Annotated in this window: 53 protein-coding genes (1 of these 53 running past the window's edge); 36 read left to right on the top strand and 17 right to left on the bottom strand. The window is 39.8% G+C overall.

Features of this window, described 5'->3' with window-relative positions:
• Nucleotides 1-2002, top strand: the 3' portion of a protein-coding gene (locus ACH6EI_RS18820) for a DUF6270 domain-containing protein (RefSeq protein WP_108674502.1). It extends 83 nt beyond the left edge of the window; 2002 of the gene's 2085 nt are visible here — the last part of the coding sequence; its start codon lies off the left edge, out of view; the stop codon is at nucleotides 2000-2002.
• Nucleotides 2003-2036: 34 nt separating this feature from the next.
• Here the strand turns inward: ACH6EI_RS18820 and tagU are convergent, their stop codons facing one another.
• Nucleotides 2037-2987 (bottom strand): polyisoprenyl-teichoic acid--peptidoglycan teichoic acid transferase TagU, encoded by a 951-nt coding sequence (gene tagU / locus ACH6EI_RS18815; RefSeq protein ID WP_098627419.1) that lies wholly within the window; start codon nucleotides 2985-2987, stop codon nucleotides 2037-2039.
• A 197-nt stretch (nucleotides 2988-3184) separates the two neighbouring features.
• Between tagU and ACH6EI_RS18810 the strand changes: the two genes are divergently transcribed.
• The 5 genes from ACH6EI_RS18810 (at nucleotide 3185) to ACH6EI_RS18790 (ending at nucleotide 9433) form a co-directional block, all read left to right on the top strand.
• The gene (locus ACH6EI_RS18810; RefSeq protein WP_108674503.1) at nucleotides 3185-3970 is read left to right on the top strand and encodes an SGNH/GDSL hydrolase family protein; all 786 of its coding nucleotides are present in this window, start codon (nucleotides 3185-3187) and stop codon (nucleotides 3968-3970) included.
• Between the two features lie 217 nt (nucleotides 3971-4187).
• On the top strand, nucleotides 4188-4940 hold the full coding sequence (locus tag ACH6EI_RS18805; RefSeq protein WP_099330712.1) for a CpsB/CapC family capsule biosynthesis tyrosine phosphatase: 753 nt from the start codon (nucleotides 4188-4190) through the stop codon (nucleotides 4938-4940).
• 279 nt (nucleotides 4941-5219) lie between these two features.
• Nucleotides 5220-5987, top strand: a complete 768-nt coding sequence (locus ACH6EI_RS18800; protein WP_099330713.1) for a tyrosine-protein phosphatase — start codon at nucleotides 5220-5222, stop codon at nucleotides 5985-5987.
• Nucleotides 5988-6087: 100 nt separating this feature from the next.
• Nucleotides 6088-7809, top strand: a complete 1722-nt coding sequence (locus ACH6EI_RS18795; RefSeq protein ID WP_099330714.1) for a pyruvate oxidase — start codon at nucleotides 6088-6090, stop codon at nucleotides 7807-7809.
• Between the two features lie 43 nt (nucleotides 7810-7852).
• Nucleotides 7853-9433 carry an FMN-binding glutamate synthase family protein gene (locus ACH6EI_RS18790; protein WP_099330715.1) on the top strand — a complete coding sequence of 527 codons (1581 nt, stop codon included), beginning with the start codon at nucleotides 7853-7855 and terminating at the stop codon, nucleotides 9431-9433.
• Nucleotides 9434-9457: 24 nt separating this feature from the next.
• On the opposite strand, the gene ACH6EI_RS18785 is transcribed toward ACH6EI_RS18790, so the two are convergent.
• The gene (locus ACH6EI_RS18785; protein WP_061859631.1) at nucleotides 9458-10084 is read right to left on the bottom strand and encodes a GntR family transcriptional regulator; all 627 of its coding nucleotides are present in this window, start codon (nucleotides 10082-10084) and stop codon (nucleotides 9458-9460) included.
• Nucleotides 10085-10377: 293 nt separating this feature from the next.
• Between ACH6EI_RS18785 and garR the strand changes: the two genes are divergently transcribed.
• From garR to ACH6EI_RS18765, 4 genes are all read left to right on the top strand, one after another.
• On the top strand, nucleotides 10378-11280 hold the full coding sequence (garR, locus tag ACH6EI_RS18780) for a 2-hydroxy-3-oxopropionate reductase (protein ID WP_028414246.1): 903 nt from the start codon (nucleotides 10378-10380) through the stop codon (nucleotides 11278-11280).
• On the top strand, nucleotides 11277-12716 hold the full coding sequence (locus tag ACH6EI_RS18775) for a four-carbon acid sugar kinase family protein (RefSeq protein WP_099330716.1): 1440 nt from the start codon (nucleotides 11277-11279) through the stop codon (nucleotides 12714-12716). Before garR ends, ACH6EI_RS18775 begins: the two co-directional genes overlap by 4 nt.
• Nucleotides 12717-12822: 106 nt before the next feature.
• Nucleotides 12823-14181 (top strand): GntT/GntP/DsdX family permease, encoded by a 1359-nt coding sequence (locus ACH6EI_RS18770; protein ID WP_099330717.1) that lies wholly within the window; start codon nucleotides 12823-12825, stop codon nucleotides 14179-14181.
• A 140-nt stretch (nucleotides 14182-14321) separates the two neighbouring features.
• On the top strand, nucleotides 14322-14801 hold the full coding sequence (locus ACH6EI_RS18765) for a competence protein ComK (protein WP_099330718.1): 480 nt from the start codon (nucleotides 14322-14324) through the stop codon (nucleotides 14799-14801).
• Nucleotides 14802-14901: 100 nt separating this feature from the next.
• On the opposite strand, the gene ACH6EI_RS18760 is transcribed toward ACH6EI_RS18765, so the two are convergent.
• Entirely contained in the window at nucleotides 14902-15393 is a 492-nt protein-coding gene (locus ACH6EI_RS18760) for a sigma-70 family RNA polymerase sigma factor (RefSeq protein WP_099330719.1), read from the bottom strand.
• A gap of 451 nt (nucleotides 15394-15844) precedes the next feature.
• Between ACH6EI_RS18760 and ACH6EI_RS18755 the strand changes: the two genes are divergently transcribed.
• The 5 genes from ACH6EI_RS18755 to ACH6EI_RS18735 all read left to right on the top strand — a co-directional run bounded on the left by ACH6EI_RS18755 (nucleotide 15845) and on the right by ACH6EI_RS18735 (nucleotide 21667).
• A complete protein-coding gene (locus tag ACH6EI_RS18755) occupies nucleotides 15845-16591 on the top strand; it encodes an SGNH/GDSL hydrolase family protein (protein WP_394530600.1) in 747 nt (248 codons plus the stop codon).
• A 613-nt stretch (nucleotides 16592-17204) separates the two neighbouring features.
• Nucleotides 17205-19619: a nitrite reductase large subunit NirB gene (nirB, locus tag ACH6EI_RS18750; protein WP_099330720.1), complete on the top strand. Its 2415-nt coding sequence runs from the start codon at nucleotides 17205-17207 to the stop codon at nucleotides 19617-19619.
• 18 nt (nucleotides 19620-19637) lie between these two features.
• The gene (gene nirD, locus ACH6EI_RS18745) at nucleotides 19638-19964 is read left to right on the top strand and encodes a nitrite reductase small subunit NirD (protein ID WP_047751458.1); all 327 of its coding nucleotides are present in this window, start codon (nucleotides 19638-19640) and stop codon (nucleotides 19962-19964) included.
• A 71-nt stretch (nucleotides 19965-20035) separates the two neighbouring features.
• A complete protein-coding gene (cobA, locus tag ACH6EI_RS18740) occupies nucleotides 20036-20806 on the top strand; it encodes a uroporphyrinogen-III C-methyltransferase (protein ID WP_099330721.1) in 771 nt (256 codons plus the stop codon).
• Nucleotides 20807-20830: 24 nt separating this feature from the next.
• On the top strand, nucleotides 20831-21667 hold the full coding sequence (locus ACH6EI_RS18735) for a formate/nitrite transporter family protein (RefSeq protein ID WP_099330722.1): 837 nt from the start codon (nucleotides 20831-20833) through the stop codon (nucleotides 21665-21667).
• Between the two features lie 217 nt (nucleotides 21668-21884).
• On the opposite strand, the gene ACH6EI_RS18730 is transcribed toward ACH6EI_RS18735, so the two are convergent.
• Nucleotides 21885-22211: a cyclic-phosphate processing receiver domain-containing protein gene (locus tag ACH6EI_RS18730; RefSeq protein ID WP_034653683.1), complete on the bottom strand. Its 327-nt coding sequence runs from the start codon at nucleotides 22209-22211 to the stop codon at nucleotides 21885-21887.
• A gap of 455 nt (nucleotides 22212-22666) precedes the next feature.
• Between ACH6EI_RS18730 and ACH6EI_RS18725 the strand changes: the two genes are divergently transcribed.
• The 6 genes from ACH6EI_RS18725 to ACH6EI_RS18700 all read left to right on the top strand — a co-directional run bounded on the left by ACH6EI_RS18725 (nucleotide 22667) and on the right by ACH6EI_RS18700 (nucleotide 29259).
• Nucleotides 22667-23644: a carbohydrate kinase family protein gene (locus ACH6EI_RS18725; RefSeq protein ID WP_014461164.1), complete on the top strand. Its 978-nt coding sequence runs from the start codon at nucleotides 22667-22669 to the stop codon at nucleotides 23642-23644.
• 353 nt (nucleotides 23645-23997) lie between these two features.
• Nucleotides 23998-24861: a GRP family sugar transporter gene (locus ACH6EI_RS18720; protein ID WP_014461163.1), complete on the top strand. Its 864-nt coding sequence runs from the start codon at nucleotides 23998-24000 to the stop codon at nucleotides 24859-24861.
• Between the two features lie 262 nt (nucleotides 24862-25123).
• Nucleotides 25124-25582 (top strand): VOC family protein, encoded by a 459-nt coding sequence (locus tag ACH6EI_RS18715; protein ID WP_099331360.1) that lies wholly within the window; start codon nucleotides 25124-25126, stop codon nucleotides 25580-25582.
• A gap of 403 nt (nucleotides 25583-25985) precedes the next feature.
• Complete coding sequence (locus tag ACH6EI_RS18710; protein ID WP_099330723.1) at nucleotides 25986-27119, top strand: DUF2087 domain-containing protein; 1134 nt, start codon at nucleotides 25986-25988, stop codon at nucleotides 27117-27119.
• 62 nt (nucleotides 27120-27181) lie between these two features.
• Nucleotides 27182-28504: an MATE family efflux transporter gene (locus tag ACH6EI_RS18705; protein ID WP_226313320.1), complete on the top strand. Its 1323-nt coding sequence runs from the start codon at nucleotides 27182-27184 to the stop codon at nucleotides 28502-28504.
• A 110-nt stretch (nucleotides 28505-28614) separates the two neighbouring features.
• Nucleotides 28615-29259, top strand: coding sequence for a cupin domain-containing protein (locus ACH6EI_RS18700; protein WP_099330724.1), 645 nt, complete (start codon nucleotides 28615-28617; stop codon nucleotides 29257-29259).
• 350 nt (nucleotides 29260-29609) lie between these two features.
• Here the strand turns inward: ACH6EI_RS18700 and ACH6EI_RS18695 are convergent, their stop codons facing one another.
• Both ACH6EI_RS18695 and ACH6EI_RS18690 read right to left on the bottom strand, forming a co-directional pair.
• Nucleotides 29610-30440 carry an LCP family glycopolymer transferase gene (locus ACH6EI_RS18695; RefSeq protein ID WP_099330725.1) on the bottom strand — a complete coding sequence of 277 codons (831 nt, stop codon included), beginning with the start codon at nucleotides 30438-30440 and terminating at the stop codon, nucleotides 29610-29612.
• Nucleotides 30441-30516: 76 nt separating this feature from the next.
• Nucleotides 30517-30888, bottom strand: a complete 372-nt coding sequence (locus ACH6EI_RS18690; RefSeq protein WP_098627393.1) for a PilZ domain-containing protein — start codon at nucleotides 30886-30888, stop codon at nucleotides 30517-30519.
• A 609-nt stretch (nucleotides 30889-31497) separates the two neighbouring features.
• Here ACH6EI_RS18690 and corA point away from each other — a divergent pair.
• Nucleotides 31498-32469: a magnesium/cobalt transporter CorA gene (gene corA, locus ACH6EI_RS18685; RefSeq protein WP_013055874.1), complete on the top strand. Its 972-nt coding sequence runs from the start codon at nucleotides 31498-31500 to the stop codon at nucleotides 32467-32469.
• 43 nt (nucleotides 32470-32512) lie between these two features.
• Here corA and ACH6EI_RS18680 read toward each other — a convergent pair whose 3' ends face one another.
• Nucleotides 32513-35701 (bottom strand): S8 family peptidase, encoded by a 3189-nt coding sequence (locus tag ACH6EI_RS18680; RefSeq protein ID WP_108674505.1) that lies wholly within the window; start codon nucleotides 35699-35701, stop codon nucleotides 32513-32515.
• Nucleotides 35702-36155: 454 nt separating this feature from the next.
• Between ACH6EI_RS18680 and ACH6EI_RS18675 the strand changes: the two genes are divergently transcribed.
• The 3 genes from ACH6EI_RS18675 (at nucleotide 36156) to ACH6EI_RS18665 (ending at nucleotide 37523) form a co-directional block, all read left to right on the top strand.
• Entirely contained in the window at nucleotides 36156-36665 is a 510-nt protein-coding gene (locus tag ACH6EI_RS18675; RefSeq protein ID WP_223546654.1) for an SUKH-4 family immunity protein, read from the top strand.
• 83 nt (nucleotides 36666-36748) lie between these two features.
• Nucleotides 36749-37063 carry a YesK-like family protein gene (locus ACH6EI_RS18670; protein ID WP_315941911.1) on the top strand — a complete coding sequence of 105 codons (315 nt, stop codon included), beginning with the start codon at nucleotides 36749-36751 and terminating at the stop codon, nucleotides 37061-37063.
• Nucleotide 37064: 1 nt separating this feature from the next.
• Entirely contained in the window at nucleotides 37065-37523 is a 459-nt protein-coding gene (locus ACH6EI_RS18665; protein ID WP_099330727.1) for a GNAT family N-acetyltransferase, read from the top strand.
• 749 nt (nucleotides 37524-38272) lie between these two features.
• Here ACH6EI_RS18665 and ACH6EI_RS18660 read toward each other — a convergent pair.
• Genes ACH6EI_RS18660 through nagA form a run of 4 tightly spaced genes read right to left on the bottom strand, consistent with a single transcriptional unit; the run spans nucleotide 38273 to nucleotide 41723 of the window.
• Nucleotides 38273-38998 carry an SIS domain-containing protein gene (locus tag ACH6EI_RS18660; protein WP_367071520.1) on the bottom strand — a complete coding sequence of 242 codons (726 nt, stop codon included), beginning with the start codon at nucleotides 38996-38998 and terminating at the stop codon, nucleotides 38273-38275.
• A 17-nt stretch (nucleotides 38999-39015) separates the two neighbouring features.
• On the bottom strand, nucleotides 39016-39741 hold the full coding sequence (locus ACH6EI_RS18655; RefSeq protein ID WP_099330729.1) for a GntR family transcriptional regulator: 726 nt from the start codon (nucleotides 39739-39741) through the stop codon (nucleotides 39016-39018).
• Nucleotides 39742-39798: 57 nt separating this feature from the next.
• Nucleotides 39799-40536 carry a glucosamine-6-phosphate deaminase gene (nagB, locus tag ACH6EI_RS18650; protein WP_033578330.1) on the bottom strand — a complete coding sequence of 246 codons (738 nt, stop codon included), beginning with the start codon at nucleotides 40534-40536 and terminating at the stop codon, nucleotides 39799-39801.
• A 2-nt stretch (nucleotides 40537-40538) separates the two neighbouring features.
• Entirely contained in the window at nucleotides 40539-41723 is a 1185-nt protein-coding gene (gene nagA / locus ACH6EI_RS18645; protein WP_099330730.1) for an N-acetylglucosamine-6-phosphate deacetylase, read from the bottom strand.
• 328 nt (nucleotides 41724-42051) lie between these two features.
• Here nagA and nagE point away from each other — a divergent pair, with 328 nt between their 5' ends.
• The 4 genes from nagE (at nucleotide 42052) to ACH6EI_RS18625 (ending at nucleotide 45843) form a co-directional block, all read left to right on the top strand.
• Nucleotides 42052-43929, top strand: coding sequence for an N-acetylglucosamine-specific PTS transporter subunit IIBC (gene nagE / locus ACH6EI_RS18640; protein ID WP_028414222.1), 1878 nt, complete (start codon nucleotides 42052-42054; stop codon nucleotides 43927-43929).
• A 288-nt stretch (nucleotides 43930-44217) separates the two neighbouring features.
• Entirely contained in the window at nucleotides 44218-44937 is a 720-nt protein-coding gene (locus tag ACH6EI_RS18635; protein WP_099331362.1) for a DUF554 domain-containing protein, read from the top strand.
• Nucleotides 44938-45071: 134 nt separating this feature from the next.
• Nucleotides 45072-45446 carry a VOC family protein gene (locus ACH6EI_RS18630; protein WP_099330731.1) on the top strand — a complete coding sequence of 125 codons (375 nt, stop codon included), beginning with the start codon at nucleotides 45072-45074 and terminating at the stop codon, nucleotides 45444-45446.
• 79 nt (nucleotides 45447-45525) lie between these two features.
• On the top strand, nucleotides 45526-45843 hold the full coding sequence (locus tag ACH6EI_RS18625; RefSeq protein ID WP_013082157.1) for a hypothetical protein: 318 nt from the start codon (nucleotides 45526-45528) through the stop codon (nucleotides 45841-45843).
• Between the two features lie 43 nt (nucleotides 45844-45886).
• On the opposite strand, the gene ACH6EI_RS18620 is transcribed toward ACH6EI_RS18625, so the two are convergent.
• Nucleotides 45887-46204 (bottom strand): iron-sulfur cluster biosynthesis family protein, encoded by a 318-nt coding sequence (locus ACH6EI_RS18620; protein WP_013055888.1) that lies wholly within the window; start codon nucleotides 46202-46204, stop codon nucleotides 45887-45889.
• Between the two features lie 506 nt (nucleotides 46205-46710).
• Between ACH6EI_RS18620 and ACH6EI_RS18615 the strand changes: the two genes are divergently transcribed.
• From ACH6EI_RS18615 to ACH6EI_RS18600, 4 genes are read left to right on the top strand one after another with little or no spacing between them, the layout of a single operon-like run.
• On the top strand, nucleotides 46711-48405 hold the full coding sequence (locus ACH6EI_RS18615) for a DUF6583 family protein (protein WP_099330732.1): 1695 nt from the start codon (nucleotides 46711-46713) through the stop codon (nucleotides 48403-48405).
• A gap of 14 nt (nucleotides 48406-48419) precedes the next feature.
• Complete coding sequence (locus ACH6EI_RS18610; protein WP_099330733.1) at nucleotides 48420-49643, top strand: ABC transporter permease; 1224 nt, start codon at nucleotides 48420-48422, stop codon at nucleotides 49641-49643.
• The gene (locus ACH6EI_RS18605) at nucleotides 49640-50785 is read left to right on the top strand and encodes an ABC transporter permease (RefSeq protein ID WP_098112685.1); all 1146 of its coding nucleotides are present in this window, start codon (nucleotides 49640-49642) and stop codon (nucleotides 50783-50785) included. Before ACH6EI_RS18610 ends, ACH6EI_RS18605 begins: the two co-directional genes overlap by 4 nt.
• Complete coding sequence (locus ACH6EI_RS18600) at nucleotides 50782-51492, top strand: ABC transporter ATP-binding protein (RefSeq protein WP_098112684.1); 711 nt, start codon at nucleotides 50782-50784, stop codon at nucleotides 51490-51492. Before ACH6EI_RS18605 ends, ACH6EI_RS18600 begins: the two co-directional genes overlap by 4 nt.
• A 52-nt stretch (nucleotides 51493-51544) precedes the next feature.
• Here the strand turns inward: ACH6EI_RS18600 and ACH6EI_RS18595 are convergent, their stop codons facing one another.
• The 3 genes from ACH6EI_RS18595 to ACH6EI_RS18585 form a co-directional block, all read right to left on the bottom strand.
• Entirely contained in the window at nucleotides 51545-52900 is a 1356-nt protein-coding gene (locus ACH6EI_RS18595; RefSeq protein ID WP_028414214.1) for a hemolysin family protein, read from the bottom strand.
• A gap of 59 nt (nucleotides 52901-52959) precedes the next feature.
• Nucleotides 52960-53325, bottom strand: a complete 366-nt coding sequence (locus ACH6EI_RS18590; RefSeq protein ID WP_033578339.1) for a MerR family transcriptional regulator — start codon at nucleotides 53323-53325, stop codon at nucleotides 52960-52962.
• Nucleotides 53326-53553: 228 nt separating this feature from the next.
• On the bottom strand, nucleotides 53554-53754 hold the full coding sequence (locus ACH6EI_RS18585) for a hypothetical protein (RefSeq protein ID WP_028414212.1): 201 nt from the start codon (nucleotides 53752-53754) through the stop codon (nucleotides 53554-53556).
• Nucleotides 53755-53901: 147 nt separating this feature from the next.
• Between ACH6EI_RS18585 and gloA2 the strand changes: the two genes are divergently transcribed.
• Both gloA2 and ACH6EI_RS18575 read left to right on the top strand, forming a co-directional pair.
• Complete coding sequence (gene gloA2 / locus ACH6EI_RS18580; RefSeq protein WP_014461134.1) at nucleotides 53902-54300, top strand: SMU1112c/YaeR family gloxylase I-like metalloprotein; 399 nt, start codon at nucleotides 53902-53904, stop codon at nucleotides 54298-54300.
• A gap of 5 nt (nucleotides 54301-54305) precedes the next feature.
• The gene (locus tag ACH6EI_RS18575; protein ID WP_108674506.1) at nucleotides 54306-55172 is read left to right on the top strand and encodes a gamma-glutamylcyclotransferase family protein; all 867 of its coding nucleotides are present in this window, start codon (nucleotides 54306-54308) and stop codon (nucleotides 55170-55172) included.
• A 156-nt stretch (nucleotides 55173-55328) separates the two neighbouring features.
• Here ACH6EI_RS18575 and ACH6EI_RS18570 read toward each other — a convergent pair whose 3' ends face one another.
• Nucleotides 55329-56204: an aldose 1-epimerase family protein gene (locus ACH6EI_RS18570; RefSeq protein WP_098112682.1), complete on the bottom strand. Its 876-nt coding sequence runs from the start codon at nucleotides 56202-56204 to the stop codon at nucleotides 55329-55331.
• A gap of 141 nt (nucleotides 56205-56345) precedes the next feature.
• Between ACH6EI_RS18570 and ACH6EI_RS18565 the strand changes: the two genes are divergently transcribed.
• A complete protein-coding gene (locus tag ACH6EI_RS18565; protein ID WP_098112681.1) occupies nucleotides 56346-56792 on the top strand; it encodes a YndM family protein in 447 nt (148 codons plus the stop codon).
• A 276-nt stretch (nucleotides 56793-57068) separates the two neighbouring features.
• Here ACH6EI_RS18565 and lepB read toward each other — a convergent pair whose 3' ends face one another.
• The gene (gene lepB / locus ACH6EI_RS18560; protein WP_098112680.1) at nucleotides 57069-57620 is read right to left on the bottom strand and encodes a signal peptidase I; all 552 of its coding nucleotides are present in this window, start codon (nucleotides 57618-57620) and stop codon (nucleotides 57069-57071) included.
• Nucleotides 57621-57671 lie beyond the last annotated feature (51 nt).

Raw genomic sequence — 57671 nt, 5'->3', positions numbered from 1 at the left:
TGAACAAACTCCTCATGTCATGATTCGAGAAAGAATGGAAGCTGACTGTTTAGCTTTACCGAACAGTTTTGAAATCCAGACGAATTGGAATGAGCAGCAGTTTTCGTTTACGCTTAATCTTCAAGAAGCAAAGAAAATAGTAGAGCAAGGGCAGATATGGGATTTTCAATTTATTGTGGACGAAGAGAAGCACTTGCTAGACATATCACGCGTATCTAACTACGAAACATCTTATTACAGCTCTGAAGGTTCGTTACATACAATAGCTCTGTATACGACAAAGTCAAATACGCTGGCTATATTTGTACGTCCTAAACAGGTGAAGTACGGTATGACGAATATGAAACTAGATGAGCAGACATTAAAGTGCTCTATTGAAATAGACCAGCAAATTGCGCATAGTATTAAAGAGTGCCGGCTGAAGTTTAAAAGAAAGGAATCAGAGGCTGTTCGTATTCATCGCACAGAACTGACGGTTCAAGGAGAAAAGACAAAAGAACGTCATTATTGTTTTACAATCCCTAAAGATAACATTTTCACCCAGGACATTCTTAGACATGGTGATAGTTGGGAAGCCTTCATTGAATTTTCAGACGGTGAATGCCGGGAAATCAGTACTGATTTTATAATAGAAAAAAATGCTATTGATGATCGTTTTACACCAATTCTTTCGTCTCCTTTATTCAAATCAGTTTTTACTTTAAATGGAAATGGACAGTTGCATATTAAGATAAATAAAGTAAATATTGACGTTAGACTTCACCAATTTTCTTATCAAGACAACGGAGTTATAGGGCTACAAGGTACAATTAAGTCAATGGAGAATGTAAATCAAAAACTGCAAGCGGTTCAGCTATACCTTCGTCCGAAAGATAATCTATCTCTAAAATGTCTGACGCCTTATACAATAGAGCTGCCTTTTAATGAGACAGAAGGTTCTTTTTACAGCGAGTTTTCTCTTCAAGATCTTTTTAAGCATCAGCGTAAACTAGATCAAACTGGTTTTGATGTACAAATTTTATTACAAGATAAAAAAACAGGATGTAAAGGCGAATACGATATTAGCTTATCAAGCCTTAAAGAGAAGGGCTGGAAATATCAATCCATTGGAAATGGCTTTGAAATAAAGCCTTATACAACGAAAATCAGCACTTTGGCTTTATGGATGAAAAAAGTGAAGAGTGTAGCTGCCAAAGATCCAGTTAAAATTGCAGTGTACGGATCTTGCTACAGCCGAGCTGCCTTTAACTCTCAGCCTTATTTTAATCCGGATTATAAAGAAAAGTACAAGGTAGTATATACTCAATTTCATTCTAATACGATAAGTACGATGAGTAATCCGATTGAGTATAAAGAAGCGTACTTTAGACAATACAATGAAGCGGAAAAGGGCTTTATTCAAGATGATTTTGAAAAAACCTTCTTTCAAAGAATCAGTCAAACCGCACCTGAATTTTTGATTATCGACTTTTATTCTGATGTATTCCTGGACTTAGCGGTTATTAACAATAAGCACATTATTACGGGAAATTACTTTTTAAGAGGTTCGCAATATTTATACGATGTCTCCGGATCTGTAGAATTCATTAACCGAAAAAACATGGATAGTTATCTTATCCAATGGCGTGATGCGATGGAAAGATTTTCAGCAAAAATTAAAGAGTATCTTCCTGAAGAACGGATCATTTTGCAAAAAGCCCGGAGTATAGGGGAATTTTATAGTAAAAGCGGAGATAGACAGAAGTTTAGTACGCCAACTGAGCAAGTAGATTTTAATAACTATTTGTATGAATATATGGAAAGATATTTCTTGCAGCTAATGCCGAAGGCTCAAATTATTGATGTAACCAACTATGGATTTATTGGTCATGAGACGTATCCGGATGGTAACTCTATTAATCATTATGAACCAAGCTATTATAAAGAACTAATGAAGCAGTTAGATCATATTGTGATTCGAACGACGGCTAATGAATACAAGGTAAAAGAGTTAACACGCTAAAAAAACGGGCTACTGTGAAAAGTAGCCCGTTTTCTTATTTTACATTTAAATGATCTTTTAACTTAGTAGACAACTCTTGGCGCGTTGCATCTGAAACTGCATAGTAGTAAATGCCGTTAATTTTCTCACCTTGACCGTCTACTTGAAGCTGCTCTACGTTATGACGAGCATCTTTATAGTTGGATTGAATTTGCTTCATATCGTCGAATGTAAGGTTTGTTCTAACATTTGTTCCAATGGCGTCTAAGATATTGCCGTAGTTTGCTAGAGATTGAACGCTTGCTCCTTCGTCAATAACACCTTCAATAATTTGACGCTGGCGCATTTGACGACCAAAATCTCCGCGAGGATCTTTTTTACGCATACGAGAGTAAGCAAGAGCTTCTTTCCCGTCTAGCGTAAGCTTTCCTTTTTTAAAGCTGTATCCGTCATAATTAAAGTCCAAGTCGTTATTCACTGTCACGCCTCCAACTGCGTCAACAATGTCTTTAAAGCTTTCCATATTAACTTGTACATAATAGTCAACCGGCACATCTAAGAACTTTTCAACTGTATTTACAGCCATATCGACACCGCCGAATGCATAGGCGTGATTGATTTTGTCAGTCGTTCCTTTTCCAACAATCTCTGTGCGCGTATCACGAGGAATGCTGACCATCTTCATCGATTGGTCTTTTGGGTTCACCGTCATTAGAATTAATGAGTCAGAACGCCCGCGGTCTCCTGCACGCTGATCCACTCCTAAAAGCAATATTGAAATAGGATCTTTGTCACTAAAAGAAACTTTCTCAGATCTTTTCTCTGATACATCACGTTTTAAAGGCTCATGAGTTTCTGTGAACGTTTTTTCAACAGAATGCCAAATACTGTAGGCATAAGCACCTACACCAAGGATTAATAATACAATAATACCCGTAACAATTTTTAATGCTCTTTTTTTCTTCGGCTTTCTCCTTTTACGCTTGCGAGTTTGAGATTCTTCCATATTCATTGTCTCTTCCTTTGCTTAATATATTGATAAAATAAATGAAGTACCTATGTAAGTCATTATTCTTATCTTGAAAAAACTTTTCTGTATCAAAATTACTGAAAAAATGACAAATTTAATCATTTTCCTGCACTTACTTACAAATTATATTATAATAAGAGCAAAAAAGAAAGATATAGTAAGGGAGACAATATATGAAAATTTGGATTAATATTCTAGCAGTCATGGTTTTTATTGCCGCAATTTCAGCCGGAAAAGTGTATTGGAACAACAAGGTATCAGAACAATCTGTTTCCAGACCAATCAAAGTTGAAGCTTCCAGTGATGCAAGTAATGCAGAAGCTACTTGGAAAGAACACGCTCAAAATCTTCCAAAGTCTATCAAAACTAAACTTCAAAAAGCCGAGCAGACAAAAACACCGTTGAAGCTAGTTATTGTTGGATCAGCACCGCATGAAGAAGTAAAAGCTACTTGGGGGGAGCTGTTGAAGAAAAAAATTGAAGATACATATGGTTCTTCCTTAATCCAAGTTGAAGTCCGTGAATATAAGGATATGACAACCTTACAGTTTATCAAAAGCGATACATATAAAGAAATTGCCAAGGCAAGTCCAGATGTTTTGCTGTTTGAACCGTTTCTTTTAAATGATAACGGCGTAGTAGGCATTGAGAATACGTTAGACAATGTAGATATTATCTTGACGTACTTAAAACGCCAAAATGAACAGCTGGTTACGATTCTTCAGCCGTCAGCTCCGGTTTATAAAGCAAATAATTACCCATCTGATGCCAAAGCATTAGAAGAGTTTGCAAAAGAAAATGACTATGAATATATCAATCATTGGAAAGCATGGCCGGACTATCAGTCAGAAAAGATTTCAGCTTATTTAACACAAGCGCCTGGTCAGCCTAATGACAAGGGAGAACAGCTGTGGGCACAGTATTTAGAACAGTATTTTACAAATTCTAAATCTAATTAGTAAAGAGCAAGCCTAACCACTTGGTTAGGCTTGTTCTGTTTTATAGGTAGAAGCACTTGCAAAATGCATTTCAAGACACAATGAGAGCTTGTAAGACATAAAACTTATACATAAGAAACCATTTCTTTTTATATAGAAAAGTCGGCAAGGGGTCTATGATATAATATAATTCATGGAATACTATCCATGATCTGAGGCATAGAAAGAGGAGAAAAAAATGATAGATATATATACCAATATCTTGCCAAATGTGAACAGTGGTCCCAAAAGTGTAGAAGAATTTTTAGAAATGGCAAATGTATTAGTGAAACAAGGAGTAACAGAAGTCGTAGCAGCCCCTCTTTATGACGGAAAAGATTCCAGCTATAGAGAAGGTGTCGATCTTGCGAATGAATGGTTAAGAAAATCTTCTATTTCGTTAAGCGTTTTACCAGGTCAAAAAGTAATTGCCTCTACCAATATGATTGTATCAAATGAAGAGTATTACACGATGACAATAAATGAAAATGAAAAATATATGTTTTTACACATTCCACAAGACGTGGAAATTGAAGTGTTAGAAAATATTGCTTACGAGCTTCAGCTAAAAGGTATTGTACCGGTTTTAAATGAGCCTGAGTGCCATTCATTATTTGTGGAAAACCCTCCGCACTTGTACAAGCTCGTAAAAAATGGAGCAGTCGTTCAGCTGTCTGCACAAAGTGTGCTGGGCGGCAACGGCAGTAAAGCTAAAAAAGCAGCTTATCAGTTCATTGATCACGGATTAGCACACGTTATTGCATCAGGTGTAAATCGTGAAAACTACCAGCAGTACGGCCTGCAAAAAGCCTATTCAACCGTTTCTAAAAAATACGGCAACAGCAAGCTCTATCATTTCATGGAAAATGCTGAAGCCATTGCGAGCGGGAAGGCTATTTATAAACAAGAGCCTGAGCGCATCAAAAAAACAAAATTTCTAGGAATTTTTTAACTTTTCCCTTTGTACCCTGATTAACTTCTGTTTAATCAGGGTATTTGCATACAAAGACCTATTTAATTCCCTTCTTTTATCATCATTATTTGGATTTATTTTACAAATTATGTTTGCGTTTTCACATAGAGTGATAGTAAAATATTGTTAGTTAAGTAGATGACAGAAAAGTGCGCGGTTTTCCGGGGTTTGTGGTGGTAAATGTCGAGAAGAATACATAGTTTCACATTTAAAATCGTCGTAGAATAGAGCTATACAAAACGCAGGGAGGGAAATAAAGTGATTGATATTCATACGTACATATTGCCTAATATCGATAGCGGACCTGAGGAAGTAGACGGCTTTTTGAAGATGGCACGCTCCTTAGCGGATCAAGGTGTTCAGTCCGTTGTGGCGACGCCGCTTTATGATAGCGATCAAGAGTTTATGAAACACCATTTATTTCTCTATGTAAATGCAGCTAATGAATGGCTCACAAATTCATGTATTCCTCTTCAAGTCTTACCAGGCCAGCTTGTCCCTTTATCACCTCAACTTCTGCGAAACTATGAGCGAAATCAGCTTCTTACGCTTAATCACACCGATAAATATTTGTTTCTTTCACTGCCTGAATATGATATCTCACCTTATTTTGAAAAAACGCTGTATGATCTTCTCACAAAAGGCGTTGTGCCTATTCTGCGTTCACCAGAATGTCATCCGATTTTCCGAGATCACCCTGAGCGTTTGTATGAGCTTGTAAAAAAAGGTGTACTCGTTCAGCTAAGCGCTGCTAGTATTCTCGGTTTAAACGGAAAAAAAGAAAGAAAAGCGGCCTGTACGTTTATTAAATACCGCTTCGCCCACGTGATTGCCTCTGGCGTTCATGCTCGCAATTACCACGACTATTCACTTTCAAAAGCGTACGATTATATTTCCGATATGTACGGTGCGTCAGAACTTTATTTTTTTATCGAAAATGCGGAAGCCATTATCGACGGTCGTCCGGTGCATCAATTAGAGCCTGAGCCGATGAGAAAATTTAGTTTATTTAAATTATTTAGCTGAAAACAAGGGACTTTTCCATAAAAACGGGAAAGTCCCTTGTTTTGTCTTTCTTTCATTGTGGTATGGAATAGAAACAAAGCTAAAGAAAGGAAGGCTGAATATGATAAAAACTACAGCTGGCAAAGCAGCTATGTCGGTATTAAAAGAATGGAATATCGATCACATTTTCGGTATGCCGGGAGATTCCATCAATCATTTTATGGACAATCTGCGAAGTGAAAAAGATGAAATTGAGTTTATTCAAGTCCGTCACGAGGAAGTAGGCGCACTTGCGGCATCTTCTTACGCTAAAATTACAGGCAAAATCGGCGTGTGTCTGTCGATTGGAGGGCCGGGTGCGATTCACTTGTTAAACGGCTTATATGATGCCAAAGCAGACGGTGCACCGGTGCTAGTGCTAGCCGGACAGGTGCCTCGTGCGAAGCTTGGCAATGAATCGTTTCAAGAAGTGAATTTAGAACGTGTTTTTGACGATGTGTCGGTGTTTAATCACCGCGTAGACTCGCCGGAATCATTTCCGCATCTGCTGCAGCAAGCGATTCGCACAGCTTATGCCAAAAAAGGCGTAGCGGTGTTAGTCATTCCAGATGATATTCCGTCTTCAACGATTAGAATTGACTCAAAAACGCCAGTTGCGAACGTATCAAAAACCATTTCTCACAGTGATTCAGAAGATGTAGCTAAAGCGCTTCTAGCGATTAAATACGCAAAAAAACCGGTTATTTTAGCAGGAACGGGTGCAAAGCACGCCAAGCTTGAGTTAGCGCAGTTTGCGGAAAAAATTGCGGCGCCGATTATCTTTACGCTTCCGGGTAAAGGAATACTGCCTGATCATCATCCTTATAACCTGGGGCAGCTCGGTCAAATTGGGACGAAGCCGGCGTATGAAGCGATGGAAGAAACCGATTTGTTGATTATGATTGGAACTTCGTTTCCATACCGTGAGTTTTTACCGGACGGGGTTGAAGCGATTCAGCTGGACTCTGACGCCACACAAATCGGCAGACGCTATCCTGTATCGATTGGATTAGTCGGAGACTCTAAAACGACGCTTTCCCAGCTTGCGCATAATTTAGATTATCAAGAAAACCGCCGTTTCTTAGAAGAGTGTCAAGTTAATATGGAAAACTGGTGGAAGCACGTAGAAAAAGAAGAAAACGAAGTGAGCACGCCAATCAAGCCGCAGCAAGTCATTCCTAAACTGCAAAAAATCGTTGATGATGATGCAATTGTATCTGTTGATGTCGGGAACGTGACGGTATGGATGGCGAGACATTTCCGTATGACGAATCAAAAATTTGTCATTTCAAGCTGGCTGGCAACGATGGGCTGCGGACTTCCGGCTGCGATTGCAGGAAAGCTTGCTCATCCGGAAAAACAATCGGTAGCCGTGTGCGGAGACGGAGGATTTACGATGGTCATGCAAGATTTTGTGACGGCTGTGAAGTACAAGCTGCCAATCGTTGTAGTCGTCCTTAATAACAGTGAAATCGGCATGATTAAATATGAACAAGCCATTCAAGGTCACTTGGATTATCAAACACAGCTTGGTGAAATGAACTTTGCGAAGTTCGCTGAATCGTGCGGAGGAATTGGCTATCGCGTTGAAAAATACGAGGAGCTCGAAACAGCATTTGAAAAAGCAGCGCTTGCGAATGTCCCTGTTGTGATTGATGTCGTTGTCGCGGATGAACCGCCGCTTCCAGGCAAAATTTCATTTGGACAAGCAGCCAATTATTCGAAGCACATCATGAAAAAGTTTTTCAAAGAACATGAGCTCGAAATGCCGCCGCTTCGTAAAGGACTAAGCAGAATGCTTTAATCAGTGACTCTCCGTATAGGAGAGTCTTTTTAGGAGGGATATCATGGGAGTGTTTGAAATCATTTTACTTATTTTTGGTGCGGTCATGATGCTTGTGATTGTAGTGCCGGTTATTATCGCTATTATTCTTTGGATGAAAGATGAAAAACAAGAAGAGCATTCGGTTTTGAGAAACTATCCGCTGCTCGGGAAAATGCGCTATATTTTTGAGAAAATGGGGCCTGAACTGCGTCAGTATTTATTTTTAAATAATAACGAAGGCAAGCCGTTTTCTAGAAATCAATACGAGCAAACCGTTAAGTCAGGTAAATACTTGAACCGAATGATGGGGTTTGGCTCAGAACGTGATTTTAACGAACCGGGATACTATATTCGAAATGCCGTGTTTCCAAAGCAGCGCGATGAAATGAAAGCGGATAATACGACAAAAGTTAAAACGAAAGTATATAAAATGGACGCCGATAACTTATTCAGCCGAAGAGAGCACCGAGAAGAAAAAGAAGCGGCTCCGTTTTATTTGCGGGATGAAGATGCGGTTGTTATAGGTCCTTCATGCAAAAATCCATTTGTTGTAAAAGGATTAATCGGTCAATCCGGCATGAGCTTTGGAGCGCTTGGTGACCATGCGATTACCGCTTTATCCCTAGGGTTAGGTCGAGCAGGCGGCACGTGGATGAACACGGGAGAAGGCGGACTGTCACCGTATCATTTAAAAGGAAACGTCGATATCATTTTTCAAATTGGCCCTGGGCTTTTTGGCGTTCGGACAAAAGAAGGCGAGTTTTCATGGGAAGAGTTTAAAAAGAAAAGTGAAATGAAGCAAATCAAAGCGTTTGAAATCAAGCTTGCCCAAGGAGCCAAAACGCGAGGCGGTCACGTGGACGGTTCAAAAGTAACGGAAGAAATCGCCGAAATCCGCAACTTAAAGCCAGGAGAATCGGTAGACAGTCCAAATCGTTTTAAAGAGTTCGCGTCGTATCCTGAAATGTTTGGGTTTATTGAAAAGCTTCGAGATGTGGGCGGCAAGCCAGTAGGCATTAAAATGGTGGTCGGAAACACAAATGATCTTGAAGAAATGGCGGCGTATATGAAAGAGACCGGAAGCGGACCTGATTTTATTACGATCGACGGAGCAGAAGGCGGAACGGGCGCATCGTTTCAAGAATTAGCGGACGGAGCGGGCGTACCGCTGTTTTCAGGGCTTCCTTTTGTGGATGAACTGCTTAAAAAATATGGCGTTCGTGATGAAGTGAAGCTTTTTGCATCGGGCAAGCTGCTAACGGCTGATAAAATTGCGACGGCTTTATCACTGGGTGCCGACTGCGTAAATATTGCCAGAGGCTTTATGTTTTCCGTTGGCTGTATTCAAGCGCAGGTTTGTCACAACAACAGGTGCCCCGTCGGCGTAGCCACAACAGATCCAAAGCTGCAAAAAGCGCTTATTATTGAAGAAAAATCATATCGGGTGTGCAACTACGTGCTGTCATTACGTGAAGGGTTGTTTAATTTAGCAGCAGCTGCCGGCATTGATTCACCAACGAAGTTTTCAAAAAAACACGTGGTGTTCAAAAACAGCAGCGGACAGTTAGCTGATATTTCTGTAAAAGAAAAGATGTACGTATAAAAAAGCTGCCAATCGGCAGCTTTTTTATTGTCTTCTTTGAAGTAAATGCAGGCAAAACTCTAAGTCTTTTTGTAGGTGCTCTTGCATTAACGTTTCGGCTTTTTCAGCATTGCGTTCTTTAATCGCGTTATAAATGTCTTCATGTTCGTCAATTAAAAACGGGCGGTTGTAAAACACGACCGTATGACGGAATAAGTAAATGATGGACTGCATGCGGTCGATAATATTAATCATGACGTCATTGTTGCTTGCGTTCACAATGATGGCGTGAAAACGTTCATTTGCGCTCATGATTTCTTCAAACGAGCCGTTTCTTCCGATGTCTACGCATTCCTTTAACTCTTCTAATTCGTTATCAGATAAAAAAGTTGCCGCAGCTTTAGAAGCTGAGCCTTCTAGCAGCATTCGCACTTCAAACAAGTTGCGTAAGTCTTTTTCTGTCGGCGACACGACTTTTTTTCGAACAATCAGTCCTTCATATTCTAAGCGTCTAATGGAGTCACGAATCGGCGTTCGGCTGAATCCAAGCTCGCTCGCTAATTTTTCTTCGACGATTTTTGTACCGCCTTCAAGCTCACCGTTTAAAATTTTATCTCGAATCATCTCATAAGAAGGGTGATGAGACGAACGAGAACCTTGATTTCTTAACATACTCTACTTCACCTCTAGCATTCGACACGAGGAGATCTCGTCTCTTTCTCTCTTTATTTTTTATCATTTTGTACGCGTATACCCAAATCATACTATAACTTGTGAAAAGGTGGGACGGAAAGTTTCGCTTTTAGAAATAAATTTCAATTAAAAAAAGGCTAGACAAATAAATAAAATGCGAATATGATGAGTGTATACAAAATTATCAGAAATGTATACAAAAAATATTTTAACGTATACATTATTTTTAAAAGTGTATTTGAAAACGTATACAACAAGGGGAGGAAACGGAAATGACAAAACGCGTTGGATTTATTGGACTTGGAATTATGGGAAAACCGATGACACTCAATTTATTAAAAGCAGGTTTTGAGGTAACGGTTTACGATATTAATAAAGCAGCAGTGGAAGAAGTAAAAGCAGCAGGAGGATTTGGAGCAGAAAGCCTTGCTGAAGTTGCAGTGAACAGCGACGTGATGATCACGATGCTTCCGGCTTCACATCATGTAAAAAGCGTAGTGCTTGGAGAAGAAGGGTTAATTCATAGCGCTAAAGAAGGAAGCGTTATCATCGATATGAGTTCCATTTCACCGGTAGCATCAAAAGAAATTGCCGCTGAACTTGCACAAAAAGGAATTCACATGCTAGACGCTCCGGTTAGCGGAGGAGAGCCAAAAGCAATTGACGGCACGCTTGCGATTATGGTTGGAGGAAATGAGCACATCTTTGAAAGCGTTTCACCTATTCTTCATGCGATGGGAGCGGAAATAACGCTTGTTGGAGACAACGGAAGCGGCGTAACGGCTAAGCTTGCGAACCAAGTGATTGTAAACCTAAATATTGCAGCGATGTCTGAAGCGCTTGTACTAGCAGCCAAAGCAGGCATTGACGTTGAAAAAATGTATCAAGCAATTCGCGGCGGATTAGCTGGAAGCGCTGTATTAGATGCAAAAGTACCGCTGATTTTAGACCGCAACTTTGTAGCAGGCGGACGCATTGATATTAACTTAAAAGATATGACAAACGTGATGGAAACGGCTCATGACATTGGCGTACCGCTTCCGCTTTCAAGTCAGCTTGTTGAAATTTTCCACGCGTTAAAAGTAGACGGAAAAGCAAGCGATGATCACGGTGGAATTGTGCAGTACTACGAAAAATTAGCAAACGTTGAAGTGAAAAAGAAGGTGGAAGCATGATTAAACAAGATGAAAAACGTCTTGTAAGCGATGTGTTTAAAAACATTCCAGCGGTTGACGAAGCACTTGTGCAAAAAATGCTTGATGAAGAGCTTCTGACGTTCAATCAAAAAATCATCGTACTGGATGATGATCCAACGGGTGTTCAAACGGTTAACGGCATTTCCGTTTATACAGACTGGAGCAAAGACAGCATTAAGCAAGGTTTTTCAGAAGAAAACTCCATGTTTTTTATTCTAACAAATTCACGCGGATTTACCGCTTCTGAAACGGAAAAAGCCCACGCGGACATTGCTACTGTTATTACAGAAGTAGCGGCTGAAGTAGATAAAGAGTTTTTAATTATCAGCAGAGGTGACTCCACTCTTCGCGGTCACTATCCGTTAGAAACGGAAGTATTAAAGAAAACGGTTGAACAGCACTCAAATCAAGTGCTTGACGGCGAAGTTATCTTTCCTTTTTTTAAAGAAGGCGGACGATTCACAGTTGATAACATTCACTACGTGCAAGATGAAGACTACTTAGTGCCGGCAGGAGAAACCGAGTTTGCAAAAGACCGTACGTTTGGCTACAGTAAGTCTCATTTAGGCGAGTGGGTGGAAGAAAAGTCAGAAGGGGAATTCAAAGCAAGTCATACGACGTATATCTCGCTTAGGAGCATTCGTGCACTTGATTTAGTGACGATTACAAATCAGTTAATGGAAGTGAAAGACTTTAACAAAGTCGTTGTGAACGCAGTGGATTACGTGGACGTAAAAGTTGTGACGATTGCGCTTCTTCGTGCGATGAAGCTTGGAAAACATTTTATGTATCGAAGCGCTGCGGCTTTAACAAAAGTAATGGGCGGCGTGAGCGACAAAGACCTTTTAACAAAAGAAGAGCTCATTAAAGAGAAGTCGTCAAACGGCGGATTAATTATGGTTGGTTCGCATGTTAAAAAAACAACGGAGCAGTTAGAAGAATTAAAGAAATGCAGTTTCATTGAATTTATTGAATTTGATTGTCATCTTGTCTTAGAACCTGAAAAGTTTGAAGAAGAAGTGAACCGTATTATCAATGAAGCAGAGAAGCTTATTTCACGAGGTCAAACGGTAGCTGTCTATACAAGACGCGAGCGCTTAGATCTTGGCGAAGGCAAAAAAGAAGAAGAGCTTAAATTATCGGTAAAAATTTCAGATGCGGTTACAAGCATTGTTCGCCGCTTACACGTTCGTCCAAACTTTATCGTCGCAAAAGGCGGCATTACGTCAAGCGATATCGGTGTAAACGGCTTATCCGTAAAGCGCGCGACGGTAGCTGGACAAATCAAGCCGGGCATTCCAGTATGGGTAACGGGAGAGGAAAGCAAGTTTCCAGGCATTGCGTACATCATTTTCCCTGGAAACGTCGGAGCCAAAACAACGCTTCGTGAAACGGTTGAGTTACTAAGTGAATAGAAAGAAGTGAACGTACGAGGTGCGTTCACTTTAGAAAATATTTGAAAGCGTATACATTATTTGGATGTACGTACATGAAAAATGGTCACACTAAGGGGATGAACATATGAATTCAGTATTTGGATTAAGTCATGAAGCAAGTCTTTTGCTGTATGCGATTGTATCGATTGTTGGACTTATCTTTTTAATTGCTAAGTTTAAAACAAATCCGTTCGTAGCGCTAATTGTCGCGGCTTTGTTTATGGGTCTTATTTCAGGAATGAAGCTGCCTGATATCGTAACAGCTTTCCAAGAAGGCGTAGCGAGCGTCTTAGGATTTATCGCGATTGTTCTTGGTCTTGGAACGATGTTAGGTAAAATGATGGCAGAGTCAGGCGGAGCCGAGCGTATTGCCCGCACGTTAATTAAAGTATTCGGTGAAAAGAACGTACACTGGGCAATGATGGTTGTAGCCGTTATTTGCGGTATCCCAGTCTTTTTCCAAGTTGGTGTTGTGTTATTAATTCCACTTGTGTTTGTAATTGCCAAGCATACGGGTACGTCACTTATTAAAATTGGTTTATCATTAATTGCCGGCTTAGCCGTTGTTCACAGTTTAGTACCTCCACATCCAGCAGCGATGCTAGCGGTGGATATCTTTAAAGCAGATTTAGGTAAAACGATTTTGTATTCATTAGTTGTGGCATTTCCAGCTGCAGCGGTGGCAGGTCCTATTTACGGATCATTCATTTCACGCCGTGTTCATGTACAGCCAACGGGTGAAATTATGGAGCAGTTCACAGAGTCAAAGCATAAAGATCTTCCTGGCTTCGGAATTACGTTATTCACAATTTTACTACCGGTACTATTAATGCTTTTAGCAACAATTACTGGGTTTGTTTATCCAGAAACAAGTACGATTCGCTACGTAACAAACTTTATCGGAAGTCCAATTGTTGCGCTGTTAATTTCGTTAGTGTTTGCTTTTTATTCGTTCGGCTTTGCAAGAGGATATAACAAAGACGATCTATTAAAATTCACAAACGAATGCCTTGGACCCGTTGCTTCGATCATTTTAATCATCGGTGCAGGCGGCGGTTTTAATAAAATTTTAACAGCAAGCGGTGTAGGTGACGCGATCGCGGGATTTGCTCAAGATGCACATCTTTCTCCTATCGTGCTAGCGTTTGTAATTGCCGGGTTAATTCGTGCAGCAGTTGGTTCAGCAACAGTAGCAATGACAACAGCAGCAGGTATTGTCGCACCGATTGCAGCAACGATGCCAAACGTAAGCCCAGAGCTATTGGTGCTAGCAACAGGCGCAGGTTCTGTGATGCTATCCCACGTAAATGATTCTGGCTTCTGGTTAATCAAAGAATTCTTTAATATGTCAGTGGCTCAAACGTTAAAAACGTGGACAGTGATGGAAACGATTCTATCATTTGCAGCGTTTGCAATGGTTCTTATTTTAGACATTTTTATTTAAAAGAAAAGCGCTGGCTTCAGCGCTTTTTTCTTTGGATATAAAATATATTCAAAATATTTCAAATAATGAGAAAAAAAGACTAGATTTTCCCCTTTTCGATAGTATAGAATAGTTATAAAGTAGCAAAAGGGGGTAGATGTATGACAAATGTTGAAAATTATCAAATTGGTTTGACGACAAAAGCATTGATTCCAGTGAATGATCCTGTGCACCGAACGAAGGTGCTAGATGAAGCAGGAGAATACATGCTAAGCAAGACCTGTAAGCAATTATTAGAAGAAGCGTGCATTCGAGAATTAAGTACGTTTAACGGCTCTATTGCCGCCGTTCGAAAAATGTTTCCGTACAAACAGCTTACGCCGCTTGTTATTAATCGTTCACAAGCCATCATTGCGTTTCCGACATCTTCGCCAAATGACTATGGCTGCGCTTGGATTTTTGCCTCTCATGTTCATACTTCACACACGCTTGCTACAGTTCATTCACCCTCGATGCTGATTCACTTCAAAGACGGCACGTTCATTCCAGTGAAACTCTCTTATTATAGTTTAGAAAAAAAGCTGGCCAGAGCGGCTGTTATTCGTAATTACTGTTTAGAAAGTCCGGTTGTCTTGGCATAATCGTTCGATTTATCGAATAAACTTGTCCTACATATGAACAATCGTTTGGACTACACATATAAACGGAAGGAGGAAGCTTATGGTAAGCTTCCTCCTTTTCTTACTCTTGAAGAAGCGAGGCCTTTAGCTTTTTGCGAGCTGATTTTCCCCAGTTTTTAACGGCTCCCGTGGAGACTCCGTATTTGTATGCAATATCTTTATACGAGTAGCCTTCTAGCAGATGTTCGATTACATAGATTTTTTCTCTCCCCGTTAAGTGTTCGATATGCTGCTTGATGATTTCACTTTCTAGCGGAACGGGAAGAGCGAGATCTTCGTTCAGTGAAAGCAGGTTCTGCTCAGCTGGTGTTTCCCGTTCTTCGTATAAAATGGTGCCTTTTAAATGAGAAAGAATCGTACCGCGCACGGTTGTGTAGGCATAAGCGGAAAAAGAGCCTTTGCTTTCGTCAAATTTTTGATACGCTCTCCATAAACCAATTAACGCAATTTGATAATATTCGTCGTAGTCTTTGTAAATATGAAATTTTTTAATCATCGACACAATTAATGGATGAAAAGATGAAGCGATTTGATCAAACGAGCTTTTTTGCATGTAGCAATCCTTTTTCAAAAACGCGTTTTTGCTGTATTCCGCCGGTATCTCTACTGTACAAGGGGGAGATCACATGTGCGAATGAGCGTACATTATGTTTTCTTTTTAAGAAACGTGACGTAATTTCCCCGGAAACTTCACGTTTCGCTAGGAAATATGCGAAGTATACGTGTATTTGTAGAGATTTTACGTACGAAAGGTCCCCCATTCCAATTTCTACTAATCTATAATTATTTCTATATCTATTATCGATGTAGCAACTCTACCATCACGGAAGAGCGGTGATGGTAGAGTTGCTAGACCTATCCGGATGAGACCCTCCCTTGCGGGCTAGTCTCATCCGGATAGGTGAACCTTTGAGGGTATATTCGCAGGAGCTACTAATTTTGCGTTCTTCTTTATGAAAGCAAGTTGCTGAGATTGTAAGAAGAATGTGTAAAGGGGAGATTGAATGAAGGCGATGGTTGGGGTAAATGTGGCGGCGGCTGTTTTGTGCGGGGCGGTGATGTATGCGGGGACGCAGCACTGGCAGGAGCAAACGGAAGCGCAGGCAAGTGAAGTAAAAACTGCTGTTGTACATAAAGAAAAACAGTTTTCCGATGTATTTGCTTATACAAAAAATCTTCCAGACTTTATCACAAAGCAAATCCAATCATCTATCGCAAATAAAAAACCTTTGACTCTTGTAATTGCCACATCTGCAAAGGAAGCAGGGTGGCCTCAGCAGTTAAAAAAAGAGCTAGCAGCTACATATGGAAGTGATGTATTTACGGTTAAAACCCTTTCATATGGTAACGGGACAACGGATGAGCTTTTATCCTCACATATTGCCGATCAAATTAATCAACTTCAGCCAAACATTATTCTGTTTGAAGCACCTCTTAAAAATGACTATCAGCACCTTACGTTAGATGAAACGCTTGAAAATACAGACAAACTGATTCATCAGCTCAAAGACTTGAAAAAAACCCTTATGATTCAGCCGTCACAGCCCTATATTTCACAAACGGAGTCCTATGAAGAAGGGGTAGAAGCGATCAGGGGAGTCTCAGAAGCAAACTGGGTATATTATATGAATCACTCGCTCATTTGGCCGTTTCATTTAGGAGAGTATATAAATAAAGACAGCGGCAATTTAATGAAAAAAGGGAATGAAGTGTGGGGAGAGTATGTTGTGAATTGGTTTACAGGAAAATAAAAGACAAGCCCTGTTTCAAAAGAAATAGGGCTTGTTTTTTTACAATTTTGCTAGATTGTGGCTTTTTCTCGTTTTATAGTAGTAGCTTTTTGTATCTTTACACTTATAAAGCTTAAATCCAAAAAACTCTAAAGGAGTCCAAACCTTCTTGATGTTTACGAGTGGCATGCTCATTCTCCGTTCTGTTCTTAATAAAGGTTTTTTCTTATTCATTATAAAGAATAGGAGGGAGATAGTAAATACTATAAAGAACAGTTTATTTTTTAAAAATTCTTTATAAAGAACTTTTGAGATTTTTATTTTTTACTTATCAACATTTAGGAGTGATTTTTATCATAGCTCAGGTTATTTCTTTTTGTTACATTAACGTTGTGAAAAACATCACAAAATAAAATGCAAAGGATGATCCAAATTAAAACGTAATTAGAGCACTTATTTTTTTTTGCTTGCTGTTAAAGCAATGGAATCGCATACATATCATAACAGTGTTAGATAACCTGACACATAAGTTGAACGATTCAGAAAATTCATATATCTTAAATATATCTTTAAAGATGCATATAAAATATATCTTTGAAACAAGCAGGTATAGACGCCAGGGGAGGAATGGAAGATGCAAAAAAAGAAACTCGTATTGATTGGAAATGGAATGGCTGGAGTTCGAGCGATTGAAGAAGTATTGAAGGTTTCAAGCGAAGCGTTTGAAATTACGATTTTCGGAAGCGAGCCGCATCCGAACTATAATCGTATTTTACTGTCAAAAGTGCTGCAAGGGGATACAAATGTTGAAGACATTACGTTAAACGATTGGAACTGGTATCCAGAAAACAATATTACATTATATACGAACGAAACGGTTACGAGTATCGATTCAGTAAAAAAAGAAGTAGCGACAAACAGCGGCAGAGTAGAATCGTATGATGAGTTGATTTTAGCAACGGGCTCTCTTCCTTTTATTCTTCCGATTCCAGGGTCTGATAAAAAAGGAGTTACGGCTTTTCGAGATATAAAAGACACGGATGAAATGCTGCAGGCATCTCAGCAGTATAAAAAAGCAGCGGTTATTGGAGGCGGACTGCTTGGATTAGAAGCGGCGCGCGGACTGTTAAATCTAGGGATGGATGTATCTGTGATTCATTTAGCTCCGTATCTAATGGAACGTCAGCTCGATCCAACAGCGGGCAAATTGCTTCAAAACGAATTAGAAAAACAAGGCATGAAGTTTTTGCTTGAAAAGCAAACGGCGGAAATCGTCGGAGATGAGCGAGTTGAAGGATTATCTTTTAAAGACGGGACGTTTTTAGAAGCTGATTTGGTCGTGATGGCAGTCGGAATTAAACCAAATGTCCAGCTTGCAAAAGCAGCGGGACTTAATGTAAACCGAGGAATTATCGTGGATGATTATATGCAAACGGATATTCCAAACATCTACGCGGTTGGAGAATGTGCAGAGCATAGAGGAATGGTATACGGATTAGTGGCACCTTTGTATGAACAAGGAAAAGCATTAGCCAAAGCAATTTGCGGGGCAGAAAAAGTGCCTTATGAAGGGTCAGTTTTATCCACGCAGCTAAAAGTATCAGGTGTTGAAGTGTTTTCGGCAGGCGACTTCACGGAAGATGAAGAGAAAAAAGCGATCAAAGTGTTTGATGAACAAGACGGCATTTATAAAAAACTTGTTTTGCGAGGCAATCAAATTGTAGGAGCCGTTCTTTTTGGAGACAGCAGCGACGGAAATCGACTGTTTTCAATGATTCAAAAGCAAGAAGACGTATCGGATGTCGCAAAAGTGTCGATTTTACAGCCATCTGGCGGTAACGCGGGTGAAAGCTTAGTAGCAAGCGTGAGTGCGGATGATATTATTTGCGGCTGTAACGGCGTAACAAAAGGTACGATTGTGGAAGCTATCCAAAAACAAGGATGCTCATCGGTTGATGAAATCAAAGCTTGTACAAGTGCCTCTCGCTCCTGCGGAGGATGTAAACCGCTTGTAGCGGAAGTGCTTCAGCATACGCTTGGCGCTGACTTTGACGCTACGGCTCAAAAAGAAGCGATTTGCGGCTGTACGACTTTGTCACGAGATGAAGTTGTCGAAGAAATCAAAGCAAAGGGACTTTCGCATACGCGTGAAGTGATGAATGTGCTCGGATGGAATAATGAAGAAGGCTGTTCAAAATGCCGCCCGGCGCTAAACTATTATTTAGGTATGGTGAATCCAACCGGATACGTTGATGAACGCGAATCACGATTTGTGAATGAACGCATGCACGCGAATATTCAAAAAGACGGCACGTATTCTGTTGTTCCTCGCATGTACGGAGGCGTCACAAATGCAGAAGATTTACGAAAAATTGCAGATGTTGTTGATAAATATGAAATTCCACTTGTAAAAGTGACGGGTGGTCAGCGTCTTGATTTGTTTGGTGTCAAAAAAGAAGATTTGCCTAGCGTATGGGAAGAGTTAGATATGCCTTCCGGCTACGCGTACGGTAAGTCGCTGCGGACGGTGAAAACATGCGTCGGCGAACAGTTTTGCCGCTTTGGCACGCAGGATTCAATGGGCGTTGGAATTGCGCTTGAGAAAAAATTTGAAGGACTATGGACGCCTCATAAAGTGAAAATGGCTGTATCTGCTTGTCCAAGAAGCTGTGCTGAGTCAGGTATTAAAGATATTGGCTTTATTGGAATTGACGGCGGCTGGGAAATTTACGTGGGCGGAAATGGAGGTACGCATCTTCGCGGTGGAGATTTGTTGTATAAAGTAAAAACTGACGAAGAATTGATGGACATCACAGGAGCGTATTTACAGTATTACCGAGAAACAGCTAATTACTTAGAGCGTACGTCTGCATGGATTGAGCGCATGGGACTTTCGCACATTCAGTCAGTGCTTGATGACGCGGAGACAAGAAGAGAGCTGAATATGCGTATGGACGAAGCGTTATCTACGTACCGTGATCCTTGGAAAGAAATCGTCGAAAGCAAAAAAACGAAAAAAGAGTTGTTCGAGACAGTTGTCACATCATAATGCTGGGGGGAAATAAAGATGGTGAATAAAAACATTACAAAAGTATGTGTGGGGTCTATTCATGATTTTCCGGTAAGCCTGGGTAAAACAGTGAAAGCAAACGGAAAAGAAATTGCGGTGTTTAAGCTATCAAGCGGAAAAATCCGGGCAATTGAAAATCGCTGCCCGCATAAAGGTGGGGTACTAAGTGAAGGGATCGTGAGCGGCGACTCGGTGTTCTGTCCGATGCACGACTGGAAAATTTGCTTGCATGACGGAAACGTGCAAGAGCCTGACAGTGGCTGTGTAGACACGTACGAAGCGTCTGTTGAAGGAGATTTGCTGTATCTTTTAATTGAAGAATAAGTAACGTGGCGCGTTGATTTTCAACGCGCCACAAAAATTCAAGGGGACACACTAAAAGGAGCGAAGCAAAAATGAGAACAGAAAAAGTGTACATTGTAGGAGCCGGACCAGGAGATCCAGATTTGCTAACAATAAAAGCAGCCAAATGTTTAGAAAAAGCAGATGTTATTTTATATGACCGCTTAGTGAACCCTGTTCTTCTTCAGTATGCAAAAGAAGGTGCCGAACTCGTCTACTGCGGGAAAAAGCCTGGTGATCACTGCGTTTCTCAAGAGGATATTCATGATTTGCTTGTATTCTACGCAAGAAAAGGAAGCACCGTCGTGCGGTTAAAAGGCGGAGATCCGTTTATTTTCGGAAGAGGCGGTGAAGAAGCAGAAGTGCTCGTTCAGCATGGAATTCCGTTTGAAGTCGTTCCAGGTATTACAGCAGGCATCGCGGCACCGGCCTATGCTGGAATTCCTGTGACCCATCGTGAGCTCAGTCGTTCGTTTGCCGTTGTGACGGGACACTGTTTGAGCGGCAAGCCGGAAAGTATTCGCTGGGAGCATTTAGCAAAAGGAGTTGATACGCTTGCGATTTATATGGGCGTTAAAAACTTGCCTTATATTTGCCGTCAGCTTTTAGACGCCGGAAAAAGCGCGGATACGCCGGTCGCTCTTATTGAACAAGGGACGTCTGTTTATCAGCGCACGGTTACAGGCACTCTTGGTACCATCGTAGATACGGCTGCTGAACAGCAAGTGAGTAATCCTGCGATGATTGTGATTGGTGAAGTGGTGAAGCAAGCTTCTGCTCTTTCTTGGTTTTTGGAAAAAACAGAAGAAAAAGTATGCGTCTAAGATGAATAAAAGGAGGGAACGCTTTTGCTTAAGAATTCACTGCAGTCAATGAATGAGTTAGCCCGTGAAAAAACGAAGCTTGTGAATGATCATTTACCGAGTTATTTGCTGTTAGCTGTGCTTGCGGGTGCTTACGTGGGACTTGGCGTTATATTAGCTCTATCGGTAGGAGCGCCTTTAGCTTCTGCTTCTTTACCGGTCGTTTCTCTTGTGATAGGGTTATCATTTGCTGTTGCTCTCCTGCTTGTCGTATTTGCAGGAGCTGAATTGTTTACGGGGAATCATATGGTTTATACGGTCAGTACGCTATCGGGAGTCACCACATGGAAAGATACGTTCAAAAACTGGACGTGGTGTTTTATCGGAAATGCGATAGGAGCGTTTGGGCTTTGTTTGTTAATTACCGGAACCGGTTTGTTTAAAGGAATTGAACCGAACCATTTACTCATGACGCTGGCAGCTAAAAAAATGAATTTGCCGGTTAGTGAACTGTTTTTTCGCGGCATCCTTTGCAACTGGCTTGTTTGTCTGGCGATTTGGACCGCTTCGCGCACTAAAAGCGATGCGGCAAAGATCATGCTTATTTTTTGGATGCTGTTTGCATTTGTTGCTTCAGGATACGAGCACAGCGTGGCAAATATGACGTTTCTTGGCCTAGCTTTATTGCTTCCACACCCCGATACGATTTCGGCTGCTGGACTACTGCATAATTTAATTCCTGTTACGCTCGGAAACATCGTAGGGGGAGGACTGTTTGTAGGAAGCGTTTACTGGTTTGTAAACGCTAGGCAGCTAAAAGAAGCTAAAAAGCAGCCGGCTTCTCTCTCAGCTGACTTGGATTCTGCTAAACTGTCTAAATAGCAAAAAAACCGCCCTTTGTACCATATAGTCTGCTTTTAAAGCTAACATAACGGTATTTTAGAGCGGTTTTCTTCTATATAATATAAACTGCTTAAAGCGTATTCACATCTATACGTATCGAACAAGCAGTATTGTTCTTCATTTTATAGAAACAGGAAGTCTGTGAGAATTGAATCCGAACAGATTCTGTTGAAATGAATGTGTGAGGGTGCAGATATCATCGAAGAGGCAGAGGGCATCTTAGAATTTTAATGTTGTTTGGCATTTTATGCTCTTTTTGAGCATCTTTAAAGCAGTTGTACATTGCTTTGCTGCCTAAATGATTAGCGGAGTGAATCGTAATTCGATCGGCATATAAATGGTGCTTTACCATAAAATGCACGAGCATTAATCCATTCCGTGTCTTGCTGAGTAAATCGTGATCGAGTGACAAATGTTCAACATCGAATGACCTTAGCAGGTCAATACATTCGTCAATCGTTTCGGCTAAAACATGACCGTCAGGGCACTTGCGATAGTCGTCTAGAAAAACATTGATTTTCATGACTGATTCTCCCTTCCTTGCCTTGTATTTAGTGTAACATACATAATGTCATATACCTACCTAAGTCTATTCGACACGTTTTAAGCTATTCCTTCTTAAATAGGGGTAAAAACACGAATTTTTATCATTATTTGCATATTCACGGCGAATAAACAGGAAATAAGGAAAGAGATGTCGAACGAAAAGTAAATAAATAAACAGTTTAAACTGGAAATTAACTTTTTTTATTCTGTGATCTTTGTTTAACAAGGTCTTTTAAATCCCAGATTTAACAAGGGATGGAAAAGGTTTAATGAATAAAAGATTGTGAGAAAAAAACGATAATTTGCGATTTTTTTAAAATAAATTGGAAATTTCTCTTTACGAAAAAGATGTTTGGGACGTATAATTTGATTTAAGGATTTTTTGGAACATAGTATGACAATATGACAAAAAAGAAAAGTAAGGTGAATAGAATGGGTAAGTTATTTAGTATCGGTGAAGTATTAATTGATATGATTCCAGCTCAAAAAGGTCTTCAATTAAAAGAAGTGGAATCGTTTACGCGTGTGCCAGGGGGAGCGCCGGCAAACGTTGCGGCAGTTGTTGCTACATACGGTAATGAGTCAGCGCTTATTACAAAAGTTGGAGAAGATGCGTTTGGAGACTTTCTAGTAGATACGCTTCGTGAAGTAGGAGTAGGTACTGATATGGTTTATCGTACAGAAGAAGCAAACACAGCTTTAGCTTTCGTTTCCCTGCGTGAAGACGGAGAAAGAGATTTCAGCTTCTATCGTAATCCTTCAGCAGATTTATTGCTAACTGAAGACGAAATTAACCCTGATTGGTTTGCAAGCAACGATCTTCTTCATTTCTGTTCGGTTGATTTAGTTGAAAGTCCTATGAAATACGCTCATATGAAAGCGATTAAAAGCATGAAAGAAAAAGGCGGAGTTATCAGCTTTGATCCAAATGTACGTCTTCCACTGTGGAAAGATCATGAGCTATGCCGTCAAACAATTTTAGAATTTATTCCTCAAGCGCACATTGTCAAAATTTCAGACGACGAGCTAGCGTTTATCACAGGCATTGAAGATGAACAGCAAGCAATTCAGTCTCTATTTACAGGTGACGTTCAAGTAGTTGTGTTCACAAAAGGTGCAGAAGGCGCAACGCTTTATACAAAAGAAGCTGTCTATGAATCAAACGGTTACAAAGTAGCGGTTGTTGATACAACAGGTGCAGGAGATGCGTTTATTGGCGGATTCCTTTATCAGCTATTAAGCCGCGATGTGTCACAAGAAAACTTAACAGCTATTCTTGACTCAGACCACGATGCTATTTTGCGCTTTGCCAATGCAAGCGGTGCCTTAACGACAACTGGAAAAGGTGCGATCAGTTCCATTCCAGCCAAAGAAGTAGTCGAGCAATTTTGTAAGCCTGTAGCTAACTAAAATGAAAAGGCTTTATCTCTTCTTATTTTCAATCAGCAGAGGCGCTAGTTTCTGCTGATTGCAGATCACATAAGAGGAAGAAGTGAGCTGCGGAGTAAGAAGAAAAAAATTTTTTCTGTTTTTAAAAAATAATCAAAAAAATTTCTAGCTAAATAATAAATGTTCGTGTTAGTATAATACGAGCAGCAAGAAATAGCAGTTTTACCACCATTTATGAAAACGTTATATATTTTCTAGACCTTTGGGGGAATATTCGAGAGAGAACAAGCGTGTAGCCCTTGGTAAAAGAAAAGCAGCAGGTCGTTACATACGATGTACATAGATTAGAAATAGGAAAGTAGGTTAAGAGAAAGATGGATATTTTGCTAGGTGTTCTTCCTTCCGTTGCGTGGGGAAGCATGATTTTAGTTAGTATGAAGATGGGCGGTGGGCCTTACAGTCAAACGCTTGGAACAATTATTGGAGCTTTGATTCTTTCATTTGTTCAGTTTATGATTGTTCAGCCGGTGTTAACGCCAACGCTTGTTATTGTCGGGATTGTTTCAGGTTTGTTCTGGTCAGTAGGTCAAAGCAATCAGTTTAAAAGTGTTCCATACCTTGGTGTTTCAAAGTCAATGCCGATTTCAACGGGTATGCAATTAGTATCAACAGCTCTTTTTGGTGTTATTGTATTCAAAGAATGGTCAACGCTTCAAACGATTGTGCTTGGATCTATTGCAATTCTTTTAATACTAGCAGGCGTTGTGCTTTCTTCATTAGACGGTAAAAAAGAAGGAGCACAAGGGACTCCGGGACAAACGAAAAAAGGAGTTATCACTCTTATCATTTCAAGTCTTGGATTCTTAGTTTACGTAGTTATCGCACGCATCTTTAACGTAGACGCATGGGCAGCTCTATTCCCGCAAGCAATTGGTATGTTAATTGGCGGTTTAATCATTACATACAAACATAAGCCATTTAACAAATATACGATTCGTAATATCTTACCAGGTCTAATCTGGGCATCTGGAAATATGTTCTTATTCTTATCTCAATCAAGACTAGGCGTAGCAACAAGCTTTTCATTATCGCAAATGGGTATTGTTATTTCTATCTTTGGCGGTATTGTCTTCTTGGGAGAAAAGAAAACAAAGCGTCAATTATTCTATGTATCTCTTGCGAGTGTGCTGATTATTTCAGGCGGTATCTGCATAGGCCTCGCAAAAGCCCACGCTTAATATATCGATGTAGAAAAACCCCCATGGCTAAAGTGCAGCCATGGGGGTTTTTCTAGACCTAAGGGTTTGAGGCACCCCTTGCGGGGTAGCCTCAAACCCTTAGTCAAATTCAAAGTCAAACCCATAGTGCTCTTGGAGATTTCCAAGCTGTACGTTTGTGTGAGTGTTTCTCGTTCTTAAGGCTGATTGTTTTTCATTCTTTGTTAGGAAGCTGTTTGGTGTGAAATGGCTTATAGTAGTAGGAAAGGATGGGGGAGAGGCTATGATTAAGAGTATTTATGAGACGCATGTGCAGGTGCGGAGTTTGGAGGATTCGATTGAGTTTTATAGACGTCTTGGGCTGACGTTTGTTCATAAAATTGAAGAGAGGCGCTGTGCTTTTTTCTTTGTTGGGGAACAAAAGCAGATGCTCGGGCTTTGGGAAACCGATGAAAAAGAGTTGAAAAGAAGTCATTTTGCTTTTGGAATTGAAGCAGCAGATATTTATGAAGCGTTAACGTGGCTGCGTTCAAAAGGCATTGAACCGGAAGAAACGTCGTTTGGAAAGGCGCAGACAGAGCCGATTGTTCATACGTGGATGCCGGCAGCGTGCGTGTATTTTAATGACCCTGACGGTAACAGTTTGGAATTACTTACGCTTTTGGATGATGAGCCCGTTGTATTTAAGGATTTTCCGTATTTAAGTGAATGGAATAAAGAGACCAGGACGAAATTATTTTAGCACAAGTGAAAAACGAACCACTGATCAACGTGTTTGATTAGCGGTTCGTTTTTTTAGTTATGGTAAACGTAGGTTTCATATGTGTAGGTCTTTCTAGCAGTTGATTGGAAGGCAAGGCGAAGACTCCTGCGGGAAAAGCGGAATAGGTGAGACCCCGCAGGAGCGCAAGTGACGAGGAGGCTCACCGGCCGCCTGCGGAAAGTGAAGCCTTGCACGGGAATCAACTGCGGTGTCATAAGCAATCTATGTGAGCTCATGCATCCCATTTGTTCGTCTTTAGGTTGGATTGATTTCGTTATGTCTCAACTTTTTTATGTATCATAAACGTAGAATTGACATATTGATAAACATATAATATATTTGTTTATAAATTAATAAACAAAATAGAAAGGTGTCTATTTAAATGGTAAACGACTTGTTTTGGGAATCATCTTTTGAAGATATGAAAAAAGGATACGGGGAAAGCGAAGATCACTACCACTGCTTACTGTGCGGTGAAAGTATTGAAAAAGGCATTATTTATCCGGTGGAAGGTGTTTTTTATGAAGCAAAACGCTATATGAAGCTTCATGTTGAACAGCAGCACGGGTCTGTGTTTCATCATTTGATAGGGCTAGATAAAGAGGTAACCGGTCTTTCTGATCATCAAAAAAATTTAGTGAAGTTTTTTAAAGAAGGAAAAAGCGATAGTGATATTCAAAAAGAAATGGGAATCGGCAGTTCATCCACCATTCGGAATCACCGCTTTACGTTAAAGAAAAAAGAGCGTCAGGCAAAAGTGTTTTTAACGCTGATGGAACTGTTAAACGACGGGGAAGAAGAGAAGGCGGTACCCGTAACAAATACTGCGACTAGAAGAAGTCAGCGCTACAGCGTCAGTGATGAAGAGCGTGAAAAAATTTTAGCGAAGAATTTTCCTCAAGGTTTAAACGGACCGCTTCGTACTTTTCATTTGCAAGAAAAACACCGTATTGTTGTTCTTGAAGAATTAAGCGGGCATTTTGAGTTTGGCGCAACGTATACCGAAAAAGAAGTAAATGATAGGTTAGCACCTTTTTATGACGATTATGCGGTGCTGCGACGCTATTTAATTGAGTACGGTTTCTTAGAGCGCAGCGCAGATGGAAGCAGCTACTGGAGAAAAGGAGAGACAGAGATGAGTATTGATTCGAAAGACTACAAAAAACAAATGAAGCAGCTAGCGAAAGAAGTAAAAACAGAAGGCGGCGTGTATCAAATTAAAAACCTTCAAAACGATAAGATTTACATTGGCTCTACGCCTAACATCAAAACGTTAAACGGCGTAAAGTTCACGTTAAAGACGAACACTCATCAAAATAAAGAGCTTCAAGATGAGTGGAATACGTATGGTGCGGATGCTTTTTCAATTGAGATGCTGGAAACGATTAAAAGAGAAGAAGAAAAAGCACTTTCAAAAAAGGATTTGCTAAAACTAGAAGCGAAATGGTTAGAGAAGCTGCAGCCTTACGGGGAAAAAGGCTATCATTCGCCGAAAGCTGATACAAAGGAGAAATAGGTGTGAAGAATCAAGATGTGAAAAGTGAAGTAGTGGAATCAGAAAAATCCGTCAGTAAGCTGATGCTTGTGTTTTTGATTCCGCTCATGTTAAGTAATGCCATGCAGTCCGTTGGGCAGCTGGCAGGGAGTATTATTGTCGGAAGAGCGCTTGGAGTTGATGCGTTAGCCGCTATTTCCGCGTTTTTTCCTCTGTTTTTTCTGCTCGTGTCGTTTTCAATTGGAATTGGTTCAGGAAGTTCCATTTTAATCGGGCAAGCGTACGGGGCACAAAATGAAAAACGCGTTAAAGAAATTATCGGTACCACGCTCACGTTTACCTTTTTAGTCGGAATTGTGCTTGCTGTTTTGGGAAGCATATTTGCTCCGGATATTCTTCGGATTATGGGAACGCCGGCTAATATTATTGACGTAACGGTTCACTATGCGCGCATTTTGTTTGTGGCAATTCCTGTTTTGTTTTTATACTTTGTTTATACGACGTTTATGCGCGGAACCGGAGACTCTAAAACGCCTTTTTACTTTTTAGTTGTGAGTACGGTCTTAAACCTTATTTTTCTTCCGATTTTAATTTTTGGATGGATCGGAGTGCCAAAGCTTGGCGTATACGGCGCTGCGTACGCAACGGTGTTTTCAACCGTATTAACGTTCATTATTATGATCATTTATTTACGCAAGAAAAATCATCCGCTAAAGTTTGACTCATCTATTTCATTAAAAATGGACGGAACGCTGTTAAAGCTGCTTATGCGTTTAGGAATTCCCGCGAGTATCAATATGATTTTAGTTTCTCTTTCTGAAATTGCGGTTATTACGTTCGTAAACGGATTTGGCTCAGACGCTACAGCGGCCTACGGAGCGGTGAACCAAGTAGCAAGCTATGTACAAATGCCGGCAATCAGCTTAGGAATTGCGGTTTCTATTTTTGCGGCGCAGTCGATTGGTGCCAATAAATTTGAGCGTTTAAAAGAAGTGATTCGCTCTGGAATTATGCTGAATTATGTTATTGGCAGCGTGTTGATTTTATTTATTTATCTCTTTTCCAATCAAATTTTAGCGCTGTTTTTAACTAGTCAGCATACGCTCCATATTGCCGAAGAGCTGTTAGTGATAACGCTTTGGAGCTATTTGATTTTCGGCCATGCGCAAATTATTACCGCTACGATGCGAGCAAGCGGTACGGTGCTTTGGCCTACGGTATTTAGCATTATGGCTATTTGGTGTGTGGAAGTACCCGTAGCCTACGTGTTATCGCAGTTCACGTCTCTTGAAATCAAAGGGATTTGGATTGGATATCCAGCGGCGTTTGTTGTCAGCTTAATCCTGCAGTACAGCTATTATCAATTTGTATGGAAGAAAAAGAAAATTGAACGTCTTGTCGGATAAAAAACGAGCGGAAACGCTCGTTTTTTATTTTTTCTAATTAAAACACCCTTAGCAAAGAGTTTTAATAGGATAGTGCATATAACTTTTTAATGAAAAGAGGGTATGACACTATGAGTAAATCTGGATTTGTACCGGATAATTCAAATATTAAAAAAAGCTCAGGAACGCCTAATCTGTCAGTGAATTATAAGCAAAACGTCCTGTTCAAACGAAACGACCGAAATATAGCGTATCAACTAACCTCAACTCAGCTGCCAGCAATGCTCGGAGGTGCTTTTGTTGATTTATATATGACGAAAGGGCATATGAGAGAACCGCACTGGCATCCAAATGCATGGGAATTAGATGTTGTCGTTTCAGGTGAAGTGCAGGTGTCTATCTTGGACCCTGATACAAGCAGCATGCACAATTACCGAATAAAAGAAGGCGAAGTTGTTTTTATACCGATGGGCTGGTGGCATTGGATCGAACCGCTATCGGAAGAAGCGCATCTGCATCTCTTTTTTAACAACGATCAATTTGAGTCTACAGAAGGATCCGACGTGCTGCGCTTAACGCCTCCGATCGTGTTTCAAAAAGCATACGGAGTAAGTGCAAGCGAAGTAGCAGAAGCCGTCGCTCCGATTACGGATACAGTTGTGATTGGACCGCCTAATAATCATTCTTTTTATCAAAAGAGCTATCTCAAAGATGAACGGGATGAAAGAATTGTGGTTAAAATAAATGAAAAAGTGGTGCCTGCTGAAGATAAGTAGCAAAAAAAGAGGGTGGGACAAAAGTCTTTTAGCCGAAGTGAAAAACGAACCATTAATCAAACTGTTTGATTAATGGTTCGTTTTTTTATTACGGTGAACGTAGATCTTATCTGTTTCACTCCTTCTAGCAGTTGATTGGAGGGCAAGGCAAAGACTCCTGCGGGAAAAGCGAGATGAGACCCCGCAGGAGCGCAAGCGACGAGGAGGCTCAGCGGCCGCCCGCGGAAAGCGAAGCCTTGCACGGAAATCAACTGCGGTGTCACAAGCAGTTCAGCTCATGTATCTCCTTTGGTCGTCTTTAGATAGGTTTCATTTTGTTATGTCCCAGCCTCATTTTCGTGAGGCGTCTTTTATAAAAACAGCTCCTCACGTTCTAAGTGCTTGTGTAGACGGGTTGTGACTTGTTTTTGATTCCATTCGTTTTGCGGAAACTGCTGCTTGTCTACGTGAGCAACGGCCGGCTTATAGGTTTTTTGAATCCGTTTGATATCATTAAACGTTGCGTTGGTTTCAATGTGATCAGCCAGCGTAAATACAAGAGAATGCAGCTTTGCAACGTTGGGTACCGTAGCTGCTTGACTGAAAATGGCCTTTGCTACGGACAGCTGTCTTTCATGCGCAGTAAAGACGTCTTGTTCATTACGCTCTTTTAAAAAAACAAGTGCTTCTTTTCCGTTAAGGCGAATCGATCCTTTTGGAAAAACAATGTTGCTGTGTTCAAAAGCACGTTTGTTTGTGACGATAATGCCGCCTAATTTATCTACAGCATCGACGACTGCCTGCTGATCCATTTTGACATAATAATCAACAGGAAGCTTTGCGTATGCTTCGACTTTCTTTACCACAGCATTCATATTTCCTTGGTGATAAATAGTTCGCAGTGTTTCATTGCCGAGCTGAGTTGACCCTGACAAGTGGGTCATTTTTATTGATTCATGCTGTTTATTAACAGTCATATACACAAATGACGTATTTTGATGGTTTTCTTGAATTAAAAGCAGGGAAAACGGTTGTCCTTTTTTTAAATTGACGTGTGTTTTGTTACCATGCTCAAGCGGCACATACGTTTGATCAACGGCAGCTTTCACCGTATGATAACCTGCAAACGTGATGCTGACAAAACTGACGAGTAAAAACAGTACGAGACCGCCAATCCACTCTTTTTTTGCTTTGCTGCTCATCGTCTCACCTTTTTCTATCGAATTCGTTCGTAGTATTGCCATCTTAAAAGGGGAGTAAAACAAATGAGCGCTATTTTTATTGGATATCTTGCTTTTTCTTGGCGTAGGTTTTGAGTTCTGTAATTAAAATTGCTTGTTCTTCCACATTGTTAAACGCTTCAATGCCATAAAGGTATTCGGTGTGCCGTTTTTCTTTCCACACGCAAAGTCCGGTAATATGGATGGGTTTTTCATTTAAATAAAAGCTGATTTTTAGCTGAATTTGATGATTGAAAATAGGTAAATCAAGCGGCGTAATTATTTTGATTCCTTTTGGTGAAAGGTCGATAACAGACAAAGGACCTGGCTTAGAATCGATTTCTTTGTTGTCGTATTTAGCAATGGAAAACGTTCCAACAATGGGAGTCTCAAATAAAAAGCGAAACGGTTCTTCACGTTTAAAATGCATGTATCATCAGTCCTTTTCGTAATCTAAGTTTGTTAAGTAAGTATTCGATGAAAGTCTAAAAATTCCTACACGTTTTTCCCCATCCCCCATATAATGTTTATCGATGTAGAATATCTACCATGACCAAAGGGCGGCCATGGTAGATATTCTAGACCTAATCGTAGACGATCCCCCTTGCGGGGTTGGTGGCCTACGATTAGGTGAACCTTTGTGGGAGGATTCGAGAGGTCTGGGGTAGCGAATACTGTTTGTAAGTACTGTTGCATTATTAAATAGCGGGTATATTAGTAAGGCATTCTTAAGAATTATAATAACTGCTTTTATAGTATCGGAAGTTTTGTTTGAAACTTTAAATAGAGAGGAAAAGGTTTTGAAAAAAGCGCTACGCTAGAGTTGGATTGTATGTTAAAATTAAACTTTGTGAAGTAGCTGTATTACAAGTCAGCGTTCCTTCAACTAATTAGGAGGTGAGATGAATGGGCACTGATGACCCCATTTCGATGAAGGTTACTGCAAAACAAGATAGGGGCAACAAAGGTGTATGTGTTCCTCTCATTTCAACGAAGGAAAATACTCCTTAATGCCTCAATGATGTGAGGTGAAAAATCAATGATTAAAACATACTTATATGATGATGAAACAAAAGAAATGGTAACGAATCTTGATTTAGGAGACGTGCATGAGAAATTGCGCAATCCTGATAATTTGCTGTGGATTGATCTGTATGATGTCCACGGACAAGAGCTTGCTCAAATTGCTAAATTATTCGATTTTCACCCATTGGCGATTGAAGACTGCTTACACGACAGTCCTCGCGCTAAAATGGATGATTACGAAGATTATAAATTTTTCGTTTTTCACGCGCTTCGCTATAACGAAGAAAGTGATGACGAGATTACGACGCTTGAGTTAAATGCCTTTGTCGGATCAAATTACGTAGTGACGATTCATAAACATAAAATGGGCTGGCTTCGCAAAATGGATGCCGTGTGCTCACGCTATCCAAAGTTTATGAACCGCGGCGCCGACTTTTTGCTATATGCTTTGATTGATGGCATCACGGACGAATATTTTCCGATTTTAGACCGAATTGACATGCGTATTGATGAATTAGAAGATGAAATCTACAACAAAGAAGTGCGCGGAGTGACGGAAGAGTTCTTGGCGTTAAAAAGAACGATTATCTTAATCCGTCGCGTTATTCTGCCTCAGCGCCGAATTTTCTTAACGGTTAATGGAAAGTGGAAATTCGACATACGAGAAGAAAATGTTCCTTTCTACATTGACCTGCTTGACCACTTGGAGCGTATTGTAGACTCTGCTGAAACATTTAGAGACCTCGTAAACAGTGCACTTGATACGTATTATTCTATTACCAATGCAACTTCATCTGAAAAGCTGAATGTCTTAACGTTAATTTCAACGATTATGCTTCCGCTAACGTTCGTAACCGGATTTTTTGGAATGAACGTACCAATTCCATATCAAAATTCCCACTGGGCTACTGCTGTTATTATTGTTATGTTAATTGTGTTAACGTGGGGAATGTGGAAATACTTTAAAAACAAACAGCTGTTATAACAAAAAAGGCACTTGGCCATAAGCCAAGCGCCTTTTTCTTTCTTTATTTTGTCACTGTTTTTGTTGTTGCTTTACTCATATTGTTCGCTTTGTCTTTTGCGGTTACGCTTAAAACTGTTTTTTCTTTTTGCTTTTTAATTTTTACTGAGTATTGTCCTTTGCTGTTAGCAGCAGCAGAGCCAATGCTTTTTTTGTTTACTGTTACTGTTACGGTAGCATTTGCTTCTGCTTTACCCGTTACAGCCGTGCTTTTTGTTGTGACAGCATTTACGCTTGGTGCAGCAGGGGGTGTTTTATCGCTTACTTTTACAATCGTAGCTTTACTTGTGTTGTTAGCTGCGTCTGCTGCTGTTACGCTGATTGCTGTACCTGCTTTTTGTTTTTTAATGGCAATGCTGTACTGGCCTTTGGCATTGGCTTTTGCTTTGCCGATTTCTTTATTGTTCACTTTCGCTACAACGGACGCGTTTGCTTCTGTTGATCCTTTAATAGCCGTATCTGCGTCGCTGACTGGATTTACTTTAGGTGCATTTGGAGCAATAACGTCACGCACCGTTACTTTTACTTCTTCACTTTCTTGTTTTTGGCTATTTGTAGCCGTGATGTACAAGACTGTGTTTTCTTTTTGTTTTGGAATTTTTACTTTGAACGCGCCTTTTGCGTCAGCTTTTCCTGAAGCAATCACTTTTTTGGCGCTGTTTTTAACATTTACCGTAAAATTCGCTTTAGACGTTCCTGTTACATACTCATCTTTATTCGTTACGGCTTTTACGGCTGGTTTGGCAGGTGCTTTTTGAACAACTGCACGAATGCTTGTACTTGCTTTACCGTTTGTTACAACCACTTGTAAAACGGTATCAGCTTTTTGAGCTGGAATGTTCATAGAGAACGTATTTTTTGCATCAGCTTTGGCTGTGCCAAGTGTTTTTGAGCCGTTCATTACTTTAACAGTTGAACCGCTTTGAGCTTTACCTGTTACTGTTTTTTGCGTGCTGACAAATGTATTTACCTGCGCTTGCAGCTGCTGTGCACTTACCGCGCTGTACGCATTTAAACGTCCCCATCCTGATACGTAATCGTAGCCTGGAGCAGGAGGTTCTGCTGGACTTTCTTCGTCATCGTATACAGGAGCATCTTTTTCATCGAATTTAATATCTTTAGCTGTATCCGTTAGGCGTTTTTCAACGTCTTTTGGCTTTAAGCCTGGGTTTTGTGATAGCAATAATCCCGCAACGGCTGCCACGTGAGGTGTTGCCATTGATGTTCCGCTTAAATAAGTAACGTTTCCGTCTGGAACAAGACTTGGAATATCAGAGCCTGGAGCTGTAATATCTAATCCTTTTCCATAGTTTGAGTAGTCAGATACGATATCTAAACGGTTTGACGCGCCTACTGAAATCGCATAGGCAGATGAAGCTGGGTAAGAGAGCTCTTCCATACCGTCGTTTCCGCTTGCTGCTACAACCGTTACGTTATGGTCGTATGCATATTTTAATGAATATTCAAGCACGCGGCTGTAAGATCCGCCAAGGCTTAAGTTAATAACTTTTGCACCGTGATCAACCGCGTATTTAATACCGTACGCAATTTGTTCTGTATCTCCGCTTCCAGATGCGTCTAGAATTTTAACCGGTAAAATTTTCGCGTGAGAATTAATGCCGGCCATTGAATAGTTATTGTTTGCAGAGGCTGCGATAATACCTGCTACGTGAGTTCCGTGTCCGTTGTCATCAGTTGCATTCGACGAACGATCCACGTAGTTATAGCCTGTTTTTGTATCCACGACGCCTTTTAAATCAGCAAGTGATGAATCGACGCCCGTATCGGCAACAGCAATAACCGTATCTTTTAATTTTTGACCGTTTAGTAATTTTTCAAGCGATTCATATTGAATATCGGCATGTTGAGTACCGTCATTTTTACCCGTGTTGTTTAATGACCATTGATACGGATATTGTGAATCCATTGAAAGAGCATGGTACTCTTGAACCGGCTCGATAAATTCAGTTTCAGGAAGTGCCTGAATTTGTTTTGCCGTCATTTTACCTTGAGCAGACGACGTGCTGAAGCTTTTTCCATTGCTGTCATCTAATTGAATAACAAACATATTATCAAAAGAAGCAGCTGATTGTTTTAATGGATTAATAGACTCAATGCTTGCTGATTTTGACTGTGCTTTTATTTTAAATGATTTAGCATTTGCACCATCTTTTAATTTAACAATATAGCGAGTTTCCGCTTTTGTTGAAACGCTGTTTGCGCTGACTAATTTAGCTCTTACTAATACAGACGATACATTTAAGTCCGTAACGTCTTTTAATTTTGTCTGCGCTGCTACTTTTTCTAAATCTTTCTTTAAAGCAGCTGGAACGGATTTATAAGCGATGCTGTATAAATCATTGATTGCTTTTTGATCAGCACTTGTAATCATATATGTGCTTGATGCGCCGTTTTTCGCTACATCTGTAAATAGACCCTTTAGCTGAACTAAATCTTTGTATACTTGTTCGCGCATCGATTTATCGATGATCATTTTAGAGCTGATAAACGGAGCGGCTTTGTAGTAAAGAGAAGAAAGGTCTTTTCCGCTTGCTGTTTTTGAAAGCACAGCGTCACGAATCGTACGCAAATCTTTTAAAATACCTTTTCCGTTTTCTTTTTGGCTTGTACTTAATTCAGCCGGGCATTCTTCTTCCATCATTTGAGAAGGAGGAAGTGAAGCGCCTTCATAGCTGATTGTATATGGAACTTCTGTTTTTTCTTCCGGCTGTGGTTCTGGAGAAGTTGAACCATCTTCCGCATCTTCTTCAATCATGTCGTCTTCGCTTCCATAATACTCAACTTTCACATAATAAGGGCCAGTCCAAGCGATTGGAAAATCAAGCTGAGCAGGCTCATCTTTGTAGGAGTATCCCATATAACGGTCAAATGCCACGTTGTTTTTGGCATTTTCAAGGCTAGAGTAAACCGTGATGTTTACTTCATCATCACTTTGAAGCTTAATTCGGTAGTATGAAAACTTTGCTACCTCTTGCTTAGAAGGATTAATTTTGTACCAATGTGTTTGTTCTGGTTCTGTAAATGTTCCTTTTGCTGCTTTACCAATGCTTAATGTTTTTTCATTAGCAGGAGGATTGCCTGCTGCTTGTGTTTTCAGTAAGCCTAATTGGCTAAAACACAAGGTGAACATTAAAGCAAAAGCAATAAAACGATAAATTGACCCTTTTTTCATGTTAAACCTCCAAAAAAATATAGTAAAAAACAGGAATTACATACCTATTAAACCATAAAGTTTAAAAACTTGTAAATAATTACTGTTGCTTATTTTAGTATTTTGTCAAGTTATTAATCTGGCATAAAAAATGGTGAGATAAGTCCTAGTTGCAAAAAGTAGAAAAAATTGGAATAATAAAGATTGAGCCTATTTATAAGAGGCGAAAGTACGCTGAAAAGGGAAGAAGGGAATGAGAAATATTTTTAAAAGCAGAATCTGTTGGAGAAAATCTGATCGGTTTCTTTTTACCTGTGTTTATAAAGAGGAAATCGGGCTATATAAATAAAGATTGGAAAAATTTTCAGTCTAATTAAGTTCATTTGTAGCATATAATACGAGCTGGATTTCTTTTATAATAAACAAAAGCAAAGAAAGAGCAAATGGTGAAAAGGAGTGAAAGAAGTTGTCAAATGTGATGCAACGACAGGAAAAACGAATGAAGTTTGATGCCGAACAGCTTGCACCCCTTGATATTGATAAAGAGACAAAGAAGTTGCTAACAGAAAAAGGATTGCCCAAAGAAGCTTCACCATTTCTAGAGTTCGTTTCATCCAAAGGAAAGCTAACAACATTATGCGAAACATTTGAGTTATCATCTCGCTACCAGCACTATTGGTTTTTAGGAACAACCGGCGCTGGAGATCCAATTTGTCTTCATCAAAAAAACGGTTCGGTTGTGCTGCTTGATACGTCCAACGATGACTGCGAGCGTTTCGTGAATACAACTTTTCCGCAGTTTTTAGCATGCTTAGATGTGTTTGAAGAGCTAGTAGAAGAAACGATTCAAGCAAACGGAGAATCTGCATACTTAGAGCGACACATTCCTGCTGAGGTGCTGCAGCGATGCAAAAAACGTATGAATGAAATTGATGAAGCCTGCTTAGCCCCTTATTCTTTTTGGTTCAAAGAACTTTCTTTTTAATAATATAGTAGAAAAATAGACATGGCCGCTTTGGTCATGTCTATTTAGTTGTGGCTGCAGGGCTATTAATATAGATAGAATAAATGAAAATGATAGTATATAATGGATATAAATTCCTTTTTTTGAAGAGGGAGGAGGGTGTAAATGATTTCTTTGTGCTGCTTTTTGGTGCGTCGTATTTCTTCTATAGAAGAAACTCGCCCGTGCAGTACGGAATTTCACTTAGCAGCATGCTAATAAGCATATTTCTATTTCTATATAGCATATTTGGAGTTGGCGGCTTTGAAGGAATGGGTCTTGGTGCTTTAGCGGCTGCTTTGTTTTTGGCGTCGATTCTGAGCTTGTTCGTCAATGTTCTTTTTAATATCATAAATGGACGAGGGAAAGGTGCTGTATAAAATGGGAGAGATAACCTTTAGAGAAGCAGTGCGAGAAGATTTGGATCAAATTGTTGAAATGCTCGCGGATGATATGCTCGGAAGTAAACGAGAACGCTATGAATTACCGCTTCCAGACTGTTATGTCCAAGCATTTCAGGCAATTGATGCGGATCCAAACAATGAACTGATTGTCGCATGTAAAGATAGTGAAGTAATAGGTGTTCAACAACTAACCTTTACGCCCCACATTGCAAGACAAGGCGGGTGGAGAGCCACGATTGAAGGAGTTCGAACCGCTTCGTCACAGCGCGGAAAAGGGGTTGGCTATCAGCTGATTACATGGGCGATTGAACGAGCCAAAGAACGTAATTGTCAGTTAGTACAATTAACAACGGACAAGGAACGATCGGAGGCTTTGCGTTTCTATCAAAAGCTTGGATTCACAGCTTCTCATGAAGGATTAAAGCTCCATTTGTAATTCGCTGCTAATGGTTGTATCCCCGTGGTAAGAATTTTTTAATTAAAATGAATTTTTTAGTTTAGTTCAATTGAAACGTGGTATACAGATAGTACAGAGCCGATAGAAATTTTTCTAAGGCTACTGTGAAAGGTAAATACTTAGCTTCATGAAGGGACTGGTTTAGTTTTGGAATACTTAACAGCAACTTCAGCAAACGTATTACCTCACATGAAAAGCAGATATTCTGATCTGACAATTGGCACTCTCGTTATGAACCGATATACGTAGCGAAAGGGCCTCACAAGGGCAAATGAACATGAAATAATTAGAATGATATGAAGGGAAGAACCTGCATCAGTTTTGATGCAGGTTCTTTTTGGTGAGATGCGGCAAGAAAACTTATACAAAACTTTGGCAGGAATTTATATGTAAAATCTATAAGTTAAGTATGGTAAATTATTTTAACATTACGGATGAAATCATACATACGATAATTATGAAAGAAGCTAAAAGCCAGCTAGAACATTACCGCAAAAAAATCTTCAAATGAATGCACTACGAAATTTCTTATAACTTATTTGACACCTAAGGTATAAAAGAGTATACTTATGTTAAACATAGTAATTATGTCGGATAAGTAGGTTATGGTGCTGTGAACAAGACTTCTACTAATAAAGAGGAGATCTAGTCCAAATCGTACAGTCCGACTTTGATGAGATGCTTTCAAGCATCTTTTTTTTGTGCAAAAAAAACAGCCGCAGAGGCTGTTATAGGGCAGTAATTCTTCCTTTGTAAGCATCAATCAACCGCTGGTTATGTTCATCTGAACCTTCCATGTTTCCGCTTAAAAAGACAGGAGGGGTGATGCCGCGGCTGAGCAGTTTTTGTATGGCTTTAGATAGGACATCATTTAGGATAGCGCCTCCAATTACAGTAGAACCAGAAGCGAAGGAAATGTCTTGCTGATGAAGAAGAACGTCTCCTTTTGGAATATGATTATTAATAACAAGATCCACGACATCATGAAGGTATTTTCCGCTTTTATGTCGCGAAGCCCGGCTCGTGGCATAAGAAGGAGAGGTAAGCCCGATAACAAAGGCGCCTTTTTCTTTTGCAATCAAAGCTACATCAATCGGAACGGGATTTACGCCCGATGTAGAAATTACAATCATGATATCTCCTGGTACGATATCTTCTTTTTCCATAAAGGTGGAGGCATAGTCGTTTTTACGCTCTAGCTGTGAAGAGCGCGAAGCTCCTTTATGAAGCATCAGTTCTTCTACAAAAATAGGATGAATCGGCGCAAGCCCTCCGGAACGGTAAAACACTTCTTCCATTAAAATATGAGAATGACCGCATCCAAATAAATGAATGAGGTGATGAGAAGCTAATTGCTGTGAGATTTTCTCGGCTGCGGATTCTATTGCCTGCTGTTCATGCGCCTCCACTTTAGCAAGCAGTTTTGTTAGTTCCTGTAGATATAAACTAGACATAAAAAAACTCCTTAGTTTTAAGATCGTGTCATGTTAATCGTAAACTTATAGCGGTCTGCTCGGTACGAAGACTTCACCACTTCAAGCGGCGTGCCGTCTTGTAAATACGTATTTCGTTGAATCAATAGAACGGGTGAATATGAGTTGATTCCAAGATGCTTCACTTCGGTTTCAGAAGCTAAAATGGATTCTAACGTTTGATTGGCTTCACCAATTTTTAGGCTTAACTCTTCTTCTATATAGCGGTAAAGAGAATCGTTAACAATGGATTCTGTTAACCCTTTGACTAAGTTAGCGGATACATATACGCTTTCGAGCGCCATTGGCACGTCATCAGCTAAACGAATACGCTTGATTTCATAAACAGGTGCATGAAGAGAAATGTGCAGCTGCTCGGCAATTTTTTCTGAAGCCGCAATGATTTCAAAGCTCAGCAATTTACTGCTTGGCACCATTCCGCGCGCTTTCATATCTTCTGTAAAACTCGTTAATCCAACGAGCTGCTGCTCCAGTTTTTTTTCAGATACAAAGGTGCCGCGGCCTTTTTGACGATATAAATAACCGTCGTTTACTAAATTGTTAATCGCTTGGCGAACGGTCATTCTGCTGATTTCAAATCGTTCTGCAAACTCTCGTTCAGAAGGAAGCGAATCATTTGGTTTTAACTCTCCGTTTTCAATTTGTTTTTTCAACTGTTCTTCAATTTGATAATAAATCGGAAGAGGTGAGCTTTTATCAATCACTTAAGTTCTCTCCTTTATGTAAACCTCCTCATCTAAAAAAGACGAGGAGGCTATAAATTAAACCGTAGTCGATACTTTAGCTAAAGCTTCTTGGTCCGCAATAATTGTAACACAGTGATGCTTCTTTAAAATAGAAGCAGGGAAGTCTTCTGTGATTTCTCCGTTAAGCAGCTGATACATCGCTTCTGCTTTGGCTTCCCCGGAGATAAGCAGTAAAATTTCTTTACTTTTCATAATCGATTCAATTCCCATTGTAATAGCCTGAGTAGGCACTTCGTCAAGAGAATTAAAGTAGCGCGCATTGGCTTTTCGCGTTGACTCTTCTAACGTCACAATATGAGTAGGAGAGTTGAATGACGTACCAGGTTCGTTAAAGCCAATGTGTCCGTTTTGACCGATTCCAAGAATCTGAAGGTCAATGCCTCCATGATTTTGAATCATTTCATCGTAGCGGCGGCATTCTTCTTCAGGCGTATCAGCCAGCCCGTTAGGAACGTGCGTGTTGCTTACGTCAATATCAATGTGATTAAATAACGCATCTGCCATATAGTAGTGATAGCTGTTTGGATCTTGCGGCTTCATTCCCACATATTCATCTAAGTTAAAGGAAGTAACGTGTTTGTAAGACGTGCCGTGCTCTTTATGATCTTGAATTAAACGATCATATAATCCTTTCGGCGTGCCTCCCGTTGCAAGTCCCAGATTCATATTTGGCTTTTCATGAAGTTTGCTAATCAGCATATCAGCTGCTTTTGCACTCATTTCACTGTAGTTTTTCACTTGGATGATATTCATTGTTAGTCCTCCTTTTGAAAGCTCAATGTGCCTCGGCAAAATGTCATTTCAACATCTAGGTTTTCATTTAACACCACTATATCCGCATCTTTTCCAATTTTGAGGCTTCCTTTTGTATCGAACAGATTAAGCTGTTTTGCTGGGTTTTCAGCAGTCATTTTTACGATGTCTTCTAATGAGCAGTTCGTAAAGCTCATCGTGTTTTTAATTGCATCGTTCATCTTTAAGATGCTTCCCGCTAATGTTCCATCTGCAAGGGTAGCCGTTGTGTCGTTTACGTGAACAGGCTGTCCTCCTAAATCATACGTACCGTTTTTTAGCCATTTGGCACGAAGAGAATCCGTGATAAGAATCATGCGTTCACTTGTGATTTGATCGTACGCAAGCTTGACCATTTCAGGTCGGCAGTGGATGCCGTCTGTAATTAGTTCTACAAATAATTCATCTCTCAAATAAGCGGCGCCCAATACGCCGGGCTCTCTATGGTGAAGACCGCGCATGCCGTTATATAAGTGCGTAATATGAGAAGCTCCTGCTTCAATAGCTTCACCGACTTGATCATATGTGCTGTCGGAGTGGCCAATAGAAGCGACGACGTTTGTTTCTTTTAAATAAGAAGTAAGCGCTAAGCCGTTTGGCTGCTCCGGAGCTAATGTAACAAGTTTAATATGTCCTCCGGCTGCTTTTTGCCACTCTTGAAACAGTGCTACATTCGGATCTTGAATGTGAGTAGGAGGCTGCGCGCCCGCACGTTTCGGTGAAATAAACGGACCTTCTAAGTGAATACCAACTACTTCAGCATCGGTGCTTGTTTGCTCTTCGATATAAGCGCCTGCGTTGCAAAGTGCTTTTTCAACCGCTTCATTCGACTGCGTCATAGTAGTTGCTAAAAAGCTTGTTGTACCTTCTTTGGGAAGCGTGCGCGCCATTGTTTTTAATGCTTCTGCCGTACCGTCCATCGCATCGGCATTGTTAACGCCATGAATATGCACGTCAATGGCACCAGGAATCACTTTATAGGAAGGAGAAAGCTCAATTACATGGTCTTTCGGCTGACGTACGTATTGATGGATCTCTCCGATTTCAGTAATTTTCTTGTTCGTTAGTTTAATATACCCGTTTTTTAATGTCTGATTTTCACTATAAACGGTTACATTATAAATAATGATGGATGAATGTGTATCCATACATACACTCCTTTGCTCGTTGTATTGATTTAAGTGTAACGCTTTTTGGAATAGTTGTCTAGACCAGTTGATTATTTTTTGTGAATTAGAAAGTTTTGTAAGGGCTTTTAACATTGATATAGAGAGGTTTTTAAAAATAAAATTGGTATAGACAACTATATATTTTATGTGCTAGTATGAGTCCATGCAGTAAAACCGCCGTCATTTCAGCTGATGATGTAATCATAGGACAGGGATGAATGCGGTAACTTGTCATCCGATAAATATTGTTACGAAAATCCTTGCTCGTAACATCGGGTTAAATACGTTATACAAAGGGGATAGAAACATGCTGAATTTTTTACAACGTATTGGTAAATCGCTTATGCTGCCAATCGCAGTATTACCTGCTGCGGCATTGCTTCTTCGTTTGGGTCAAAAGGACTTATTAGATATTCCATTTATGGCTCAAGCCGGAGATGCGATTTTTGCGAATTTAGCACTACTGTTTGCACTCGGAATTGCTGTAGGGCTTTCAAAAGATGGAAGCGGCGCAGCAGCACTTGCCGGAGTCGTCGGTTATTTTGTGTTAACAAAAGGAACTGTAGCTATTGATAAAGATATTAATATGGGTGTACTCGGCGGGATTGTCTCGGGGGTAACGGCTGGTTTACTATACAATCGTTTCTCAGCGATTAAGCTGCCAGAGTGGCTCGGCTTCTTTGCAGGAAAGCGGTTTGTACCGATTATTACTTCAGTCGTTATGCTTGCGCTTGCAGGAATTTTCGGGGTTATTTGGCCGCCGATTCAAGATCAAATTAACAACTTAGGAACGTGGATTACAGGAGCAGGAGCGCTTGGTGCAGGTATATACGGATTTTTAAACCGTCTGTTGATTCCAATTGGACTGCATCACGTGTTAAACAGCTTAGTATGGTTTGTATTTGGAGACTATCACGGCGTAACGGGAGATTTGAATCGCTTCTTTAAAGGAGATCCAACGGCAGGAACGTTCATGTCTGGATTCTTCCCGGTTATGATGTTTGGTTTACCGGCAGCTGCGCTTGCGATGATCGCAGCAGCTAAAAAAGAAAAGCGCAAACAAGTCAGCGGAATGTTAATCGGGCTTGCTGTTACATCTTTTTTAACAGGAATTACGGAACCAATTGAATTTCTATTTATGTTCGTAGCACCGCTATTATACGTTATTCATGCCGTTTTAACAGGAATATCGATGGCTTTAGCCGTTGCTCTTGGCATTCACGCTGGATTTGGATTTTCAGCAGGGGCCATTGATTTCTTCTTAAACTACGGAATTTCACAAAAACCGCTGCTGTTAGCGGGAATTGGAATTGTATATGCGGTCATTTACTTTGTCATTTTCTACACGCTGATCAAAGCATTAAATTTAAAAACACCGGGACGTGAAGATGATGAAGAAGTAGACACATCAAACGAAACGGTTGTGGCAACAGGTGATAAATATGTGGATATGGCATCGTATTTTATTGAAGATTTAGGCGGAAAAGAAAACTTAACCGTAATTGATAACTGTGCGACTCGTCTTCGCTTACAAGTAGCTGATGCTAGCAATATTAATGAAGCTGCCTTAAAGCGCCACGGAGCGAGAGGAATCATGAAGCTCAATAAAACAAATGTTCAAGTCATTGTCGGAACAGAAGTAGAGTTTGTTGCAGACGCAATGAATCAATTAGTTAAATACGGCACAGCGTCAACCGCTGCACCTGTTGAACAACAGGCTGTTCAAGCAGATGCACACACAGAGTTTGTATTACCGTTTGAAGGCGTTGTAAAGCCGCTTAGTGAAGTGGAAGATCAAGTGTTTTCACAAAAGATGATGGGCGACGGCTTTGCGATTGAACCGATTGAAGGAACGCTCGTATCACCGATTAACGGTGAAGTCATGACTGTGTTCCCAACAAAACATGCGATTGGTTTAAAAACAGTAGAAGGAATTGAAATCCTGATTCACGTTGGATTAGATACTGTGAATTTAAAAGGAGAAGGATTTCAAGCGCTTGTTCAAGAAGGTGACAGCGTTCAACAAGGAACACCTCTTTTACAGGTGGATTTAGAGTATGTTAAAAAGCATGCACCGTCTATTGTGACACCGGTTGTATTTACCAACTTGCCAGCGGATAAAGAAGTGAAGCTGTTAAAAACAGGCTACCAAAAGCAAGGTACAAAAGACGTTATTACATTTTAATAAAAAGGCTGGAACAAACCTGTTCTAGTTAAAAGAAGATCCGAACGATTCATCGTTCGGATCTTTTTATGGTGATGGTGAACGTTGTTGCAAGCAATCAGCTCATGTATCCTATTTGTTCGTTTTTATATGGGGTGATCTAGTTACGTTTCAATCTCTTTTTCTTTTCTTCATAATTGAGAGAATTTTGTGTTAAAATTTAGGGTGTTTGATACAGCTAGTGCGCAGCAGAGAGGGAGTAGAACAAGTGAAAAAAGAAATGGCATTATTCAAAGTAAAGGTGACAGTATGTTTATTATAGGAGCATTAGTCAATGGATTAGCAATTGTTGTCGGAACATTAATGGGCAAGCTTGCTCACCGCATTCCTGAGAAAGTAAGCGTGACGGTGATGCAAGCGATGGGGTTATCCGTTATCACCCTCGGTTTGCAAATGGGCTTTAAAAGTCATCAGTTTTTAATTGTAATTTTGAGCTTAGCCATTGGAGCGGTTATTGGTGAGTTCATTGATTTAGATGAAAAGCTAAACCTTTTAGGCAATATGATTGAACGAAAATTTCAATCTCAGCAAAACGGCAAGCAAACATTTAGTATGTCACAGGGCTTTGTGACAGGAACGTTGATCTTTGTTATTGGAGCGATGGCGATCGTCGGGGCATTAGACAGCGGAATACGCGGTGATCACAGCGTATTGTTTACAAAAGCGGTGATGGATGGATTTATCTCATTATTATTAACGACTACGCTTGGAATAGGCGTCATTTTCTCAGCGGTGCCCGTATTTTTGTACGAAGGCATCATTGCGCTATTTGCTACGCAAATCAATGCGGTTGTGCCGCAAGATTTAATGAATAGTATCATTGCCGAAGTCACAGGAGTAGGGGGCGTGTTAATTTTAGCGATTGGAATTAATTTATTAGAAATTATTAAAATTAAAGTTGCTAATTTACTGCCTTCGATTTTAATTGCGGTTGTGATTGTAGTTGTACAGCATACATATTTTTTATGAAGAAAAAGCTTGTGGATGATAGTATTCGCAAGCTTTTTTGTATCTATATGAGCAAAAGTTAAGGGAGTAGCAGGTATAAAGTGATACGTGGATAATGGTATAGAATGAACAGAAAAACAAAAAGGAGGGTAAAAATGCCGAGTCCTGTTTTCAACAAAATGAATACGGTATTTATCCACGTATCTCATTTAAAAACTTCAGTAAAATGGTATAGCGAGCTACTGAGTCAAGAATACAAGATGAGCGAGGTGAAGAACCCCGTTTATAATCTTAAAATTGATGGAGAAACAGGGTTAACGCTGGACGCAGGTCCTGAAGGAACAGAAAAACAAATAGCGGCTAGTCTCCATCCAATTTTTAATTTCCATACGGAAGATATTAAAGAAGCCTATGAATTTGTTAAAGGGATGGACTATACGATTGATTCTCCGATTACTTCTTTTGATGATTTTTCGTTTTTTACGATAAAAGATCCGGATGGACATGTGGTCATGATTTGTACAGGATAAGTAGTTAGCTCCAGAAGTTTAAGGTATAGTATACTAATAATAAAACCCTAATGATATGAAGTAAGGAGAAATACTGCTTATGAAAGACAATCAACAGATTACAGCTCTTATTGCTGCACAAGTGGAGAAGTTAGCACGTCAATTTGGCTATGACTTTTTATCTGAAAAACAAGGGAATCAAACGCTTTGTCAAATTCTTCAGCGAGATGAAGACGGATCTATTTTGGCAACGCCGCTTAGTTTTCATTTACATATGAATGAAGACAAAGGAACGGGAGATATTATTTACTACCATGAACAAGGGGAATTTAAGCGTCAGCAAGTGAATGTATATGAAGAAAATAGCCTTGTGAACGTGTTGTTGTTTATCCAAGAGCGGTTGAAAGTCAATCGATAAAAGACATATGCAAGAAAAAAAGCAGGGAGCTCCCTGCTTTTTTCTATGAATTAATATAGCGCAGTCCTACGCGGTTATTAAAAATTTGGTTATGATTTTTGAAGACAAAAGCACCTGCTGCGTGATCAATCACCAGCTCATTGTCGTACACTTCTTCCATGTCATCATCAACAATAAATTCTAGGTCTTCAACCGTTACAACTTTTTCATAGGGTTGAAGGCTGCGCTTTGAGATGATCTTCATTTCATAAATTGTATTAACAATATCGCAGCTTCCCCGATCAAAAGAAAGCTGAATCATTTGATTTTGTTCCACGTTCTGCAACGCTTCTTTTGCAGAAGGAGTGACGCGTATATTCATAATGATATCCTCCTTTTTCTATCCTCAAATTAAATTGTGTGAAATGTATTTAGGAATACTTTAGTTGATTTTTATGTCACGGGCAAGAAAAAAGCTTTCTTACTATTAGTATTTCCCTTTCAAAACGGAATAAAACGCTGATGTTTTTATCATGTTTTCATAAAGACGTACATAGATATCACCTGTATGTGATGAAAGGAAAGAGGAAAAAACTGCACTTCGTAATTCTTAGGTGTAAATGCTTAATTATAGGAATATATTGTAAAAATACAAGAAGATAAGTCATTTGCGTATTTTAATAGTTATTGAGATAGTTTTGAATAATTGGTTTTATTTTCAATATATTGGGTACTTAAGTAGAGTACTTTGCACACGATATTGCACCGAAAGACATCGGTTTATCGGACTAATTATTGTCTTATTTTGTCGAAGTAGTAGAATTTATGGAAACCATTCCTTATCATGTACAAAGTGACTAACAAAATACATAGGAGGTTCTGGTGTAGATGAGTGAGAAAGATCAAAACAGAACAACAGACGAAACAGCGGCTTCGCTAGAAACAGCGCCCGCTCCAAAAAAAGCGCCAGCTAAATGGATTATCATTTTGGCAGCTTTAATTGTGATTATTGGAGGAGCAATTACATTTGCTACGGTATTTAAAAAATCTCCTAAGCAGTTATATTTAATTTCTGAAGTAAATACGTATCAAAAAGCAGCAGATGAATTAGAAACGAAGTACAGTGAAACGATGGCTTATCAGGAAAAAGCGATGAAGCAGCCTTCTACCACAAATGCTACTATTAAAGGCGGCTTTAATATGGATTCACTTTCGTATGATCCAAGCTTTAAAATGATTCAAGATCTTATCAGTAAAGCTGAAATTAAAATTAAAGCGGAACAAGATCCGAAAAAAAGTGAAGGATATGGTTCACTGGCTCTTAATATCGGCGGTTCAAAAGCGCTTGATCTAGAAGGTTTTCAAACGAAAGAAAGAATAGGCTTTAAAGCTCCGATTCTAGCAAATGAATATTTCTATTTAAACTTAGACGAATATGGACAGGTAGCGCGTAAGTTCGATCCTTCGTATTCAGGTCCTGAAACGCTTGATATTAACACGAGCAACGTAAGTTTAGAAGACTTAAAGTTAACGGAAAAAGAAAAAACCTACATTGCAAAAGAGTACGGAACGTTCATTTATGATCAGCTAGACAGCGATTATTTTACAAAAGAAAAAAATGTGGATTATAAAACAAATGGCAAAACGCTTCAGTTAACAAGCGTGACGCTTAACATGTCTGACAAAGAAACAAAACAATTTATGGATAAACTTATTGCGAAGGTAGCAAAAGATGACAAGCTTCATACTATCTATGCAAATCACGTGTCTAAGCTGTTTAAATCTTCAGCAGCGACAAATCCAGAATTAAAAGATATGGCAGATCCAAAAGAATTGAAAAAATCAGTAAAAGAAAGTCTTCAAGACTTCCAAAAAGAAGCAAAAGATACGACTTACCCTGGCGGTGTTAAATCAACTGTGTACGTTCAAGATGATGTTGTTGTAGCTCGCGATATGAACATGGGCGTAAAAAATGCTTCTAACGATAAAGGAAAACTTAACGTCGTAACTAAAAATATTCCGTATGAAGATAACAAAACGGCTAAGCAGTTCAAAGCAGTCCTAACCGATAGCACTACCGATGATGCATTTACGTTTGATATGAAAAATGACGTAACAACGGAAAGTGAAAAGAGAAAAGAAAACATGTCTATTCATTTGTTAACAAAAGATTCAAAAGATGAAGACACGAATATGACGTTTAAAATGAATTCAGTAATCAACGGTAAAACCGATGCAAAACAGACGGCTGACCGTACTTTCTCTTTAGACTTAGGTGATCAAGAAGATCTAGTAGTAAACGGAGAAGTAAAGCAGAATCAAGCAATAAGTGCTTCAAAAGGAAAAGCAGATTATTCGTTTGATATTCGTACAAAAATAGGACCAAAAGCAGATCCTGCAAACGTTACGTTAAAAATTGACTCTGCTTCTCAATTAAAAAAATCAGCCTCTATTCCAGAGCTTGACGCATCTAATGCGACAAACGTAAAAGATGTAACGCCTGAAGATATGCTGTCGACTCAAGAAAATTTCGCTAAAAATGTTCAAGGTCTCATGATGAATATGGGAACCGCTGGTTACTAAAAGGTGCAAAGCAGATGAAGATATATTTCTCTTTGACTCTTTTTACATGTAAAGCTCTATTGAAAAATATAAAATCTCTCATACTGCTAATAATGATCCCTGCTCTGTTTTTACTTGGAGCAGGGATCATTATTAGTCAGACCATGCAAGGTGAGGAGAAAATAAATCGGTTCCCCGTGGCCATTGTGGATAAAGATGATACTGCACAAACGAAGTACGTCATCGAACAGCTGACCGAAGGTAAGCTTCGCAAGATCATGAAGCCGCTTTACACGAATGAAGAGAAAGCTAAACAGCTGCTGCAGCAAAATAAAGTGGCAGCCATTGTAACGCTGCCAAAAGGTTTTAGTCACGATATTGCTCATGGGAAAAATCAGCCTTTACACGTCATTGGAAACAACAATAAGCCGCTTCAGTCACAGCTGTTTCGCTACGTGATGGAAAGTGCAGCCGACTACACGTCAGCTGCTCAAAGCGGTATTAATACGGTTGATGCCTTTTTAGAAAAAGAAAATGTTTCCGATGAAAAGAGACGCGCAGAATTTAAGAAGAGCTTAGTAACGTTTGGGCTTCATGTATTAGATAGAGGAAGTTTATTTGATGAACAAGTAGAAACGAGTTTCTTTCAGCAGGATATGAAGCAATATTATGTGCTGTCTTTTGCTGCTTTGCTGCTTATGATTTGGAGCTACGGCGGATGGCTGCTTGCTAGTGAAACGCAGACTTCTCCCGTGCTGGATCGAATGAAAACAAGAGGTATATCGTTTCTTCGCATTTATTTAGCGCAGCTGACGGCTCTGTTTGTTCTTTTGCTACCGGTATCTGTCGTTTTGTTTGGAAGCATCATTAAAGGACTGAAACTGCCTGTAACCGGTACGTTCGGAGAGCTTTTTCTAGGGATAAGCGGAAGTTTGTTTGCTTTTTTATGTTTGTTTTTACTTCTTCGGGTTCTTTTTTTATCACAAAAAGCTTATCAACTAACCGGCATGCTGTTTATTTTGCTGAGTGCGATTTTAAGCGGACATGTTGTGCCAGTCGTCTACTTACCAGACTGGGCGAGTGGTTTTCAGAAATGGTCACTCAACACCCGTGTCTTGGAGCTGTTATTTTATGAATTTGATGGATATAACACAAACGAAGCTTTTCTTTACCTTAAGCCTATTCTCATTACGGCAGCAGGAAGTTTTGTTTTTGCTGTTAGCTACGTGATGACTTTGCAAAGGCGGTGGAGAAAATGATCAGTGAAAAAATAAAGCAGCTGCTGAAGCGTCCTATGCTTATTGTCATGATCTTCTTTTTACCTTTAATAGGAACGGTCATCAGCAGCTCATTTTTAGCAAAAGTACAAAGTGATTCAAAAATACCCGTTGCTCTTGTCGATCAAGACCACAGCAACATGTCTAAACAAGTGATGGATCGACTGCGGAAAACAACAGAAATTCAGTTTCTTTCTATGAATGAAGAACAAGCAAGAAAGCAGCTGGCAAAAAATAAAATTGACAGCATTTTTGTGTTTCCTAACGGATTTCAGCAAGAAGTAGAAGCGGGGAATTATCAAGGAGTCATTGATTTGCTTACGTTGCCTTCTTCCGTTGCGACAGAAGCGGTTCGAGAAGTCGTGGCCAGTGAAGTGACACGGTTAACGACAAATGTTAAAGCCGCAAATGAAGTGCTTTTTTTATATAAAGTCTATCACATTCATGCAGGACCGGATTTATGGAAAGAAGCGTATCACTATACCGATAACCAGTGGAAACCAAAGCCGCTGATGACAATTGATTACGAGGCGCAAGGAACGAAGAAGCATAAGAAGCAAGGGAGCGTTCAAATGACCGGATACGTGCCGCTATGGGGATTTTTTACGCTTTTACTTTGCTGCATCACATCAGATTGGATGATTAAAGAGCGGAGTCATCTTTTTAAACGAATGAAGACGATGCAAAAAGGACTTTATGGTTATATTCGAAGCGTCAGCGCCGCTTATGCTGTGCTATACGTGCTTCAAGCTCTCATCAGCTTTGCTCTATTTAAATGGCTGTATGGAGCAGAGTCTTACGGTGTGCTGCTGTATATGTGTATCTATGTGATCACATGCGTTGCTTTTAGCACGTGGCTTGCAAGTGAAAGTCAGCGAGTTGGCTCTTATTATATGATCAGCGTCGTCATGGTCACAGGACTCAGCATAATAGGAGGGAGCTTTTTCCCGGTAGGAGAGCTTTCTGCAACGATTGAAAGAATAAGTCAGTGGCTTCCGCAGCATCTGCTTCTGTATCAGAATACACTGCCGCTTACGTTCATTTGGAAAGAGATAGCTGTTTCCATTGGATGCATATGTTTGTGCACGTTTAAAATAGTGTGGAATGTGAGGAGCATTAAATGATTGAAATTAACAATGTTAGCAAAACATACGGAAAAAAACAATCGTTAGCAAATGTTACGCTGACCGTAGAAAGTGGAGAAGTCATTGGTCTTTTAGGACCAAACGGCGCTGGTAAGTCAACGCTTCTGTCTATTTTGTCTACCATTACGGCTCCTTCAAGCGGGAATGTCACGATTGGAGGCTTATCGCTTAAGAAAAATCAAAAAGCGATACGAGAAGTCATTGGCTACGTTCCACAAGACATAGCGCTGTGGGAAGAGCTTAGCGTAAAAGAAAACATGAAAATGTGGGGCAAAATGACTTCACGCTCTCTGTCGAATGAACAGCTTCAGTCTCTTTGCTCAGCTGTACAGCTCGAAGGAAGATGGAAGGAAAAGGTGAAAAATTTATCAGGAGGCATGAAGCGAAAGCTGAATATAGCCGTTTCACTTATTCATGAACCGTCCGTTTTGTTAATGGACGAGCCGACAGTCGGAATTGATTTGCAGTCCAAGCTTGAGATCATTCGTTACATTAAACAGCTGGCGGCAAAAGGAAAGACGATTATCTATATCACCCATGATTTGAATGAAATTTTAGGCGTGTGTGATCGGTTTGCCGTCTTAAAGGAAGGAAAGCTGGAGTTTGTCGGCACAATGGACCAAGCGAAGGAAAAGACTGGGGAAGACGCAGAAGAGAACGTCGTGTATAAGCTGCTGCATGATTAAGAGTAAACAATCATAAAAAAAGAGCCGCTTCATGAAGAAGCGGCTCTTTCTATTATGCTTGTGTAACTTCTTGTTCTGGTGAATGGCTTTCAGGCTGCACGCGTTCTTCCTCAGGAAGGGCACGTACTTCCACTTCTTTCATTTGGTGACCGTCCATTTCTTTTGCAATAAACTCGTATCCAAAAAGTTTGAACGATTCGCCTTCTTGAATATCGATATTTTGCATCAGCATCCAGCCGCCGATTGTATCGATATCATCGTTTTCAATTTCGATATGAAGCACTTCGTTGACTTCTTCAAGCAGTACTTTTGAGTTAAAGACAAAGTGCTGATCGTTGATTTTTTGAACAAGCGGCTTTTCATCTGTATCAAACTCATCTCGAATTTCTCCAACGATTTCTTCTAAAATATCTTCAACGGTAACGATCCCCGCCGTACCGCCGTACTCGTCAATCAACACGGCCATGTGCGTACGTTTCTTCTGCATCGAGCGCAGTAGGTCTTGAATCGCTACGGTTTCAATTACTTGAATAATAGGATTCATATAAAGCTTCACGCTTTGCTTTTTTAACGCATCGTTAATTACGACATCGTTTAGAATCTCTTTGACGTTGACTAAGCCGATAATGTTATCTTTGTCTCCGTCAACGGTAACAGGGTAACGGGTGTAGCGATCTTCTACAGCAAGCTTTAAGAAATCTTCAATGCTGTCGTCTTCAGAAACAGCTGAAATTTCTGTTCTTGGTACCATGATTTCGCGAGCAACACGGTTATCGAATTCGAAAATGTTGTTCACGTACTTATATTCAGACTGGTTAATTTCCCCGCCTTTAAAACTTTCTGATAAAATAATGCGCAGCTCTTCTTCACTGTGCGCAAGTTCATGCTCTGAAGCTGGCTTTAATCCGAACATGCCAGTTAACAAACGGGCAGAACCATTTAGTAACCAAATGAAAGGGAACATGATTTTATAGAATAAAATTAACGGACGAGCAAACAATAACGTAACTGTTTCAGCTTTTTGAATCGCAAATGTTTTTGGCGCTAATTCACCAACGACTACGTGAACAAACGTTACAAGCGCAAATGCGATAATGAATGAAAGAATATGTGTTAAAGATGCAGCAACACCCAGTTCTTCAAACAGAGGTTCCAAAATCTTCGCAACAGTCGGTTCTCCTAACCAACCGAGTCCTAAAGCAGTAATCGTAATACCAAGCTGACACGCAGATAAATACTCATCTAAGTGTGTCGTTACGGTTTTAACCGCATTCGCTCCTTTTTTGCCTTCAGCAACAAGTTGATCTACCCGTGAACTACGAAGCTTCACAATTGCAAACTCTGAAGCAACGAAAAAAGCAGTGAGTACAATTAAAATCGCAAAAATAATTAAGTTAATGGTTATCAATGAATATACTTACTTTATAGTGCTATAAAGTAAGTAAACACCTCCTGTAAATAATAAATTTACGACAGCAGCAGCAGTAAAGAGTGCAAAAGAGTGACGCTTTCTGGTGAAAGCCGATTCATCATTACTTTTCGATCTTCTTCGTTAAGCTTTTCCATAAGCGGTGCAACTTCTTTTAAACTGTCGTTTAGTACGTAAAATTTGGATGCTAATTCGTCTTTGGAGTGGCTATTCTCGGATTGCTCTACAGAAAAGAGAGAAGAAATTTCTTCAAGAGAACGGCCTTCGCTTTTTAATTTTTCAATTAAGTAAAGACGTTTCAGCGCCTCTTCATTATAAAAGCGATAGTTAGAAGCAGAGCGTTCTGCTTTTAACAACCCAATGTTAGTATAATAGTCAACCGTGCGCTTCGTTACATGTGCCATCTCTGCAAGTTCGCCAATTTTGTATGTCGCAACCCCATCAGAATACCACCTCCTTTAACTATGTCAACCATCACGTGATGGTTTTTATCTACGCAACTATTTATCTTTTATCCTATCGTAATTAAGTATACGCACGTAAGATCAAAAAGTTTCATTTTTTTATTAGCATTCAGTATATCTCAAAATAAGGTAGTTTGACAAAGATTTTATAAAAAAAACTCGCTTATATTAAGCGAGTTTTTTAGTAGGATGACGTACGATAATGTGCATGCGTTCATACACATATTGAATACGTTCAGTATATTCTATGAACTCAGAGCTCATTGGAGATAGCTGATCAGCAATACGGTGCATAATAGCAGCTTCTTCTTTTAACGAATCTAAATTTTGAGTTCGGTCAATTCTAGATTTAAATGTTAACGAAATCATGTTATTCACCTCGTTGTTATATTACTTGTTATGAGACACTATGTCCGTGACTTTTATCACTCTAGTCAAAGGTGATAACGTAATTATTTGATGTTTGCCGGCATTTTGTGTAGGATGATTAGAAAAGGGTTTTTATGGGAGAATGAAATGAATTTAAAACGAATGCACCACGTAGCCATTATAGGAAGTAATTATGAACGTTCAAAAGCTTTTTATGTAAATGTGTTAGGATGCAAGATTATAGAAGAAACATATAGAAAAGAAAGAGATTCATATAAGCTAGATTTAGAAGTAGCTCCTGGCTATCAAATTGAGTTGTTCTCGTTTCCAAATCCGCCACAGCGTCCTTCAAGACCTGAAGCGTGCGGCTTACGCCATTTAGCTTTTGCGGTTGAAAGCGTAGAGGATTCCAAGCGTGAACTAGAGCAGCAAGGGATTGATGTGGAACCTATTAGGGTAGATGAACTAACGGGAAAAAAATTCACATTTTTTGCTGATCCGGACGGGTTACCGCTAGAGCTTTATGAAGAGAAAGAGGGGGAATAAGGAGTATGTGCAATTATTTATTTGTATACGGAACGCTTCTTGAAGGAGAAGGTAATCACGGGTTGCTGCATCATGCGCGCCCTATTGCCAAGCAGGCAAAAACGAAAGGGAAATTATATGACACAAAGCAAGGCTACCCTATGCTCGATATCGACAGTGAACATGTTGTATACGGAGAAGTGTATGAAGTGACCGATCAGCTTATGTGGAAGGCGCTTGATGAATTAGAAGGATACATTCATGAAGGTCATAAAGACAATGAATATGATAAAGTTGTGCAAACGGTTGAAACGGACCAAGGTGAATTTGAAGCCGTTGTATATGTAGCAAGAGACCGTTCTCTGCTGCAAGAATTTATCCCAGGCGGAAACTGGCGCGTATGGAAAGAAGATTTATTAGAAGGCATGCTGTATTTTGCTTACGGTTCATGTATGGATAACGATCGTTTTATTAAGCACGGCGTTGATCAGTATTTCCAAGACTGTCTTGGCAGAGCTGTTTTTAAAGGCTATACGCTTCGGTATAACCACGTTATTCATGACGGAGGACGTGCAGACATGGTTGAAGAAGGCGGAGTTGTTGAAGGCAAACTGTACCGCGTGCCGCCCGAAGCAATTACGTATTTGTATGGCAGAGAAGGCGTAGATAATAACGGCTATCGTCCTGCGATTATCTCTGTTGAGCATGACGGTAAGATGGTGGATCATGTTCTTACTTTTTTTGTGTTAAATAAAGAAAAAGAAGTTGCACCTCCGGATCACTATTCGACTGAAATTATTCGAGGAGCAACAGGTGTACTCAGCGAAGAATACGTTCAGAAGCTAATCGAGCAAGTCCATGCGCTAAAAAATAGCGATGTTGTAAATAACTAATATAAAAAGACGCAAAGACAAAAGTAGTTTAGCTGAAGAAAGCTCCGAACGAGTACTCGTTCGGAGCTTTTCATTGTTATGGTGAACGCAGTCCAGATCATTGATCCCATTTGTTCGTCTCAAGGTTGGATTGATTTTGTTATGTTCTCTGTTGCATTAGCTAAAGAAAACAGAGAATTCTGTTTGAAATACACCGTCTTTTGATAAACGGTTGATGCCTAATTTTTCTTTGAAATTTCCGTTGTGGTCATGCGTATCTGCAATTCCAAACCAAGGTTCGATGCAAAGAAAAGGAGCGATTGTATGATTTTCTGCATCATACTTTGACCAAATACCGACATAAGGGAAATCATTAAACTGAACGTTAATTTGATTTTCATTAACCGGTGATTTAATTGTAATTCCGTCAATATGGCTAAAAATTAACGCGTCATTTGCAAATAAATCTGCGCTTAGCGGCAGCTTGTGCAAGTTTTCTGCAGCCCCTTTTTCATGAATAAGAGCGTCTTTTAATACAAATTCCTTCGGCGTAGTTTCAGAAGGCTCTATTTCTAAATAGTAATCAGAAATCTGCTCGTTTTCACGTAACGGAATACGAAAAGCAGGGTGGGCTCCAATTGAAAAATACATATCCTCTTTATCTTCATTTACTACTTTCCACTGAAACGTTAATCGATTGTTTTCCAGACGGTAGCTAATTTCAACTGAACATTCAAATGGATATACGTCTTTAAACCGGCCGTTTGTGGCAAATTTCAGTCGTGCTGTTTCGTTTGTTTGCTCAATCACGGTGAAAGTAGAATCACGTAAAAAGCCGTGCTGAGGCAAAGAGTATTCGCGCTGATCAACGGTATACTGATCATTTTTTAATCGGCCTACGATTGGAAACAATACTGGCGATACTCGTCCCCAATAAGCGGGGTCTCCGCTCCACATAAACTGCAGGCCTTTTTCTTTATGAAATACTTCTACAACTTCCGCTCCTTTTTCTTCAATGCTGACTTTCATTTCGCTATTTTCTAGTACAATCATTACAACATCTCCCAAATCATTGTTGTACGCTCGAGCAGTCTCAAGCGTACTGGCTTTGCTTATATTATACCCTTCTTGGCAAAAAAGGTATTAATTTCCCTATTTTTGTTCAAATTAATATAGAAAAAGGAGGGTTCAAATATGAATCATGCAACATTATTGCTCATTAAATTTGCAGCGGCACTTATTGCGTTTGGTATAGGCCTTGATTTGTTTTTTGATGCAACCATCGGAGACATTATTTCTTTTAGCTTGTTAACGACAGTTGTGACATATCTAGTAGTGGATCGAATTGTACTGCCTCTAGTGGGAAATCGTGATGCCATTATTGTTGAATTTGTTCTAACGTATATGAGCGTATGGATTTTTGGCACATTGTTATTAGACAGTTACGTTCAAATTGCTTGGGGAAGTATTATTTCTGCAGCTATTATTACATTTGCTGAAGTTTTTGTTCACCGCTACTTATTCAACCATATTGAAACAAAACATACAGCGAGAACGCGTCCGGCTTTTAAGCGAAAACTAGCGTATGACACAGAATTTGCAGAAGAACAGCATGTAGAAAACAAAGAAAATCCAAAATAAAAAGAGGTTGGAACAAAAGTATTTTAGCTGAAGTGAAAAACGAACCACTAATCAACATGTCTGATTAGTGGTTCGTTTTTTTTGTTATGGTGAACGTATGTTTCATTTGTTTCGTTCTTTCTAGCAGTTGATTTGAGGGCAAGGCGAAGACTCCCGCGGAAAGCGAAGTCTTGCACGGAAATCGACTGGGGTGTCACAAGCGGTTCAGCTCATGTATCCCATTTGTTCGTCTTTAGGTTGGATTCATTTCGTTATGCCTCAACCTCTTTTTATATGTTAATGCATAAAAGTCATTTCGTTTAAAGGCCAATATTTCATGTTGACTTCTCCCATGATTGAAGAAATGGGAGTGAGGCCAAAATGTCTTCCGTCCCGGCTTATGCGTCTGTTGTCACCTAGCACTAATACGTATCCATCCGGTATCGTGCCGTCTGGAGACAGTTCGTACGTGGAAAAGTTTTCAGTAAATCGCTCGTAAGCGGGCACTTTGGATAAATATTTATGAAGATGCGGCTCTTTTTTGACTTTGTTATTTATATACAGAACATCATCTTTGTATTCGACCGTTTCTCCTGGTAAGCCCACAATCCGCTTTACTAGAAAATCACTGCTATAGGGAGCTTGTAACACGACAATATCAAAGCGCTCCAGCTTGCTGTGTTTGTTAATAATAATTCGATTGCCTTCGTGCAAAATAGGCTTCATAGAATCGCCTTTTACAGTGTAGGGCTGAAACCAATAGTGCTGAACGACAACAGAAAGCAAAACGGTGCCGAGGATGACGCTTGTGTATGTAAGAATTTCGCGCTTTATTTTTTTATTGATCATAATGGATGAACACCTTCTTAACGGTAAGACTATCAATTTAGGTTTTTCATA

Origin of the sequence: Priestia sp. JSM ZJ58 (assembly GCF_044383985.1) — a bacterium.
In the GTDB taxonomy this organism is placed as follows: domain Bacteria; phylum Bacillota; class Bacilli; order Bacillales; family Bacillaceae_H; genus Priestia; species Priestia zanthoxyli.
Note: the sequence above shows the minus strand (reverse complement) of the source record. Positions and strands in the feature narration are given on the sequence as shown.

Coding starts and splice junctions, on each gene's coding strand:
- tagU (WP_098627419.1), bottom strand. CDS start 2,987: ATGGAAGAATCTCAAACTCGCAAGCGTAAAAGGAGAAAGCCGAAGAAA.
- ACH6EI_RS18810 (WP_108674503.1), top strand. CDS start 3,185: ATGAAAATTTGGATTAATATTCTAGCAGTCATGGTTTTTATTGCCGCA.
- ACH6EI_RS18805 (WP_099330712.1), top strand. CDS start 4,188: ATGATAGATATATATACCAATATCTTGCCAAATGTGAACAGTGGTCCC.
- ACH6EI_RS18795 (WP_099330714.1), top strand. CDS start 6,088: ATGATAAAAACTACAGCTGGCAAAGCAGCTATGTCGGTATTAAAAGAA.
- ACH6EI_RS18790 (WP_099330715.1), top strand. CDS start 7,853: ATGGGAGTGTTTGAAATCATTTTACTTATTTTTGGTGCGGTCATGATG.
- ACH6EI_RS18785 (WP_061859631.1), bottom strand. CDS start 10,084: ATGTTAAGAAATCAAGGTTCTCGTTCGTCTCATCACCCTTCTTATGAG.
- garR (WP_028414246.1), top strand. CDS start 10,378: ATGACAAAACGCGTTGGATTTATTGGACTTGGAATTATGGGAAAACCG.
- ACH6EI_RS18775 (WP_099330716.1), top strand. CDS start 11,277: ATGATTAAACAAGATGAAAAACGTCTTGTAAGCGATGTGTTTAAAAAC.
- ACH6EI_RS18770 (WP_099330717.1), top strand. CDS start 12,823: ATGAATTCAGTATTTGGATTAAGTCATGAAGCAAGTCTTTTGCTGTAT.
- ACH6EI_RS18765 (WP_099330718.1), top strand. CDS start 14,322: ATGACAAATGTTGAAAATTATCAAATTGGTTTGACGACAAAAGCATTG.
- ACH6EI_RS18760 (WP_099330719.1), bottom strand. CDS start 15,393: ATGCAAAAAAGCTCGTTTGATCAAATCGCTTCATCTTTTCATCCATTA.
- ACH6EI_RS18755 (WP_394530600.1), top strand. CDS start 15,845: ATGAAGGCGATGGTTGGGGTAAATGTGGCGGCGGCTGTTTTGTGCGGG.
- nirB (WP_099330720.1), top strand. CDS start 17,205: ATGCAAAAAAAGAAACTCGTATTGATTGGAAATGGAATGGCTGGAGTT.
- nirD (WP_047751458.1), top strand. CDS start 19,638: ATGGTGAATAAAAACATTACAAAAGTATGTGTGGGGTCTATTCATGAT.
- cobA (WP_099330721.1), top strand. CDS start 20,036: ATGAGAACAGAAAAAGTGTACATTGTAGGAGCCGGACCAGGAGATCCA.
- ACH6EI_RS18730 (WP_034653683.1), bottom strand. CDS start 22,211: ATGAAAATCAATGTTTTTCTAGACGACTATCGCAAGTGCCCTGACGGT.
- ACH6EI_RS18725 (WP_014461164.1), top strand. CDS start 22,667: ATGGGTAAGTTATTTAGTATCGGTGAAGTATTAATTGATATGATTCCA.
- ACH6EI_RS18720 (WP_014461163.1), top strand. CDS start 23,998: ATGGATATTTTGCTAGGTGTTCTTCCTTCCGTTGCGTGGGGAAGCATG.
- ACH6EI_RS18715 (WP_099331360.1), top strand. CDS start 25,124: ATGATTAAGAGTATTTATGAGACGCATGTGCAGGTGCGGAGTTTGGAG.
- ACH6EI_RS18710 (WP_099330723.1), top strand. CDS start 25,986: ATGGTAAACGACTTGTTTTGGGAATCATCTTTTGAAGATATGAAAAAA.
- ACH6EI_RS18705 (WP_226313320.1), top strand. CDS start 27,182: ATGCTTGTGTTTTTGATTCCGCTCATGTTAAGTAATGCCATGCAGTCC.
- ACH6EI_RS18700 (WP_099330724.1), top strand. CDS start 28,615: ATGAGTAAATCTGGATTTGTACCGGATAATTCAAATATTAAAAAAAGC.
- ACH6EI_RS18695 (WP_099330725.1), bottom strand. CDS start 30,440: ATGAGCAGCAAAGCAAAAAAAGAGTGGATTGGCGGTCTCGTACTGTTT.
- ACH6EI_RS18690 (WP_098627393.1), bottom strand. CDS start 30,888: ATGCATTTTAAACGTGAAGAACCGTTTCGCTTTTTATTTGAGACTCCC.
- corA (WP_013055874.1), top strand. CDS start 31,498: ATGATTAAAACATACTTATATGATGATGAAACAAAAGAAATGGTAACG.
- ACH6EI_RS18680 (WP_108674505.1), bottom strand. CDS start 35,701: ATGAAAAAAGGGTCAATTTATCGTTTTATTGCTTTTGCTTTAATGTTC.
- ACH6EI_RS18670 (WP_315941911.1), top strand. CDS start 36,749: ATGAAAATGATAGTATATAATGGATATAAATTCCTTTTTTTGAAGAGG.
- ACH6EI_RS18665 (WP_099330727.1), top strand. CDS start 37,065: ATGGGAGAGATAACCTTTAGAGAAGCAGTGCGAGAAGATTTGGATCAA.
- ACH6EI_RS18660 (WP_367071520.1), bottom strand. CDS start 38,998: ATGTCTAGTTTATATCTACAGGAACTAACAAAACTGCTTGCTAAAGTG.
- nagB (WP_033578330.1), bottom strand. CDS start 40,536: ATGAATATCATCCAAGTGAAAAACTACAGTGAAATGAGTGCAAAAGCA.
- nagA (WP_099330730.1), bottom strand. CDS start 41,723: ATGGATACACATTCATCCATCATTATTTATAATGTAACCGTTTATAGT.
- nagE (WP_028414222.1), top strand. CDS start 42,052: ATGCTGAATTTTTTACAACGTATTGGTAAATCGCTTATGCTGCCAATC.
- ACH6EI_RS18635 (WP_099331362.1), top strand. CDS start 44,218: ATGTTTATTATAGGAGCATTAGTCAATGGATTAGCAATTGTTGTCGGA.
- ACH6EI_RS18630 (WP_099330731.1), top strand. CDS start 45,072: ATGCCGAGTCCTGTTTTCAACAAAATGAATACGGTATTTATCCACGTA.
- ACH6EI_RS18625 (WP_013082157.1), top strand. CDS start 45,526: ATGAAAGACAATCAACAGATTACAGCTCTTATTGCTGCACAAGTGGAG.
- ACH6EI_RS18620 (WP_013055888.1), bottom strand. CDS start 46,204: ATGAATATACGCGTCACTCCTTCTGCAAAAGAAGCGTTGCAGAACGTG.
- ACH6EI_RS18615 (WP_099330732.1), top strand. CDS start 46,711: ATGAGTGAGAAAGATCAAAACAGAACAACAGACGAAACAGCGGCTTCG.
- ACH6EI_RS18610 (WP_099330733.1), top strand. CDS start 48,420: ATGAAGATATATTTCTCTTTGACTCTTTTTACATGTAAAGCTCTATTG.
- ACH6EI_RS18605 (WP_098112685.1), top strand. CDS start 49,640: ATGATCAGTGAAAAAATAAAGCAGCTGCTGAAGCGTCCTATGCTTATT.
- ACH6EI_RS18600 (WP_098112684.1), top strand. CDS start 50,782: ATGATTGAAATTAACAATGTTAGCAAAACATACGGAAAAAAACAATCG.
- ACH6EI_RS18590 (WP_033578339.1), bottom strand. CDS start 53,325: ATGGCACATGTAACGAAGCGCACGGTTGACTATTATACTAACATTGGG.
- ACH6EI_RS18585 (WP_028414212.1), bottom strand. CDS start 53,754: ATGATTTCGTTAACATTTAAATCTAGAATTGACCGAACTCAAAATTTA.
- gloA2 (WP_014461134.1), top strand. CDS start 53,902: ATGAATTTAAAACGAATGCACCACGTAGCCATTATAGGAAGTAATTAT.
- ACH6EI_RS18575 (WP_108674506.1), top strand. CDS start 54,306: ATGTGCAATTATTTATTTGTATACGGAACGCTTCTTGAAGGAGAAGGT.
- ACH6EI_RS18570 (WP_098112682.1), bottom strand. CDS start 56,204: ATGATTGTACTAGAAAATAGCGAAATGAAAGTCAGCATTGAAGAAAAA.
- ACH6EI_RS18565 (WP_098112681.1), top strand. CDS start 56,346: ATGAATCATGCAACATTATTGCTCATTAAATTTGCAGCGGCACTTATT.
- lepB (WP_098112680.1), bottom strand. CDS start 57,620: ATGATCAATAAAAAAATAAAGCGCGAAATTCTTACATACACAAGCGTC.